This window comes from Nocardia neocaledoniensis (genome assembly GCF_029868625.1).
In the GTDB taxonomy this organism is placed as follows: domain Bacteria; phylum Actinomycetota; class Actinomycetes; order Mycobacteriales; family Mycobacteriaceae; genus Nocardia; species Nocardia neocaledoniensis_A.
The window spans coordinates 1-56,175 of record NZ_JARWOJ010000309.1; the positions used below are offsets into that span (position 1 = coordinate 1).

At 70.0% G+C, this 56,175-nt stretch carries 58 protein-coding genes; 16 read left to right on the forward strand and 42 right to left on the reverse strand.

The window, feature by feature from the left end; genetic code table 11:
• Positions 1-101 precede the first annotated feature (101 nt).
• Positions 102-665 (reverse strand): alpha/beta hydrolase, encoded by a 564-nt coding sequence (locus QH270_RS22945; protein WP_280346024.1) that lies wholly within the window; start codon positions 663-665, stop codon positions 102-104.
• A 119-nt stretch (positions 666-784) separates the two neighbouring features.
• On the reverse strand, positions 785-1,699 hold the full coding sequence (locus QH270_RS22950; protein WP_280346027.1) for a LysR family transcriptional regulator: 915 nt from the start codon (positions 1,697-1,699) through the stop codon (positions 785-787).
• Between the two features lie 114 nt (positions 1,700-1,813).
• Here QH270_RS22950 and QH270_RS22955 point away from each other — a divergent pair, with 114 nt between their 5' ends.
• Positions 1,814-2,566 carry an SDR family oxidoreductase gene (locus QH270_RS22955; RefSeq protein ID WP_280346034.1) on the forward strand — a complete coding sequence of 251 codons (753 nt, stop codon included), beginning with the start codon at positions 1,814-1,816 and terminating at the stop codon, positions 2,564-2,566.
• A 3-nt stretch (positions 2,567-2,569) separates the two neighbouring features.
• On the opposite strand, the gene QH270_RS22960 is transcribed toward QH270_RS22955, so the two are convergent.
• The 5 genes from QH270_RS22960 to QH270_RS22980 form a co-directional block, all read right to left on the reverse strand.
• Entirely contained in the window at positions 2,570-4,150 is a 1,581-nt protein-coding gene (locus QH270_RS22960; protein ID WP_280346133.1) for a cobyric acid synthase, read from the reverse strand.
• Between the two features lie 65 nt (positions 4,151-4,215).
• Positions 4,216-5,079 (reverse strand): type I methionyl aminopeptidase, encoded by an 864-nt coding sequence (gene map / locus QH270_RS22965; protein WP_280346044.1) that lies wholly within the window; start codon positions 5,077-5,079, stop codon positions 4,216-4,218.
• 23 nt (positions 5,080-5,102) lie between these two features.
• Entirely contained in the window at positions 5,103-7,388 is a 2,286-nt protein-coding gene (locus QH270_RS22970; protein ID WP_280346046.1) for an FdhF/YdeP family oxidoreductase, read from the reverse strand.
• Between the two features lie 70 nt (positions 7,389-7,458).
• The gene (locus tag QH270_RS22975) at positions 7,459-8,886 is read right to left on the reverse strand and encodes a DHA2 family efflux MFS transporter permease subunit (protein ID WP_280346049.1); all 1,428 of its coding nucleotides are present in this window, start codon (positions 8,884-8,886) and stop codon (positions 7,459-7,461) included.
• A 47-nt stretch (positions 8,887-8,933) separates the two neighbouring features.
• Positions 8,934-9,410, reverse strand: a complete 477-nt coding sequence (locus tag QH270_RS22980; protein WP_280346051.1) for a MarR family winged helix-turn-helix transcriptional regulator — start codon at positions 9,408-9,410, stop codon at positions 8,934-8,936.
• 118 nt (positions 9,411-9,528) lie between these two features.
• Here QH270_RS22980 and QH270_RS22985 point away from each other — a divergent pair, with 118 nt between their 5' ends.
• Positions 9,529-10,539, forward strand: coding sequence for an Atu2307/SP_0267 family LLM class monooxygenase (locus QH270_RS22985; RefSeq protein ID WP_280346053.1), 1,011 nt, complete (start codon positions 9,529-9,531; stop codon positions 10,537-10,539).
• Here QH270_RS22985 and QH270_RS22990 read toward each other — a convergent pair whose 3' ends face one another.
• On the reverse strand, positions 10,540-11,142 hold the full coding sequence (locus QH270_RS22990; RefSeq protein ID WP_280346054.1) for a DUF4126 domain-containing protein: 603 nt from the start codon (positions 11,140-11,142) through the stop codon (positions 10,540-10,542).
• 145 nt (positions 11,143-11,287) lie between these two features.
• Between QH270_RS22990 and QH270_RS22995 the strand changes: the two genes are divergently transcribed.
• Complete coding sequence (locus tag QH270_RS22995) at positions 11,288-11,764, forward strand: DUF1772 domain-containing protein (RefSeq protein ID WP_280346056.1); 477 nt, start codon at positions 11,288-11,290, stop codon at positions 11,762-11,764.
• 180 nt (positions 11,765-11,944) lie between these two features.
• A complete protein-coding gene (locus tag QH270_RS23000) occupies positions 11,945-12,793 on the forward strand; it encodes a helix-turn-helix transcriptional regulator (RefSeq protein ID WP_280346057.1) in 849 nt (282 codons plus the stop codon).
• A 28-nt stretch (positions 12,794-12,821) separates the two neighbouring features.
• Here QH270_RS23000 and QH270_RS23005 read toward each other — a convergent pair whose 3' ends face one another.
• Positions 12,822-13,472 (reverse strand): TetR/AcrR family transcriptional regulator, encoded by a 651-nt coding sequence (locus tag QH270_RS23005; RefSeq protein WP_280346059.1) that lies wholly within the window; start codon positions 13,470-13,472, stop codon positions 12,822-12,824.
• 87 nt (positions 13,473-13,559) lie between these two features.
• Here QH270_RS23005 and QH270_RS23010 point away from each other — a divergent pair, with 87 nt between their 5' ends.
• Together QH270_RS23010 and QH270_RS23015 are read left to right on the forward strand one after the other, a co-directional pair.
• Positions 13,560-15,029 carry a carotenoid oxygenase family protein gene (locus QH270_RS23010; RefSeq protein WP_280346062.1) on the forward strand — a complete coding sequence of 490 codons (1,470 nt, stop codon included), beginning with the start codon at positions 13,560-13,562 and terminating at the stop codon, positions 15,027-15,029.
• Between the two features lie 75 nt (positions 15,030-15,104).
• A complete protein-coding gene (locus tag QH270_RS23015; protein WP_280346064.1) occupies positions 15,105-15,863 on the forward strand; it encodes a glucose 1-dehydrogenase in 759 nt (252 codons plus the stop codon).
• A gap of 110 nt (positions 15,864-15,973) precedes the next feature.
• Here QH270_RS23015 and QH270_RS23020 read toward each other — a convergent pair whose 3' ends face one another.
• The 6 genes from QH270_RS23020 to QH270_RS23045 form a co-directional block, all read right to left on the reverse strand.
• The gene (locus QH270_RS23020; RefSeq protein ID WP_280346067.1) at positions 15,974-16,771 is read right to left on the reverse strand and encodes an ABC transporter permease; all 798 of its coding nucleotides are present in this window, start codon (positions 16,769-16,771) and stop codon (positions 15,974-15,976) included.
• Positions 16,772-16,773: 2 nt separating this feature from the next.
• Positions 16,774-17,667 (reverse strand): 2-aminoethylphosphonate ABC transporter permease subunit, encoded by an 894-nt coding sequence (locus tag QH270_RS23025; RefSeq protein ID WP_280346069.1) that lies wholly within the window; start codon positions 17,665-17,667, stop codon positions 16,774-16,776.
• 109 nt (positions 17,668-17,776) lie between these two features.
• The gene (locus QH270_RS23030) at positions 17,777-18,970 is read right to left on the reverse strand and encodes an ABC transporter ATP-binding protein (RefSeq protein WP_432420412.1); all 1,194 of its coding nucleotides are present in this window, start codon (positions 18,968-18,970) and stop codon (positions 17,777-17,779) included.
• A gap of 28 nt (positions 18,971-18,998) precedes the next feature.
• Entirely contained in the window at positions 18,999-20,045 is a 1,047-nt protein-coding gene (locus QH270_RS23035) for a 2-aminoethylphosphonate ABC transporter substrate-binding protein (protein ID WP_432420413.1), read from the reverse strand.
• Between the two features lie 91 nt (positions 20,046-20,136).
• Positions 20,137-20,820 carry a phosphonatase-like hydrolase gene (locus tag QH270_RS23040; protein WP_280346071.1) on the reverse strand — a complete coding sequence of 228 codons (684 nt, stop codon included), beginning with the start codon at positions 20,818-20,820 and terminating at the stop codon, positions 20,137-20,139.
• Between the two features lie 8 nt (positions 20,821-20,828).
• Positions 20,829-21,956 (reverse strand): TIGR03364 family FAD-dependent oxidoreductase, encoded by a 1,128-nt coding sequence (locus QH270_RS23045; RefSeq protein WP_280346073.1) that lies wholly within the window; start codon positions 21,954-21,956, stop codon positions 20,829-20,831.
• A gap of 96 nt (positions 21,957-22,052) precedes the next feature.
• Between QH270_RS23045 and QH270_RS23050 the strand changes: the two genes are divergently transcribed.
• Entirely contained in the window at positions 22,053-22,778 is a 726-nt protein-coding gene (locus QH270_RS23050) for a GntR family transcriptional regulator (protein WP_280346075.1), read from the forward strand.
• A 5-nt stretch (positions 22,779-22,783) separates the two neighbouring features.
• On the opposite strand, the gene QH270_RS23055 is transcribed toward QH270_RS23050, so the two are convergent.
• Positions 22,784-23,143, reverse strand: coding sequence for a DUF4254 domain-containing protein (locus QH270_RS23055; protein ID WP_110035845.1), 360 nt, complete (start codon positions 23,141-23,143; stop codon positions 22,784-22,786).
• 364 nt (positions 23,144-23,507) lie between these two features.
• Between QH270_RS23055 and QH270_RS23060 the strand changes: the two genes are divergently transcribed.
• On the forward strand, positions 23,508-24,389 hold the full coding sequence (locus tag QH270_RS23060) for a helix-turn-helix domain-containing protein (protein WP_280346077.1): 882 nt from the start codon (positions 23,508-23,510) through the stop codon (positions 24,387-24,389).
• 3 nt (positions 24,390-24,392) lie between these two features.
• On the opposite strand, the gene QH270_RS23065 is transcribed toward QH270_RS23060, so the two are convergent.
• The 3 genes from QH270_RS23065 to QH270_RS23075 form a co-directional block, all read right to left on the reverse strand.
• On the reverse strand, positions 24,393-25,334 hold the full coding sequence (locus QH270_RS23065) for a thioesterase domain-containing protein (protein ID WP_280346080.1): 942 nt from the start codon (positions 25,332-25,334) through the stop codon (positions 24,393-24,395).
• A 53-nt stretch (positions 25,335-25,387) separates the two neighbouring features.
• A complete protein-coding gene (locus QH270_RS23070; protein ID WP_280346082.1) occupies positions 25,388-25,879 on the reverse strand; it encodes a hypothetical protein in 492 nt (163 codons plus the stop codon).
• Between the two features lie 164 nt (positions 25,880-26,043).
• Positions 26,044-27,345: a TIGR03118 family protein gene (locus tag QH270_RS23075; protein WP_280346140.1), complete on the reverse strand. Its 1,302-nt coding sequence runs from the start codon at positions 27,343-27,345 to the stop codon at positions 26,044-26,046.
• Between the two features lie 161 nt (positions 27,346-27,506).
• On the opposite strand from QH270_RS23075, the gene QH270_RS23080 reads away from it, so the two are divergent.
• Complete coding sequence (locus tag QH270_RS23080; protein ID WP_280346084.1) at positions 27,507-28,004, forward strand: peroxynitrite isomerase; 498 nt, start codon at positions 27,507-27,509, stop codon at positions 28,002-28,004.
• 272 nt (positions 28,005-28,276) lie between these two features.
• A complete protein-coding gene (locus QH270_RS23085) occupies positions 28,277-28,468 on the forward strand; it encodes a hypothetical protein (protein ID WP_280346086.1) in 192 nt (63 codons plus the stop codon).
• Here the strand turns inward: QH270_RS23085 and QH270_RS23090 are convergent.
• The 5 genes from QH270_RS23090 to dxr form a co-directional block, all read right to left on the reverse strand.
• The gene (locus QH270_RS23090) at positions 28,462-30,240 is read right to left on the reverse strand and encodes a penicillin-binding transpeptidase domain-containing protein (RefSeq protein ID WP_280346089.1); all 1,779 of its coding nucleotides are present in this window, start codon (positions 30,238-30,240) and stop codon (positions 28,462-28,464) included. The two genes, QH270_RS23085 and QH270_RS23090, sit on opposite strands and share 7 nt — an antisense overlap.
• Before the next feature lie 77 nt (positions 30,241-30,317).
• Positions 30,318-31,181 (reverse strand): GNAT family N-acetyltransferase, encoded by an 864-nt coding sequence (locus tag QH270_RS23095; protein ID WP_280346091.1) that lies wholly within the window; start codon positions 31,179-31,181, stop codon positions 30,318-30,320.
• Positions 31,182-31,242: 61 nt separating this feature from the next.
• Positions 31,243-32,397, reverse strand: a complete 1,155-nt coding sequence (ispG, locus tag QH270_RS23100; protein ID WP_110035852.1) for a flavodoxin-dependent (E)-4-hydroxy-3-methylbut-2-enyl-diphosphate synthase — start codon at positions 32,395-32,397, stop codon at positions 31,243-31,245.
• Between the two features lie 114 nt (positions 32,398-32,511).
• Positions 32,512-33,708, reverse strand: a complete 1,197-nt coding sequence (locus tag QH270_RS23105) for a M50 family metallopeptidase (RefSeq protein ID WP_280346093.1) — start codon at positions 33,706-33,708, stop codon at positions 32,512-32,514.
• Positions 33,709-33,855: 147 nt separating this feature from the next.
• Positions 33,856-35,037 (reverse strand): 1-deoxy-D-xylulose-5-phosphate reductoisomerase, encoded by a 1,182-nt coding sequence (gene dxr / locus QH270_RS23110; RefSeq protein WP_280346095.1) that lies wholly within the window; start codon positions 35,035-35,037, stop codon positions 33,856-33,858.
• A 95-nt stretch (positions 35,038-35,132) separates the two neighbouring features.
• On the opposite strand from dxr, the gene QH270_RS23115 reads away from it, so the two are divergent.
• Entirely contained in the window at positions 35,133-35,402 is a 270-nt protein-coding gene (locus QH270_RS23115) for a DUF2631 domain-containing protein (RefSeq protein WP_280346097.1), read from the forward strand.
• 61 nt (positions 35,403-35,463) lie between these two features.
• On the opposite strand, the gene QH270_RS23120 is transcribed toward QH270_RS23115, so the two are convergent.
• From QH270_RS23120 to QH270_RS23130, 3 genes are all read right to left on the reverse strand, one after another.
• On the reverse strand, positions 35,464-36,426 hold the full coding sequence (locus QH270_RS23120) for a LysR family transcriptional regulator (protein WP_280346099.1): 963 nt from the start codon (positions 36,424-36,426) through the stop codon (positions 35,464-35,466).
• A gap of 43 nt (positions 36,427-36,469) precedes the next feature.
• Entirely contained in the window at positions 36,470-37,633 is a 1,164-nt protein-coding gene (locus QH270_RS23125; RefSeq protein WP_348537681.1) for a serine/threonine-protein kinase, read from the reverse strand.
• 134 nt (positions 37,634-37,767) lie between these two features.
• Complete coding sequence (locus tag QH270_RS23130; protein ID WP_280346101.1) at positions 37,768-39,384, reverse strand: serine/threonine-protein kinase; 1,617 nt, start codon at positions 39,382-39,384, stop codon at positions 37,768-37,770.
• 408 nt (positions 39,385-39,792) lie between these two features.
• Here QH270_RS23130 and QH270_RS23135 point away from each other — a divergent pair, with 408 nt between their 5' ends.
• A complete protein-coding gene (locus QH270_RS23135) occupies positions 39,793-40,596 on the forward strand; it encodes a transglutaminase-like domain-containing protein (protein ID WP_280346103.1) in 804 nt (267 codons plus the stop codon).
• Between the two features lie 3 nt (positions 40,597-40,599).
• Here the strand turns inward: QH270_RS23135 and rlmN are convergent, their stop codons facing one another.
• Entirely contained in the window at positions 40,600-41,709 is a 1,110-nt protein-coding gene (rlmN, locus tag QH270_RS23140; RefSeq protein WP_280346106.1) for a 23S rRNA (adenine(2503)-C(2))-methyltransferase RlmN, read from the reverse strand.
• 113 nt (positions 41,710-41,822) lie between these two features.
• Here rlmN and QH270_RS23145 point away from each other — a divergent pair, with 113 nt between their 5' ends.
• On the forward strand, positions 41,823-42,188 hold the full coding sequence (locus QH270_RS23145; protein WP_280346109.1) for a LapA family protein: 366 nt from the start codon (positions 41,823-41,825) through the stop codon (positions 42,186-42,188).
• 1 nt (position 42,189) lies between these two features.
• Here the strand turns inward: QH270_RS23145 and QH270_RS23150 are convergent, their stop codons facing one another.
• The 5 genes from QH270_RS23150 to rpsB all read right to left on the reverse strand — a co-directional run bounded on the left by QH270_RS23150 (position 42,190) and on the right by rpsB (position 46,532).
• Positions 42,190-43,086 carry a phosphatidate cytidylyltransferase gene (locus tag QH270_RS23150; RefSeq protein ID WP_280346144.1) on the reverse strand — a complete coding sequence of 299 codons (897 nt, stop codon included), beginning with the start codon at positions 43,084-43,086 and terminating at the stop codon, positions 42,190-42,192.
• Positions 43,087-43,196: 110 nt separating this feature from the next.
• Positions 43,197-43,754 carry a ribosome recycling factor gene (frr, locus tag QH270_RS23155; protein WP_110036136.1) on the reverse strand — a complete coding sequence of 186 codons (558 nt, stop codon included), beginning with the start codon at positions 43,752-43,754 and terminating at the stop codon, positions 43,197-43,199.
• A gap of 50 nt (positions 43,755-43,804) precedes the next feature.
• Positions 43,805-44,533, reverse strand: a complete 729-nt coding sequence (pyrH, locus tag QH270_RS23160) for a UMP kinase (RefSeq protein WP_110035864.1) — start codon at positions 44,531-44,533, stop codon at positions 43,805-43,807.
• Positions 44,534-44,735: 202 nt separating this feature from the next.
• Positions 44,736-45,560, reverse strand: a complete 825-nt coding sequence (tsf, locus tag QH270_RS23165; RefSeq protein WP_232999897.1) for a translation elongation factor Ts — start codon at positions 45,558-45,560, stop codon at positions 44,736-44,738.
• Between the two features lie 108 nt (positions 45,561-45,668).
• A complete protein-coding gene (rpsB, locus tag QH270_RS23170; protein WP_019048186.1) occupies positions 45,669-46,532 on the reverse strand; it encodes a 30S ribosomal protein S2 in 864 nt (287 codons plus the stop codon).
• A gap of 410 nt (positions 46,533-46,942) precedes the next feature.
• Between rpsB and QH270_RS23175 the strand changes: the two genes are divergently transcribed.
• The 3 genes from QH270_RS23175 (at position 46,943) to QH270_RS23185 (ending at position 48,834) form a co-directional block, all read left to right on the forward strand.
• Entirely contained in the window at positions 46,943-47,374 is a 432-nt protein-coding gene (locus QH270_RS23175; protein WP_280346110.1) for a hypothetical protein, read from the forward strand.
• Positions 47,375-47,708: 334 nt separating this feature from the next.
• Positions 47,709-48,212: a M23 family metallopeptidase gene (locus QH270_RS23180; protein ID WP_432420414.1), complete on the forward strand. Its 504-nt coding sequence runs from the start codon at positions 47,709-47,711 to the stop codon at positions 48,210-48,212.
• A 109-nt stretch (positions 48,213-48,321) separates the two neighbouring features.
• Positions 48,322-48,834, forward strand: a complete 513-nt coding sequence (locus QH270_RS23185) for a DUF1990 family protein (protein ID WP_280346112.1) — start codon at positions 48,322-48,324, stop codon at positions 48,832-48,834.
• 225 nt (positions 48,835-49,059) lie between these two features.
• Here the strand turns inward: QH270_RS23185 and QH270_RS23190 are convergent, their stop codons facing one another.
• The 9 genes from QH270_RS23190 to QH270_RS23230 all read right to left on the reverse strand — a co-directional run bounded on the left by QH270_RS23190 (position 49,060) and on the right by QH270_RS23230 (position 56,166).
• On the reverse strand, positions 49,060-49,428 hold the full coding sequence (locus QH270_RS23190; RefSeq protein WP_280346114.1) for a hypothetical protein: 369 nt from the start codon (positions 49,426-49,428) through the stop codon (positions 49,060-49,062).
• Between the two features lie 138 nt (positions 49,429-49,566).
• Positions 49,567-49,878, reverse strand: a complete 312-nt coding sequence (locus QH270_RS23195; protein WP_280346117.1) for a DUF202 domain-containing protein — start codon at positions 49,876-49,878, stop codon at positions 49,567-49,569.
• Complete coding sequence (locus QH270_RS23200; protein ID WP_280346120.1) at positions 49,875-50,078, reverse strand: DUF202 domain-containing protein; 204 nt, start codon at positions 50,076-50,078, stop codon at positions 49,875-49,877. The genes QH270_RS23195 and QH270_RS23200 overlap by 4 nt, the downstream gene beginning before the upstream one ends.
• Before the next feature lie 535 nt (positions 50,079-50,613).
• Positions 50,614-50,979, reverse strand: a complete 366-nt coding sequence (locus tag QH270_RS23205) for a YidH family protein (protein WP_280346122.1) — start codon at positions 50,977-50,979, stop codon at positions 50,614-50,616.
• A 357-nt stretch (positions 50,980-51,336) separates the two neighbouring features.
• Positions 51,337-52,260 (reverse strand): tyrosine recombinase XerC, encoded by a 924-nt coding sequence (locus QH270_RS23210; protein ID WP_280346124.1) that lies wholly within the window; start codon positions 52,258-52,260, stop codon positions 51,337-51,339.
• 327 nt (positions 52,261-52,587) lie between these two features.
• Positions 52,588-53,757, reverse strand: a complete 1,170-nt coding sequence (gene dprA / locus QH270_RS23215; RefSeq protein ID WP_280346126.1) for a DNA-processing protein DprA — start codon at positions 53,755-53,757, stop codon at positions 52,588-52,590.
• A 127-nt stretch (positions 53,758-53,884) separates the two neighbouring features.
• The gene (locus tag QH270_RS23220) at positions 53,885-55,393 is read right to left on the reverse strand and encodes a YifB family Mg chelatase-like AAA ATPase (RefSeq protein WP_280346128.1); all 1,509 of its coding nucleotides are present in this window, start codon (positions 55,391-55,393) and stop codon (positions 53,885-53,887) included.
• Complete coding sequence (locus tag QH270_RS23225) at positions 55,393-55,749, reverse strand: YraN family protein (RefSeq protein ID WP_110035873.1); 357 nt, start codon at positions 55,747-55,749, stop codon at positions 55,393-55,395. Before QH270_RS23225 ends, QH270_RS23220 begins: the two co-directional genes overlap by 1 nt.
• 111 nt (positions 55,750-55,860) lie before the next feature.
• Positions 55,861-56,166, reverse strand: a complete 306-nt coding sequence (locus QH270_RS23230; RefSeq protein ID WP_011210678.1) for a DUF2469 domain-containing protein — start codon at positions 56,164-56,166, stop codon at positions 55,861-55,863.
• Positions 56,167-56,175: the final 9 nt, after the last annotated feature.

The following is a 56,175-nucleotide window of genomic DNA, read 5'->3' on the forward strand; positions in this document are numbered from 1 at the left end:
GGGTGCCCCCCCCCCGTTGGGGGCCGCCCCCCCCCCCCCCCCCGCGGGGGCGGGGGGGGGGTCCCCCCCCCCCCCCCCCCCCGGCCCCTTTTGGGCTCCGGCTACCAGAGGCTGGTGCGCAGCACGATCTCGGTGGCCAGCTCGTGGGCGCCCTCGGTGGCGACGTTGTCGACCTCCAGCGGGACCACCCGGAATTCGCCGTAGACGAAGCGGCCCGACGCGTCGGCGGTGGCCCGCGGCAGGCTCTTGGTGACGAGCATGGTGACGGGCAGCTCCAGCGGCGGACAGGCCGGATCGGGCGCGTTCCCGTCGGCGTCGGGCACCGCCGGATGGCCGTGATCGGCGACGACCAGGCTCATGAACCGGCCGAACCGGCCCGCGCACAACCGCCATGCCAGCTCCGCGCCCGCGCCCCGGCCTGCGACGTTGACATACGGCAGTTCCAGCTCGTCGAGAATGGCGTGGATCGCCGCCGGGTCCAGCCCCTCGACCGATTCGGGGACGACCGTCTGCAGGTCGGATTCGTGCAGCCGCGCGCACACCTGATCGAAGACGTCGGCGGGGTCGTCCGCGCCGGGCAGCAGCAGCACATTGTGCCGTGACTGAGGGCCGTCGACCCGCACCGTCCAAGCTCGGTCACCGACCGCGATCCGCCGAGATTTCATGCCGGTGTACGGTACACGGCTCGCCTGAACGCGGCAGCTCGTTCCGCTCCCCGCGGCCCGTCGATTTCCCCGCGTGTCCTGCGGTTTCCGAGCTCCCGGTGGCGAAATTGCCGACCCTGTCACAGCGCGGGTGAGCGGGTGAGGCGTTGCACGGTCAGCAGGTCGCGGATCGGCGAGACGGTGTGCGGCAGCCAGAGTGCCTGGGTGGGCGCCAGCGGTGGGTCGACGAGATCGACGACGGTGACGCGCCCCGCGAGGGCGGGACCGGCGGGCGCGGTGACGAAGGCGATGTGCTGGTTGTCGGCGACGGCGGTGACAGGCGGGGTGCCCTGCACCCGGTTGACGACGAAGGTGGGCTCGAAACCCGCTCTGCGACAGGTGCTCAGCAGGAAGTCGGTGTAGAACGAGCTGCCCGGTGGTGCCCAGACGATGATCGATTCCGTGCGCAGGTCGTCGATCCGCACCTCCCGCCGAACGGCGAGGCGGTGAGTCGCGGCCACGGCGATCCGGACCGGGTCGTAGGCGATGATCGCCGAGGCCAGATCCGGCGGCATCGCCACCCCGCGCCGCAGCGCCAGGTCGATCTCGCCGTCGTAGAGGGCTCGCGCCAAGGAGTCGGGAAACACCTCGCGCACCGTCACCGACACCTCGGGCAGCTGGGCGCGCACCGGTTCGATCAGCACGTACACCTCCTCGGCGGTGACGGCGGGGGTGTGCCCGATGACGAACGGCCGCGGCGCCGCGGTCCCCGCCTCGTGGGTGCGCTCGGCGAGGCGCGTGGCCGCCGCCAGCAGGACGCGGGCGCCCTCGCGCAGCACCGCCCCCGCCTCGGTCGTGCGCAGCTTGCGGCCGCCGCGGTCGAACAGGCCGACCCCCAGCTGCCGCTCGAGCTGACCGATCGCGGCACTGACGGCCTGCTGTGTCAGATGCAATTCCGCTGCGGCACTGGTGAATCCAGCATGGTCGGCGACGGCGAGGAACTGCTGCAGCCGGTGCAGGTCCAGTGGGCGGCCGCCGAACATCGGAGTGGACATACCGCCACCGTAGTCACAAGTTGTATTTGTGGAAATACCAAAAAGTACTGTTTCCTCTTTGTTCCTCGGGTGCCTAGCGTCGAAGTCACAGACACCGACGAGAGGATTCAACCGATGACAGGCGTGCTGACCGGAAATGTCGCCGTGGTGGCCGCGGGCGCGAAGAACCTGGGCGGGCTCATCAGCACCACCCTCGCCGAGGACGGCGCGAACATCGTCGTCCACTACAACAGCGACGCCAGTGCCGACGAGGCCGACAAGACGGTGGCGGCCGCGCGGGCCGCCGGGGTCGAGGCCGTGAAGTTCCAGGCCGACCTGACCGACCCCGCGAACGTGGCGCGCCTGTTCGACACCGCCGTCGAGGCGTTCGGCCGCGTCGACATCGCCGTGAACACGGTGGGCAAGGTGCTGCGCAAGCCGATTCTGGACACCACCGAAGCCGAATACGACGCGATGTTCGACATCAACGCCAAGGCCGCGTTCTTCTTCCTGCGGGAAGCGGGCAGGCGCCTGAACGAGGGCGGCCGCATCGTCACCATCGTGACCTCGCTGCTGGCGGCGTTCACCGACGGCTACGCCACCTACGCGGGCGCCAAGAGCCCGGTGGAACACTTCACCCGCGCGGCGGCCAAGGAGTTCGCCGACCGCGGCATCACGGTCAACAGCGTGGCACCCGGCCCGATGGACACCCCGTTCTTCTATCCGCAGGAGACCCCGGAGCGCGTGGAATTCCACAAGTCCCAGGCTCTCGGCGGCAGGCTGACCAGAATCGACGACATCGCGCCGCTGGTCGAATTCCTGGTGGCCGAAGGTGGGTGGATCACCGGCCAGACGATCTTCGCCAACGGCGGCTACACCACCCGCTGAGGCTCACCCCGCGACGACGCCCACCGATTCGGTCCGGATCACCGGCAGATCGGTGGGCGCACCGCGCGCGATGAGGGTATCGAGGGCGTCGAGATCGACATGCTGTTCGATCAGATCGGCCAGCAGATCGAGTTGCGCGGCGCGGACGGCGGCCACCGAGGTGTCGGGGGCCGGACGGAAGCCGGTGCGGCCCGCGCGGGCGGCGACCTGGGTGAGCCAGGCGCGACGGAATTCGTCGGACTCGAGCAGTCCGTGGACGTGGGTGCCCCAGATCGCCTCGCGGACACTGCCTTCGGGCGCGCCGTCGATGGTCAGCCAGGGTTCGTCCCCGCTGCGCCGGACACGGCCGTGATGAATTTCGTAGCCGCCCACCGGGATCGGGCCCGCACGGCCGGTGACCTGCCGCGCGATCTTCGGATCGGCGAATTCGATCTCCAGCTCGAACAAGCCGAGACCGTGGGCGATACAGGGCACACCGGTGCCCGCGACGGGGACCGGTTCGACAGGGCGGGCCGACGGCTGGTACTCGATCCCGTCGACGATGCGCTGGCCCAGCATCTGGTAGCCGCCGCAGATACCGAGAATCGGACGGCCCGCAGCCGCGCGGACACGCAGCGCTTCGTCGATTCCCTTGGCGCGCAGCCATTCCAGATCCGAGATGGTGGACTTGGAGCCGGGCAGGACGACCAGGTCGGCGGTGGCCAGCTGGTCGGGACCGTCGGCCCAGCGCACCGCTACGCCGGGCTCACAGGCCAGGGCCTCGATGTCGGTGGAGTTGGAGATGCGGGGCAGGCGGACGGCGGCGACGGTGAGCCATTCGGTGCCGTGCGGCGGGCCGGGACGGCCGACGGGGGTCCCCGCGACGGTGCCGAGGGAGTCTTCCGCATCGAGCCACAGGTCTTCGGCGAATGGCAGCACGCCGAGTGTGGGGCGCCCGGTCAGCGTGGTCAGCTGGTCGAGGCCGGGCTGGAGCAGTGACACATCGCCACGGAACTTGTTGACGAGGAAGCCCGAGATGAGCCGCTGGTCTTCGGGTTCCAGCACCGCGACGGTGCCGAACAGGTGCGCGAGCACTCCCCCTCGGTCGATGTCGCCGACGACCAGCACCGGCAGCTGCGCCGCGCGCGCCAGCCCCATGTTCGCCAGATCGGTGGCACGCAGGTTGATCTCGGCGGGCGACCCGGCGCCCTCACAGATCACCACATCGAATTCACGACGCAGAGAAGCGAGTTCGTGCGCGACGACTTCACGCAACTGCTGCCTGCGGGTGAAATAGTCCCGCGCGCCGACTGTTCCGATCGCCTTACCCCGCACCACCAGCTGCGAGCGCCGGTCGCTGCCCGGCTTGAGCAGCACCGGGTTGAACCGCACGCTCGGCTCCAGCCCACACGCCCGCGCCTGCAGCGCCTGCGCCCGCCCGATCTCGCCGCCGTCGAGGGTGACGACGGAGTTGTTCGACATGTTCTGCGCCTTGAACGGCGCCACCCGCACACCGCGCCGCGCCAGCATTCGGCAGATGCCCGCCACCACCACGCTTTTCCCCGCGTCGGAGGTGGTGCCCGCGATCAGCAGGGCACCGCGCAACGGGCTCACGGCGAGGTCGGGGTTTCCGTGCTCACCCGGTGACGTGCGCTCCGATCCCGCCGCGCTCACGGCAAGGTGAGGATTTCCGCACCGGTTTCCGTGACCACCAGGGTGTGTTCGAACTGCGCTGTCCAGGAGCGGTCCTTGGTGACCACGGTCCAGCCGTCGTCCCAGATGTCGTAGTCGATGCCGCCGAGGTTGATCATCGGCTCGATGGTGAAGGTCATGCCGGGCTCGATGACCGTGTCGATGTCGGGCTGGTCGTAGTGCAGCACCACCAGGCCGTTGTGGAAGGTGGGGCCGACGCCGTGACCGGTGAAGTCGCGGACGACGCCGTAGCCGAAACGATTCGCGTAGGCCTCGATGACGCGGCCGATCACATTGAGCGCGCGGCCCGGCTTGACGGCCTTGATCGCGCGGTTGGTGGCCTCCTCGGTGCGCTCGACCAGCAAGCGCACCTCCTCGTCGACGTCACCGGCGAGGAACGTGCGGTTGGTGTCGCCGTGCACACCGTGGATGTAGGCGGTGACGTCGATGTTGACGATGTCGCCGTCCTCGATCACGGTCGAGTCGGGGATGCCGTGGCAGATGACCTCGTTGAGCGAGGTGCAGCAGGACTTGGGGAAGCCCTTGTACTCGAGGGTCGACGGGTAGGCGCCGTGGTCGCACATGTACTCGTGCGCGATCCGGTCCAGTTCGTCGGTCGTGACGCCGGGCGCGACCGCCTTACCCGCCTCGGCGAGGGCCTGGGCGGCGATCTTGCTCGCGATCCGCATCTTCTCGATGGTCTCGGCCGTCTGCACCCAGGGCTCGTTGCCTTCCACGGCGGTCTTCTTCCCCACGTACTCGGGTCGCTCGATGGAACGCGGGACGTCCCGGATCGGCGTCTGGATGCCGGGAACGAGGGGCTGACGGGTGCGCACGGACATAGCAGCGAGTGTATCCATGTCCGTCAGGCTCGCGCGGTCACCCGCTCCAGCCGGACGACGATGCCCTTCGAGGTGGGGGTGTTGCTGATGTCGGCGACGCTGTCGAGCGGCACGAGCACATTGGTCTCCGGGTAGTACGCCGCGGCCGAGCCACGACTGGCCGGATACGCCACGACGACGAAGTTCTCCGCCCGCCGCTCGACGCCGTCGTGCCAGACGCTGACCAGATCGACCGTGTCGCGGTCGGCCAGGCCCAGCTCGGCCAGATCGGCCGGATTGACCATGACCACCCGGCGCGCGTGGTGGATACCGCGGTAGCGGTCGTTGTTGGCGTAGGGAACGGTGTTCCACTGGTCGTGCGAGCGCAGCGACTGCAACAGCAGATGCCCGGGCGGCACGTCGAGCGAGATCAGCTCGTTGCGGGTGAACTCGGCCCGGCCGCTCGCGGTCCGGTACACCCCGGTGTTGACCGGGTTGACCAGTCGCAGCCCACCCGGCTCGGCGACCCGCTCGGTGAAGTTCTCGAAGCCGGGCACCACGCGGGAGATCCGGTCGCGGATGGTGTCGTAGTCGTTCTCGAACTCCGCCCACGGGATCGCCGGGTTCTCCCCCAGCGTCCGCCGGGCCAGGCGCGTGATGATCGCGACCTCGCTGAGCAGGTGTGGCGACGCCGGATCGAGCCGCCCGCGTGAGGCGTGGACCTCGCTCATCGAATCCTCGACGGTGACGAACTGTTCGACGCCGGCCTGGATGTCGCGGTCACTGCGGCCCAGGGTCGGCAGGATCAGCGCGGTCTCCCCGCAGACGGTGTGCGAGCGGTTGAGTTTGGTGGAGATCTGCACGGTGAGCGCGCAGCGCCGCAGCGCGGCCTCGGTGACCGTGCTGTCGGGGGTGGCGCGCACGAAATTGCCCGCGACGCCGAAGAACACCTTCGCCTGTCCGTCGCGCATGGCGCGGATGGCGCCGACCGAGTCGAGGCCGTGCTCGGCGGGTGGGGTGAAGGCGAATTCGGCGCCGAGCGCGTCGAGGAACGACTGCGGCATCCGCTCCCAGATGCCCATCGTCCGGTCGCCCTGGACATTGCTGTGACCACGGACCGGGCACACCCCCGCGCCGGGGCGGCCGAGATTGCCGCGCAGCAGCAGGAAGTCGACGATCTCGCGGATGGTCGGCACGCCGTGCTTGTGCTGGGTGAGACCCATCGCCCAGCACACGATGATCTTCTTCGCCCCCAGCACCCGCCGGTGCGCCTGCTCGATCTCGGCGCGGGTCAGGCCGGTGGCTTCGAGGGCCTGGTCCCAGGTGATCGCGCGGGCGTGCGCCGCGAAGGCATCGAAGCCGCTGGTCTGCGTGCGGATGAAGTCGTGGTCGAGCACGGTGCCAGGGGCCGCGTCCTCGGCGTCGAGCAGCAGCCGGTTCAGCATCCGGAACAGCGCGAGGTCGCCCCCGGGCCGGATCTGCAGGAACTGGTCGGCGATCTCGGTGCCGCGCCCGATCACCCCGCGCGGGACCTGCGGGTTCTTGAACCGGATCAGCCCCGCCTCGGGTAGCGGATTGACCGCGATCACGGCGCCGCCGTTGCGCTTGGTCTGTTCGAGCGCGGTCAGCATGCGCGGGTGGTTGGTGCCGGGATTCTGGCCGACGACGAAGATCAGGTCGGCCTGGTGGATGTCGTCGAGGGAGACCGTGCCCTTGCCGACTCCGAGCGTCTGGTTGAGCGCCGACCCGCTGGACTCGTGGCACATGTTCGAGCAGTCGGGCAGGTTGTTGGTGCCGAACGCGCGGGCGAACAGTTGCAGCAGGAACGCGGCCTCGTTGCTGACCCGGCCCGAGGTGTAGAAGAGTGCCTCGTCCGGCGAGTCGAGGCCGCGCAGCGTGTCGGCCATCAGGTCGAAGGCGTCGTCCCAGCCGATGGGCGTGTAGTGGGTGGCGCCGGGGCGCTTGACCATCGGCTCGGTCAGCCTGCCCTGCTGATTGAGCCAGTAGTCGGACTTGCCGTCGAGCTCGGCGACGCTGTGCTCGGCGAAGAAGTCCGCGGTGACGCGCCGGGTGGTCGCCTCGTCGGCGATGTGCTTGGCGCCGTTCTCGCAGTACTCGTTCGTGTGCCGGTGTTTCGGCTCGGGCCACGCGCAGCCGGGGCAGTCGAACCCCTTGGTCTGGTTGATGTTCAACAGGGTGAGCGCCGTGCGCGCGGGCGAGGTCTGCGCCAGCGCGTACTCGAGCGCGTGCGCCACGCCGGGGACCCCCGCCGCCCAGGTCTTGGGCGGCGTCACCGTCAGCTCGTCGTGTGGGTCGTCGATCGAGGTCATGGTCGCCTCTTCCGTGGTGCGGTGCGCGTCGTCACCACCAGCTTGCCGCGCGCACCGCCGATGTCCAAGCTCAGGCCGCGACCGCCGTCACCGGTGCCGGGGCGGCGACGGCCCCCGGGCGGCGCAGCACGGTGAGGCTCACCAGCAGCGCGGCGGCGAGAAGTCCCGCCGCCACGGTGAACGCGAGCCGGTATCCGCTGGTCAGCGCCGCCGCCTCGGACACGCCCGCCGCGAGGTCGGCGGTGGTCCGCGACGCGGCCAGGGTGGACAGCACCGCCACGCCGATCGCCATCCCGACCTGCTGGCTGGTGTTGAACAGACCCGAGGCCAGGCCGGCGTCGTCGGCGGCGGCACCGGACATGCCGAGGCCGGTGAGCGCGGGCAGCACCAGGCCGCCACCGGCGATCGCGACCATCATCGGCAGCAGGTCGGCGACATAGTCGGCCCGCACGGGAAGCCGGGTGAGCCAGAGCATTCCGGCCAGCAGCAGCACCAGCCCGGCGACCAGGACGGCACGGCCGCCGAAGCGGGTGATGAGCCGGGCCGAGACGAACAGCGACACCCCGCCGATCGCGACGGCCGCGGGCAGCATGGCCAGCCCGGTCTGGGAGGCGTTGTAGCCCAGCACCTTCTGTAGATAGAGCGCGACGATGATCTGGAAGGCGAACATGGCCGACAGGGTCAGCATCTGCACCACGTTCGCCCCGGACACCGTGCGGGAGCGGAAGATCCGCAGCGGCAGCAGCGGGTCGCGCGCTGTCGCCTGCCGGAGGACGAAGGCGGCGAGCAGTCCGGCGGCCAGGGCGCCGAGGCCGAGGGTGTGCGCGGAATCCCAGCCGTAGCGTTCGACTTCCACCACGGTGTAGATGCCGAGCATCAGTCCGGCGGTGACCAGCGCCGCGCCGAGCACATCGGCCCCGGCCGCCCAGCCGAGCCCACGATCGGCGGGCAGCGCCTTGATCGCGACCACGAGGGTGAGCACCCCGATCGGCCCGTTGATCAGGAAGATCCAGTGCCAGTTCAACGCATCGGTGAGCACCCCGCCGAGCATCTGTCCGATCGAGGCGCCCGCCGCGCCGGTGAAGCTGAAGACACCGATGGCCGTGGCCCGTTCGCGCGGGCCGGGGAACATCGTCACCAGGATGCCGAGCACGACCGCCGTGGCGATCGCGCTGCCGACGCCCTGCAGGAAGCGCGCGGCGACCAGCACGGCCGGGCTCGTCGCCGCACCGGCCAGCAGCGAGGCGAGGGTGAAGACGACGGTGCCAGTGAGGAACATCGTCTTGCGGCCGATGAGGTCACCCAGGCGGCCCGCGAGCAGGAGCAGGCCGCCGAAGGCGATCAGGTAGGCGTTCACCGTCCAGCTCAGGCCGGCGGGGGTGAAGCCGAGGTCGTCCTGGATCGCGGGCATGGCGACGGTGACGATGCTGCCGTCGAGGATGGTCATCAGCGTGGCGGCCGACAGGACCGCGAGCGCGACGCGTTGCGTACTGGTCATAGAAATGACCGTACTAGATAGTTCCGTTGCAGACAATCTATAACGGACTATTGGCGGGCGCGGCGTGCGGGCGCGGCCTCCACCGCGGTCGACAAATGCCCCTCCACCAGGTGATTCAGCGCGCGCAGCAAGGTGTCGCGGTCCGCCTTCGGCAGCGAGTCGAGGGCCGCGCGGTGCACGCCGTCGACGATGTCCGCACTGCGGGCGGCCAATTCGGCGCCCGCGGGCGTCACCGCGATGATGCGGGCCCGTCGATCCGTACTGGACGGCTTACGCTCGGCGAGGCCCGCCTTCTCCAGCGCGTCGACGGTGACGACCATCGTCGTCTTGTCCATATCGCCGAGTTCGGCGAGCTGTACCTGCGTCCGCTCGGCCTCCAGGGCGTGCACCAGTACGCAGTGCATGCGCGCCGTCAGTCCGATCTCCGCGAGCGCGGCGGCCATCTGCGTGCGCAACACGTGACTGGTGCGATCGAGCAGGAAGGACAGGTCGGGTTCGGTGCGCGTAGGTGCCAGTGCGGTCATACCGGCCACTATAGTTTTGTCGTAGATAATCCGCATCTATCCCTATTCGTTGACGGGAATCATCGCGGACCACGGTCCGTTTAACCGGGTAGCCGACCGCGACCCGAAAGAGGTTCACATGGAACTGGGGCTGACCACCTTCGCCGAGCTGTACCCCACCGGCGACCGGCCCGCGCCGACCGCCGCCGAACGCCTGCGGCAGGTGGTGGACGAGGCGGTCGCGACCGAAGCCGCGGGCCTCGACGTCTATGGCGTCGGCGAACACCATCGGAAGGATTTCGCGGCCTCCGCGCCCGCCGTCGTCCTGGCGGCCGCGGCGGCGCGCACCGAACGCATCCAGCTGACCAGCGCGGTGACCGTGCTGAGTTCCGACGACCCGGTGCGCGTGTATCAGGACTTCGCGACGCTGGACGGCTTGTCCAACGGCCGCGCCGAGCTGATGGCCGGGCGCGGATCCTTCACCGAGTCGTTCCCGCTGTTCGGCTACGACCTCACCGACTACGACGCCCTGTTCGAGGAGAAGCTCGCGCTGCTTCTGCGGTTGCGCGCGGACGACCCGGTGACGTGGTCGGGCCGCTTCCGTCCGGCGCTGCGCGAGGCAACCGTGTACCCGCGCACCGACGAGCGCCCGCTGCCGGTGTGGATCGCCGTCGGCGGCAGCCCGGAGTCGGTGATCCGCGCGGGCCTGCTCGGACTTCCGCTCGCGCTCGCGATCATCGGCGGTCAGCCGGCCAGGTTCAAGCCGCTGGTCGAGCTGTATCACCGAGCCCTCGCCGAGGGCGGACACGAGCAGCAGCCCGTCGCGGTGCACGCCCACGGCTACGTCGCCGATACCGACGAGCAGGCGGTCGCCGACTTCTACGCGCCGTACGCGCTGGCGATGTCGACGATCGGCCGCGAGCGCGGCTGGGGCCCGATGACGCGCGAGCAGTTCGACGCCCTGCGCTCGCAGAGCGGTTCCCTGTTCGTCGGGACGCCCGACTACGTGGGCGCCAAGATCGCCGACATCCGCGACACCCTCGGCCTGGACCGGTTCATGCTGCACACCAGCGTCGGCACCCTGCCGCCCGAGCAGGTGCTGCACTCGATCGACCTGCTCGGCACGAAGATCGCGCCGCACCTGCGCTGACTACTCGAGCGCCGGCTCGCCTCGCCGGGCGGCCCGGCGCTCCCGTCGACGGCGCAGATATCGCCGGATCCTGCTGGCGCACAGATAGACCACCCACAGCCCGACCGCCAGCAGGATCGCCGCGATCACCGCCGCCAGGACCGGGAAGAACACGGCGAGCGTGAGGATGCCGCCGACGCCCAGGTCCTCGGCGGTGCTGACGACGATATTGGAGGCCGGCTCCGGCGAGGTGTTGATCGCCATCCTGGTTCCGGCCTTGACGATGTGACTGGCCAGGGCCGTGGTGCCGCCGACCGCGGCGGCGAAGAGCGTGGGCAGCGAATCGTCCTGTCCCGCGATCAGCGCCGAGACCACCGCGCCCGAGGCGGGCCGGACCACCGTGTGCACGGCATCCCAGAACGAGTCGAGATACGGGATCTTGTCCGCGACCGCCTCGATCAGGAACAGCACGCCCGCAGCGACCAGCACATCGGTGCGCTCGAGCCCCGGCGGCACGTCGTCGGTCCACCCGATCCGGCCGAACAGCCCGAGCAGGAACACCACCGCGTACGCGTTGATCCCGCTGGCCCAGCCCGCGGTGAAGATCAGAGGCAGTACCGACACGCGCTCAGCCTAAGCCCGCCGGCCGACAACACGCCGTAGCCGCCACCGCGCCCGGAATCTAGCAACGCTAGACAGACGTCCACGCACGGTGCTACCGTTGCTCCAGTTTCTAGCGTCGCTAGATCCCAGGAGAGGGAAAGCCGACATGCTCGTTGTCACCGGCCAGATCATCGCCGTCGTCGCCGTTCTCGCGAACGCCGTCGTCTACGGCACCGACATCAGCTGCGCGCTGATCACCAGGTCCGTCTACCGCAAACTCGACGACGCGACCGTGACCATGAGCGCGGGCTGGGGTCACTACTACGGCGATCGCCGGATGCCGATCTTCGGCGCCGGCGGCATCGTCACCGCGGTGCTCACCCTGCTGATCGCCCTGTGGGCCGGACAATTCGGCGCCGCCGTCGCGGCCGCGATCACGGTGGCGGCGCTGCTGACCTGGCTCGCGCTGTACGCGCGCATCGCCAAGCCGATCAATACCGCGCAGACGGCAGCCGCGCAGAGCGGCGTCATCCCGGCCGATGCCCGTGCGCTGCAAGACAAGTGGGACAGCATCCTGAAATACCGCGTCACCCTCCAGGCCATCGCCCTGACCGGCCTGTGCGCCGCCCTCATCCTGTTCTGAGATCGACCACCACCCGCGCCGCCGGGGACGGCTCGATTCGTGGCCCACACACGTATGGGCAGATTCCCGGAAGTCATCGCGCCGGCGCTCGGTGCCGATGACGCCCTGGAGCCACGACCAGATCTCGGCTGAGCGCGATCAGCGAAAAGTCGAGGTGACCGACGTTGTTACCGTTGAGGCATGGTCAGTGCGGTATCGGCTCGGCGGCGCGAAGAACTGCGTGATTTCCTGCGCTCGCGACGGGAGCGGATCGGACCGGCCGAGGTGGGTCTGCCCGTGGCGGGAAGGCGGCGGACCCCCGGGCTGCGGCGGGAGGAAGTCGCGATGCTGGCAGGGGTGGGGGTGTCCTGGTACACGTGGCTGGAGCAGGGGCGGGAGATCACGGTGTCGGGGGAAGTGCTCGACGCGGTGGCCCGGGTGTTGCGGTTGAGTGAGCCGGAGCGGGGGCATCTGTATCTACTCGCGGGGCTCAATCCGCCGCCCGCAGGCGGGACCATCGGAACGGAAGTGACCGTCGAGGTCCGGCAGCTGATCGACGGGTGGGAGCGCGGACCCGCCGTGGTGCGGGATCGGTACTGGAACATTCTGGCGTTCAACGCCCTCGCGGGACGCGTCTTCGGGTGCGACGACGGGGAACCGCACAACTGCCTGGTCACCTTCTTCACCAGCCCCCGTTACCGGGAGCTGCCCGACCTGTGGGAGAGCGCGGCGCCCGGTGTCGTCGCCGCCTACCGCGCCGACGCCGCCCTCGCCCCGCGCGACGACGAATTCCACCGGGTGGCAAGGGAACTTGCCGCTGTCGACCCGGAGTTCGCGAGCCTGTGGGACCGCCACGAGGTCGATGTCCCCGCTCAGGCCGTCAACGCCCTGCGCCACCCCGAGGTCGGCGACCTGTTCTTCGACGCGACCACCCTCACCATCGCCGACCACCCGAATTGGTCCCTGGTTCTGTACAACCCGAAACCGAATACCGACACGACCGACCGCCTCGCCCGTCTCCCCCTGCTGCGCCTCACCGAATCCGCCTGACGACGCCGGATCGCCGCGCGGAGGCGGTTCAGCCGCCGTGTCCGCCTGCCGCGCTCACCTGCCGACCGGGCTGCAGGACACTGATACACATCCGAGCGCAGTCGGCGGCGAGGTCCGCGGAGGTCATGGTGACCACGCCGGCGAGCCATCCTTCGATGATCTGGTTGACGCCGCCGGTGATGAAAAGGCTCGCCCGGCGTAGCAGGTCGGGGTCGGGGGCGAATCCGAGGGCCTCCGGGGCGTACTGGACGACCAGGTCGGCGACGGTATCGATCGCGTCGTGTCGCCGCTGCGCGAGTTCGCCGACGCCGTGGGGATCACTGGAGATGATGCGGTGCAGGTGCGGGTCGGCGGCGACGGTGTCGAAGAACGCCTGGAGCGCGGCGGTGAGGCGCGCTTCCGCGGCCCCGGTGCTGGAGAGCCCGGCACGCACCATCGCGGCCAGGAGTGTGTCCCGGACCTCGTCCGCGATCGCGACCAGGAGTTCGTCGCTGTTGGCGAAGTGTTCGTAGAAGTACCGCGGCGTGAGCCCGGCGGCCTTGCACACCCCACGGACGGTGACCGACGCGATACCCGACTCGCCCCAGAGCGCCGTCGCGGCGGCGAGCAAGCGGACTCGGCGGCCCGCGCTGCGTTCCGCGGCGCTGAGGCCGCCGTAGGTGCGGGGCTCGTCGGTCATTGACAGCAGTGTAGCGACCCCTTACCGTCTGATAACGCACGTGTTCAGAACACAAGCGTTATCAGATCGATTCAAGGGAGAATCGCGATGTCGACGACGCAATCCAGTCCGGGCCTGACGCCCTATCAGCAAGTCACCGCCCCGCTGCTCGACGAGCACGACTACCGCCTCACGCAGATCGACGGCATGCTTCCGCGGGAGCTGACCGGAACGCTGTACCGCATCGGCCCCGGCAAGTACCAGGTCGGACGCACCCTGCTGCACAACATCTTCGACGGCGACGGCATGATCTCGCAGTTCGTCCTCGACGGCCGCTCGGTCCGGTTCCGCAACCGCTACGTGCGCACTCGGCACTTCGAGCACGGTCAGCGGTCCAGCACCGTCCGGTTCCGTGGCGTCGGGGATCAGATTCCGGGTGGGTTCTTGGCCAACATCGGTCGCCTACCGGAGAACGTCGCGAACACGAACATCGTCAACTTCGGCAACGAACTGCTGGCCCTGTGGGAGCTCGGCAACCCGCATCGGATCGACCCGGAAACCCTCGACACGATCGGTATCACCGACTTCGGCGGACGGCTCGGCTACCTCGGTGCCTTCTCCGCGCACCCGAAGTGGGATCCGGTCACCGGCGACATGTACAACTTCGGTCTCGACCTGCTCCCGACACCACGGATCCGTACCTACCGGATCACTCGCGCCGGCCGGCTGACCAAGCTCGCCACCGTCCCGATGCTCGACCTGCCCTGGAACCACGATTTCGCGTTGACCCAGAAGTACCTGGTGTTCGTGCTCGACCCGATCATGCCCGATATCGGCAAGATCGCGCTGTCGACGACCTCGTTCGTCGACGCGCTGGAGTTCAAGCGCGGCAAGGGAACCCGGTTCGTGCTGGTGCCGAGGGACGGCGGCCGGGTCCGCATCGTGGAGCACGAGGCGCTGCTGCACGTCCACTTCACCAACGCCTACGACGACGGGGACGACGTCGTCGTCGAGCTCCCGCGCCTGGAAACCGACTGGGACAAGCTGCGCACCATGACGGGGATGGTCAACCGCACCGACCTCGGCATCCCCGAGTACCCGGACTCCACGCTCGTGCAGTACCGGATCACCAGGGACGGCCGGATCATCGAGAACCCGCTGACCGACCGGTCCGGTGAATTCCCGCAGTTCGACTGGCGCCGCGGGACCCGCAGACACCGCTACACCTATTTCGCCGGGAAAGGCGGGCCCGCGCGACTGTTCAACTCGGTGGTCAAAGTCGACACCGAGACCGGCCAGGTGACCAGCTGCGACCTCGGTCCCAGTTCGGTCGGCGAGCCGCTGTTCGTCCCCCGCGGCCGCGACGCCGCCGAGGACGACGGCTGGCTGCTGGCGTTGAACCACCACCTCGACGAGGACCGCTCCCAGCTCGTGGTCTTCGATGCCAGAGACCTCGAGCGGGGTCCGCTCGCCACCGCCTGGCTCGATCATCACATCCCCTGGGGTTTCCACGGCACCTTCAACCGCCGGATCGCCGCACCCGAGGAGCCGGTGCCCACCCCGGAGCAGGTGCTGTGACCGGGAGAGTGGTGGTGGCACTCCCCTGATAACCGCGCACTGTCTGTTCGGTCGGTGCCGGGTCACGCTGAAGCCATGACGCACAACAGATTCGACGGCAAGACGGCGCTGATCACCGGCGGTAGCAGTGGCATGGGGCTGGCGACGGCTCATCGCCTGCTCGCCGAGGGGGCGCGGGTCGTGGTGACCGGTCGCGACAAGGACCGCCTCGACCGGGCGCTCGCCGAACTCGGGGGCGACGTGCACGCAATCGCGGGTGACGTCACCGACCTCGACGCCGTGGACGACCTCGTCGCCGCCGTCGCGGAGCGGTTCGGGCAGCTGGATGTGCTGTTCGCGAACGCGGGGATCGGCTCGTTCCAGCCGATCGAGCAGGTGACGGGCGGGCTGTTCGACGAGGTGATGGGCGCCAATGCGAAGGCCGCGTTCTTCACCGTCCAGAGGGCACTGCCGATCATGCCCGACGGCGCCGCGATCGTCATCAACGCCTCGTTCGGGCTGCACCGCGGGGTGCCGGGCGCGGCGTTGTATTCGGCGAGCAAGGCCGCCGTCCACAATCTGACCCGCACGATGGCCGCGGAATTGGCGCCGCGTCGCATCCGGGTCAACTCGGTGAGCCCCGGTTACATCGACACTCCGGCCTTCCGCGCGGAACTCTCGGAGGCGGCGCGGCAAGGGGTGGCGAGCCTGGCCCCCGCCGGTCGTGTCGGAACCGCCGACGATGTGGCCGCGGCGGTCGCCTTCCTGGCCTCCTCCGACGCGGCCTACGTCAACGGCCACGACCTGCGCGTCGACGGCGGCCTCACCGCGGTCGACGCCGCGGCCCTCCTGTAGCGGCGGATCGGACTCCGCCGCTACCGCGCCGGGCCGGATCCGCCGTCGGGTGCCGACCTCCGGCTGAGGCGGGCCGGGTCACACCCGACCGCGACCCGGCGCGCCCCCGCTCAACGCAGGGCGGCGCGTCCGCGTACCCGTCCGAGCACGACCAGCACCACCAGCGTCACCGTGACGAGAACCGTCGTGCCCGCCGCCGCGTCGAACACCTCACCGCGGTCGGTCTGCGCGAAGATGCTGACCGGCAGGGTCTTCCAGGTGGCGGGATAGACCATGATGGTAGCCCCGAGCTCGCCCATCGACAGCGCGACGGCGAGGCCGGCGGCGGCACCGAGGGCGGGCAACAGCAGCGGCAGCGTGATCTGGCACAGCACCCGAACCGGTCCTGCGCCGAGGGATTCGGCGGCCTGGCGGTAGGCGGGGTCGAGGCGGTCCAGTGCCGCCGAGACCGCGCTGAACGCGTAGGCGAGCACGAGGACGGTGTGCGCGAGAATCACGATCCACTTGGTGCCGCCGAGCAGCAGCGGCTGGTCGTTGAACGCGATGAGCACGCCCAGACCGACGGCGACCGACGGCACCGCCACCGGCAGGTGGAACACCGCGTCGGTGACCTTGCGCAACCAGCCCGGCGCCTCCCGGGAGGCCAGCGCCGCCCAGGTGCCGACGACCAGCGACACCGCGCTCGCCAGCAGCGCCGTCTGCAGACTGACCGACAGGCTCGCGGCCTGCTCACCGCTGAGGGCATCGCCCAGATTGGTGAGGCCGAGATCCGACGGCAGCGGACCGGTCCAGCTGCCCGCCAGGGCGGCCGCGACCACGGTGGCGATCGGTGCGACGAATACCACCGTCACCACCAGCGCGAACACAGCGAGCACGAGGGCTTTGCCCCGGGGAGTCCACAGGAGCACGATCAATCCCCCTTCGAGCGGGAGCGGGTGAACCGGGCGAAGACGAACCGGTAGGTCAGGTACAGGGTGAGCGAGAGCAGCACCTGCACCGAGGCGAGGACGGCGGCGCCGGGCAGGTCGAAGGTGACGATGCCGCGGGTGTAGATGAGCGCGGGCAGGGTGATCACGCCCTTCGCTCCGGTGAACAGCACGATGCCGAACTCGTTGAGCGTCAACAGCAACACCAGGCTGCCGCCCGCCGCGAGCGCGGGCCACGCCTCTGGCAGCACCACCTGCCGCAGCACCCGCCACGGCGAGGCGCCGAGACTCGCCGCGACGTCGAGCTGCTCGCGCGGCAGCTGTGCGAACGCGGCCAGCACCGGACGCACCACGAACGGGGTGAAGTAGGTGATCTCGGCCAGGATCACCCCGAGCGGCGTGGTGAGGAAGTCGATCACGGGTGTGGTGGCGCCGGTCAGCTCGGCGATGAGGGCGTTGATCGCGCCCGCTGTGCCGTAGAGGAACGTGAAGGCGAGGGTGATCAGGAACGAGGGCAGCGTGAGGATCGTATCGATCAGCCTGCCGACCACCCCGGAGCCGGGGAACGGCACGAACGCGAGCACGATGGCCAGGAAGGTGCCGAGCACCAGGCAGCCCACCGTGGAGCAGACCGCGATGGACACCGTGCGCCACAACGCGTCCCGGAACGCCGCCGACCCGAGCACGTCTGCCCACACCTCGGTGCCGCGGCCGGTGGGGGTCTGGGTGGACTCGGTGAGCACCCGCGCGATCGGGTATCCGGCGATGCCGAGGACGACGAGGACCGGCGGCAGCGTCCACAGGATCGGCAACCAGGAGCGTCCCGGCGCGCGATGTTCCGGCTCCACCGGCGGGGCGACGGGAACGATCGCGGTCATCGCACGACCCCGCTCGCCGTCGGGTGCTCGGGCCCCGGGTGCGAGAGCATCGCGACACCGCCGACGAACCGGCGCACCCGGCCCCGGACCATGTGCGGCACAGGGTGATTCATGACGCAGCCCCGTCCTGAGCCGCCGCGCCGACGGGATTCGGAATGAGCACGCCCGCCAAATCCGGCAACCGCACCCCCACGACCCGGCCGGCCTCGGCCTCGAAGTGGCCGGGCACGTCGGCGGCCAGGTCCACGGACAGCCCGTCGACCGCGAGCACCACCCGGGTCGAGGCGCCACGCCAGACCACACTGGACACGGTGGCGCGCAAGGCGTCCCGCTCCCCCACCGCGCCGACCGTCACGGTATGCGGGCGGATGCAGAGCAGCGCGGGATCGTCGGGCGCCCAGTCGGCGCGACCGACGCCGGGCCGGGGAGCCTCCGCGCGCAGGGTTCGGGTGCCTGCGGTGACCAGCGCGGCGGTGCCGGTGATGTGATTCACCGTGCACGGCACCAGATTCGCGCCGCCGAGGAACGCGGCCGTGAAGTCGGTGGGCGGCCGCTGCCACAGGTTCTCGGCGGTGTCGATGTCGACCAGCCGCGAGTCACGCATGACGGCGATCCGGTCGGCCAGGGCCAGCGCCTCGGCCTGGTCATGGGTGACATACAGCATCGCCGTGTCGGGCAGGGCCTTGCGTAGCTGCTGCAGCTCGCCGAGCATCGAGTGCCGCAGCTGCGCGTCGAGCGCGGCGAGCGGTTCGTCGAGCAGCAGCACCTTGGGGCGGATGGCGAGCGCGCGGGCGATCGCCACTCGCTGCTGCTGACCACCGGACAGCTCGCGGGGCAGCCGCTTCGCATATCCGGCCATCCCGACCATGTCCAGCGCCTCGGTGACCCGCGCGTCGATCTCACCGCGCGGGACCCGGTGCGATTTCAGCCCGAAGGCCACATTGCTGTGCACGGTCATGTGCGGGAACAGCGCGTAGGACTGGACGACGACCCCGATCCCCCGCTTCGCCGGCGAGAGATCGGTGACATCGCGCCCACCCAGCCGGACCGCGCCCGAGGTGGGCCGGACGAAGCCGGCCAGCGCCTTGAGCGCGGTCGACTTGCCCGACCCACTCGGGCCGAGGAGCGCGACGGTCTCGCCGACGGCGACGCGCAGCGTGAAATCGGCCAGCGCGACGGCGGCCTTGCGGCCCCTGCCGTAGCTGACCCCGACCCGGTCGAACACGATCGCGGGCTCGTTCGTCGTGGCCGTCCCGGCGGAGGCGGCGGTAGCGGACTTCATGCGGACTTCACCGTCGGACATCGTCAACTCCCTTGTCGCAGCGCCGGTGTCAGCTGCCGGTGGCCTTCTGGTACGCCGCGAGATCGGCGTCCAGCTCGGTCAGTACCTTGTTCCAGTCGACCGGAACGACCTCGACACCCTTGATGGTGGCGGCCGGACCGCCCTCGGCGGGTGCGGCGACATCGGTGCGGGCGGACACGGCGAAGGCCTCGGGGCCGAGCTTGCTCTGCGCGTCGGGGGCGAGCAGGAAGCTCATCAGCTTCGCGGCGTCGTCCTTGTGCGGCGCGCCCTTGGCCAGGCCCATCATGTAGGGCACCGACACGGTGGAACGCTTGCCGTCGGCGACCGGGAAGAACACCGAGAACTTCGAGCCCTTCTCCTTGACCGTGGTCAGGTTCATCTGCACGTCGCCGTTGGCGATCAGCAGCTCACCCTTGTCGACCTTGGCCTGCAGCTTGCCGGTGGACGAGGACGGCCCGACGTTGTTGGCCTGCAACGCGGTCAGGTAGTCCAGCGCGCCCTGCTTGCCGCGCAGCTGCTGGAGCAGCACGAGCACCGCGGTGCCGTCACCGGCCTGGCCGGGCGTGGAGTACTGCAGCTTGCCCTTGTACTCCGGCTTCAGCAGGTCGTCCCAGGTCAGCGCCGAGGCGTCGACCGCGGGGTTGGCGATGAAGCACAGGTAGTTGTTGGCCATCGTCACGAAGGTGCCGTCGGCGTCCTTGTCGGTGACCGGGATCGCGGCGGTGTCGATGCCGCTGGGCTGCAGCAGGCCCGACTGCTTGGCCTTCTGGATGAACGGCGGCAGGGTCACCACCACGTCGGCCTGCGGGTTGGACTGCTCCTTGTCGACCCGGTTGACCACCTCGCCCGAGCCCGCCTCCACCAGGTTGACCGCGATGCCGGTCTCCTTGGTGAACTCGTCGAACCGGTTCTTGTACCAGCCGCCGACACCGTCGGCGGAGTACACGGTGACGGTCTTGCCGTCCGCGGATTCGGTGCCGGTGCCACCACAGGCCGCGGTGAACGCGACGGCGGTGACCCCGGCCAGCAGCAGCGCGGCCCTGGACAGGCGGCGCGCGGTGAAGGAAGTACGCACGATTACAGCAACTTTCGTCTCGATGTCGAGGGGAATCGCAGGGACGGTGGATCGCAGGAGGAACGCCGCGGCGGGGTACCGCGACGCGAGTTCAGTGGGCCTGGACCAGCGCGGGGAAATCGGCGACCGAGGCGACGACGTGCGTCGCGCCCGCCCCGCGCAGCTGCTCCTCGGTGTGCGCGCCGGTGAGCGTGCCCGCGACGATGCCCGCGCCCGCGGCGAGGCCGGTCGCGATGTCGCTGGTGGTGTCGCCGAGCACGGCGATCCGGTCGACGGCGTCGACGCCCAGGCGCAGCGCGGCGGTGAGCACCATGTCCGGGAACGGACGGCCGCGGCCTGCGTCCGACGGCGCGAGCGTGAGGTCGACCAGGTCGGTCCAGCCGAGTGCGGCGAGCAGCTTGTCCTGGGTGCCGCGGCTGAAACCGGTGGTCAGCGCCACCCGCACGCCCGCGTCGCGCAGCGCCGTGATCGCCTCGACGGCACCGGGAATCGGCGCGATGTCAGCGTCGTCGACGAGCGCGTCGTAGGCCGCCTCGAACGCCAGATTGGCCGCCTGCGCGCGGTCCTCGTCACCGAGCAGGGCCCGGAACACCTCGATCTTGGACTGGCCCATGGTGTCGACGACGTAGCGGCGGGCCTCGTCGCGACGCGGGCCCTCGGCCTCGATCCCGGCGGCGGTCGCCGCCTCCTCGAAGGCGCGCAGCACCAGGCCGCCGTCGGCCACGGTGGTCCCGGCCATATCGAGAACCGCGAGCTGAATCGTGTTGTCCGGCACGGTCTTCCTCACAGTCCGAGCTGGTCGGCGGTTTGCTCGCCGATGGCGGGTCCGAGTGTCATGCCGCGCCCGCCGGGGCCGGTGACGACCCAGACGTTGGTGTCGGCACGCACCCGGGTGACGATGGCGTCGGGATCGACGCTCTGGCTGTAGACGCCGGCCCAGCGCCGCACGATGGGCGGCAGCTCGCGGCCGAGCAACTCCTCGGTGACCTCGGTGAGGTGCTCATAGGGCGCCTCGTCGACGTCGAAGGCGAACGGCTCGGTGTACTCGTGCGTGTCACCGATGGTCAGGCCGCCGTGCAGGCGCTGCACGCACAGCAGCTGCATCTTGTGCTCGGCGGCCGTGGCGGTCTGGGATTGTTCCGCGGCGAGCGAGTCCACCTCGGCGCCGGCGAAACCCGGGTAGTAGCGGAAGCTGTCGCCATCGGCGATCGCGGTGGTCAGCGACTCGCCCAGCGGTGCGGTCTGCATCATCTGCAGGCGAACCCGGCGCACCGGCAGGTCGCCGGCGAGTTCGCGGGTGAGTCCCGAGTGCGCCGCGCCGGGGCAGTGCACGACGAGATCGGCCTCGTGCCTGCGGCCCTGGTCGTCGAGGACGACGGCGCCCGATCCGGTGTCGAGCACCGAGCGCGCCTCGGTGCCCTCGTGGAAGGTGTAGCGACCACTCGCGGCCATATGGGCGCGCAGCGCGGGCAGCGCCTGACGCGACTCGACGGCGGCGTCGGTCGAGCAGTGCAGTCCCGCGAGGTATGTGCCGCGCAGCGCGGGGTTGAGCGCGCGCACCTGGTCGGGCTCGAGCAGGGCGAAGCCACGATCGGTCGCGGTCGGCCCCGCCGCGGCGGCTTCGGCGACCGCGAGCTCGGCGGGCGTGCGGACCAGCGTGATCGAACCCGCAGGACGGAAGCCGACACCGGCGACCCGGCCGCCGATCTCCTCCCACAGCTCGCGCGACCGCAGGGTCAGCTCGAGCTCACCCGCCGCCCGTCCGGACACCCAGACCAGACCGAAATTGCGGACCGTCGCACCACGGGCCTCCCGCTCGCGTTCGAGCTGGACGACCTCGTGCCCACGGGCGATCGCCGCCCAGGCGTGTGCGGTGCCGAGTATCCCTCCACCGATGATGACCAATCGCATGGCACCGATACTGACAAATGGTCTAGACCGATGGGTGTGGCCCGAGCGAACGCTGGGTTAACAATTGGTATAGACCAATTCATGTACGCTGGGGCCATGGACGCGCCGACCACGACGACCCGAGTTCCCAAGGTCTTCCTCGTTCGCACCGAGATCGACGCCATCCTGGCCGAACTCGACGAAGGCGACCCGGTGCCATCGGAACGCGACCTCGCCGCCAGGTTCGGCGTCGCTCGCGAGACGGTGCGCCAGGCACTGCGAGAGCTGTTGGTGGAGGGCAGGATTCGCCGCCGGGGCCGGGGCACCGTCGTCTCCAGGCCGAAGCTCACCCAGCCGTTGTCGCTGCGCTCCTACACCGAGGGCGCGCTCAGCCTCGGCCGCACACCGGGCCGCATCGTCGTCACCTGGGAGGACGTCCCCGCCGACGCGGAGACCGCCACCGACCTGGAACTGGAACCCGGCACGCGGGTGATGCATCTGGAACGCGTGCTGCTCGCCGACGGCGAGCGCATCGGACTGGAGAGCACCTACCTGCCCCTGCACCGCTTCGCCGGCCTGCGCGGCGGCTACGACCCGACCACCTCGCTGTACGCGGCGATCCGCGCGACCGGCGTCGAATTCGCCGGTGCGCGAGAGCGGATCGAGACCGTACTCGCCGCGCCGCGAGAGGCGGGTCTGCTCGAATGCACGACGGCGCTGCCGATGCTGCTGCTGCACCGGCGAAGCGTCGACGCGAACGGAGCGCCCATCGAGCGGGTGCGCTCGCTGTACCGGGGTGACAGGATCGCCTTCGAGGCGCTGCTGTCACCCGAGCACACGTGAGATGACTACTGCTCCGGCAGCCTTCGCCGCCCGCCTGCCACATCGGTGACGAGGTCGGTATAGCCGTCGACCAGCTCGGCGAGGTGGTACCAGTGCTTGTGCGTGCTGTCGCTGCGCACCCCGTCGAGATCGATGGCCTGGTTGGCATCGACCCAGCTGCGCGCCATCCGGTCGACCACGGCGCCGAGGCTCTCCGTGTGCAGCGACGCGCCACTGCGGTGCAGCGGGATCTCCTGCACGATCCAGTCGTTGATATCGTCGACGAGTTCGCTGCGGCGGCAGTCGATCTCGGCGATCAGCGCGGCGTCACGCACCTGTGCGCGCCGCTCGTGCAGCTCGGCGAGCGCATGCGCTGAGCGCAACAATTCACGGTCCTGAAAACGCCTGCCCTGGAATGCGCACAACAATTGCGGCGCAGTCGGCAGTACCCCCATCACCGGCGCGCTCATCGCAACGCCCCGAATTCACCCGACACCCAAGATTTGTGTACCAACATGATTGGCTCTCGATTCGGTTATCCCGGTCTTCTGTTCGGCTTGCTCGCAACCAGGCTAACTGGATCATGCTCGCTCCCATAGCGAAACGCAAGATTGCGTTGTCACTCCTGCAGTAAAGCCACCCTGACAGAACCTGTGGTCACATCGAGCCCATCCGGGCCGATCGCGTGACATCCGGGCCGCACAGCGCAATAATGCGAATCACCAAGCGCGCCAGAGGCGAAGGGGAACCATGGCAGGCAAGCGCACGACACTGACCGTCCGGCTCCGTCGGCTCGCCGCGATGCTCCGCGAGTTGCGCGAAAGCGCCGGGCTCACCAAGGAAGATGTCAGCGCTCGAACCGGCATCAACGTCACCACGCTCTATCGCATCGAAATGGCGCAGGCCCGCCCGCAGCGCCGCACCCTCGGCGCGATGCTCGACCTGTACCAGGTCACCGACAAAACGCGCGAAGAAGCGCTGAGCCTGCTCACCGACGCACTCAAACCAGGGATGTCACACGCCTACGAAGGCGCGCTCTCCGATGTCTACGCCACCTACATCAACTTCGAGGCGGAAGCACTTTCCGCGCGCCAGTACCAGACATCGACGGTGCCCGGCCTGCTGCAGACCTTCGACTACGCCGCAGCGGTGATCGACACCTCGATGCCGCGCCTGGACGCGTCGGTGATGGAGAGCAGGGCCAAGGCCAGGATGGACCGCGCGGTCAACCTGACCAAGGACGACCCGCTCGAGCTCTGGGTGGTGATGGACGAGGCGGCGATCCGCAGGGTCGTCGGCGGCCCGGCCACCATGATCGGCCAGCTCGACCGGCTGCTGCTCGAGACCAAGCGCAAGAACGTGATCCTGCAGGTACTGCCGTTCGACGCGGGCGCGCACCCCGGCATGGCCGGTTCGTTCACCCTGCTCGATTTCCGCAATCCGGTCGACCCCGAGCTGGTGTACGTGGAGAGCATGTCGGTGCACGATCTGGTGGAGGGCCATTCCGAGATCCGCCGGTTCGGCGTGATCTTCGACCAGCTGCGCGCGATGGCGCTGAGCCCGCGCGACTCCGCGGCACTGATCCAGCAGGCGCGCGACGACATCGCCGCGCGCGCCGAGCGGCAGAAGTAGCGCTCAGCGGACCGATCGCGCCTGCGCATCGGCCGCTGCCGACGCCAGCACCTCGGCGATCGCCGGCATGCATGCCGGGTCGAGCAGCTCGTCGTGCGTGGCGTCGAGCACGATCGCGGTGACGGTGCCCTCGACGTAGGGCCGCCAGTTCCGCAGTACCGCCGCCGGGTCCACCCCTGACCCGCGATTCGCGACGACGACCGTCATGTCGCCGGGCAGCGTCGCCGGAATGTGCCCGGCCGTCGCCCGCGCCATCGCCCCGGCCGCCGCGGCGATGCGGTCGATGTCGGCGCCGGTGAGCTCCACGGTTCCGGCGAGTGCGGACACGACGCGCGCGGCCGCCGCCTCGGCGGTGAGGTCGCCGGTGGCCGCACCGGTGCCGAACACCGGCCCGAACCTGGCCACCAGCTCCCCCGCGGATGGACCGGATCCCGCCACGGTGGCCCGCTCGGCAGGTGCGGTCACTGTCGATGCCCGGATTCCGGGATCGGCACCGAGCACGACGAGCCGCACCCCCGCGCCCGCCGCGCCGAGCACGCAGGCGATCTCGTGCGCGACGAAGCCGCCCGCCGACCAGCCGACCAGCTGGTACGGACCGTGTGGCGAGATCCGCCGGATCTCGGTGACATACCGGGCGGCGTACTCGCCCACCGTGCGCGGTCGCGGTCCGTCGGCCTCCGGCGGCTGCAATCCGTAGACCGGAACGGCCGGGTCGATGTGTCCGAGCAGCGCGGCGAAGCTCCAGGCCGGTCCGGCCTCACCCGCCAGGCAGAACAGAGGCGCGCCGTCGACCGGGCCGCCGCGCGGGCGCAGGGGCAACACGACCGACAGTGCCGACGCGCCCGCTCGTCGGTCGCCGGCGGGCTCGACCGGACAGTCGTGCCGGTGCGGCCACGCGCACGCCGGGTCATCCGGGGAACCGGACGCGTCGCCGTGAGTGCTCACACCACAGGATACGTCGGGCGAAACAGGGATCGTGCCAACACTTTCCGGGGCTTTCAGTAGGTGTGGGCGGGCAGGCGGCGCACGCCGGCGCGCAGATCGTCGACCAGACGCTGATAGCTGTCGGCGAGGTCGTCGAGGCGCACCCACTCGTCGTAGTAGACCGCGTCGGGCGCCCCGGCCAGCGCGCCGAACGCCTGGGCACTGTGCCCGGCCATGCGGTCGACCAGCCCACCGAGCGTCTCGCAGTGCTCGTCGGCCGCGGCGAAGGGCACCGGCGCCGCCAGGATGACCCAGCGGTCGATGGCCCGCATCAGCCGGGTCCGCCGTCGCTCGAGCGCGGCCGACTCGCTCAGCGGCGTCCGCTCCCGCAGTTGGTGCAGCACGGCCAGTTCACCCGCGGCGTCCAGCAGGGGGTGGTCATCGTGTGGCAAACCACGGATCGCCGCGAGGATCAGATCGCGATCGGGCAGCAACGTCGCCGGTGCCGCGCGCCGCACCGCCTCGCGGGGCGCCGAACCGGCGACGTCATCGCGCGAAACCTTCATCCGGCTACCTCCGATCAGGCACGACACCACGGGTGCGGGTGTCCTCGTGTGCGGCGGAACGAGGCCGGTGCCGCGCGGGTCACGCGCCCCGGGCAATCATTCCGCCACCACTGTCCCGCACATCGTTGCCGGGCGGAAGGAAATCGGTCATTCCGCCTGCCCGGTCACTGCACGCGCAGGCTGCCGAACAGGCCGTCCTTCGCGTCGGCGGGGCCCGCCGTGAAGTAGAGCGCGTTCGCGTCGCCGAGGGTGTCGCCGTTGCCGAACCGCAGCGCCAGCAGGCCGGGGATCTCGACGGGCTTCGCCTCGTCGTCGCGCAGGTAGTCCACGAAGGTGCCGGTGGTGTCGTCGTAGGCGAGGACGCGGCCGAGGCCGCCGAAGTTGCCGACGAGCAGCTTGCCCGAGAGCGCGCCGAAGTTCGACGGCGCGATCGCCACGCCCCACGGCGCGTTGAGCCTGCCGCCGTCGTCGACGATGCGCACGAGCTTGCCCGCCGCGTCGAACTCGGCGAGCTTGCCCCGGTCCGGCTTGCCGCCCGCGGCCTTGTCGGCCGCGGCGTCGAGCGTGGCCGCCTCGCCCTTCGCGAACTTCTTCGGGTCCTTGCTGTCGGGCTCGGTCACGGCGTAGGAGACGAAGACCCGGCTGCCCACGGTGGTGACGTTGAACGGCGCCGGATCACCGGGCACCACCTTCTTGCCCTTCTCGGGGGTGGCCGGGTCGATCACCTCGCCGGTGGCGAAGGGGTTGGCGAAACCGGTGGTCGCCACCGGCTGCCAGAACTTGTCGAAGGTGCGGATCTGTGGATCGGCGCCGAAATCGGCGGCCAGCAGCTTGTCGCCGGCGGGGGCGAGCGCGATGCCGAAGAACGCCATGCCCTGGGCCGAGCCGTCGAAGACCTGGTTGGCGCCGCCGTCACGGCGCACGGTCACCCCGTCGGGCGCCTGTTCGGTCCAGGCCGAGAGCTTGCCGGAGTCGGTGGCGAGGATGAAGCGCGCGGAACCGCCGAGCGGCACCGGCATCCCGTCGATGTCGACCCACTGGTCGCGCACGCCGAACAGGTCGGAGTTGATCGGCGCCGGGTTGAACACCACGCCGGTGACCTTGCCCGCGCTCTTGTCGGAGGTGTCGGCGTCGGCGCCGGGCACACCGACGAGCTTGAACTGGTCCTGGGCCAGCTTCTGCAGCTTCTGCTCCGAGGACGTGTGCACGTCACCGACGAACTGGAACGACTTGCCGCCAGCGCCGACCCAGAAGTGACCACCCGCGCCCTTGGGCCGATCGGCCAGGCCCCACGCGTTGACCATCTCGGGGAACGTGAACTGGGCGTGATAGGAGTCCTTGTTGGCCGCCAGGTTCGTCTGGCTGTAGCGGTTGCCCTCGACCGCGGTGACCCCGTCGCCGCCGGACTCGTTCCCCGAGCACGCGGTGGCGAGCACCAGCACCGCGCCGACCACCACACCGCGCATCAGCCCGGACCGCACCCCGCGAGCACCCCGCACATGTCCGTTCACGTTCCTTCTCCCTTTCACCCTGCGCCGGACGGCGTTTCAGGCGACGCTGACCTTAGCCTGACCGCGGCGGCGGCGTGGCGTGACCGTCACCTCGGGGGCAGGTCTAGGCTGTCGCCGTGGTCGAACCAGCTGCGCCCGTCGCCCCGCACCCCGATATCGCCGCCCTCGCCCCGCTGCTCGGCAGCTGGCGCGGCCGCGGCCACGGCGAGTACCCGACCATCGCGCCGTTCGACTATCTGGAGGAGATCACCTTCGGTCACCTCGGCAGGCCGTTCCTCACCTACCGGCAGCGCACGAAGGCCGCCGACGACGGCAGGCCGCTGCACGCCGAGACCGGTTACCTGCGCTGCCCGGCGCCCGGCCGTGTCGAACTGCTGCTCGCGCACCCCACCGGGATCACCGAGATCTGCGAGGGCACCATCACCGAAACCGTCGACGGAATTCGGCTCGAACTGAACTCGACGAATATCGGACTGAGCGGATCGGCGAAACAGGTTACCGCCGTTGGCCGCTCTTTCCACGTCACCGGCGACACCATCGACTACACGTTGCGCATGGCCGCCGTCGGCGAAACACTCCAACACCATCTGGCCGCGACTCTGCAACGTTCGTGACCACGGCCGAATTCGGTTAATTACCCACACAGGGTGGCTGAGCTGCGGGTTCGCTTGATCGATACCGATCATTCACCTTTTCATCACGGCCGGGTCGCGATTGTGTTCGAACGCGCCCGCACATAACGCAACAATTGCGTGACGCTTGCCGCCGCCGTCTGTCGCGCGGGTGTCCTCCGCTCTACGGTTTCTCCCAACAGCAAACCTCCAGAACACAGACGAAAGGCTGCCCGGGAAAGCACGTCGACACCCTGGACGAGGGAGACGAAACCATGAGGCGTTCCACTCTGATTCTGACCACTGCCGGAATGATCCTCGGCGGCGCGGCCGCCATCGACCTGCTCGACCGCGCGAGTACCAGCGCCGCGCCCGAGCCCGTTGTCAGCTACGGTGTCCTGCACGAGGCGGCCACCGACCACTCCGACAGCGGGTCACTCGCCGTGGTGTGGGCGGCCATTCAGTAGCCGGGTGGCAGCGCGGCGAACATGTCCCTGGTCACGGCGACGGCGTTGTCGGAACTGCCGCCCTTGACCAGCAGTGTCGCGAACGCCATGTCCCCCCGGTAGCCGACGAACCACGAGTGTGAACCGCCCTCCACCTCGGCCTCGCCGGTCTTGCCGTACACCTCGCCCTGGTCCCTGATCCGTTCCGCGGTGCCACCGGTGACCACCATCCGCATCATCGCGCGCAGTCCCTCGACCACGTCCTGATCGATCGCCGGCCGGTCACCGGTGACCTCGGTGGGGCGGCCCGCGATCAGATAGGGCACGGGCGCCGAGCCGTGCGCCACCGCCGCCGCCATCACCGCCATCCCGAACGGGCTCACCACCACCCGGCCCTGCCCGATGCCGTCCTCGGCGCGCTGCACGAGTTCCTCGGCCGGCGGTACCGAGCCCGACATCGTCGGCAGGCCCTCGACCGCGTAGTCCTGGCCGACGCCGAGCCGGGCGGCCGCGTCGGTGAGCGCGGTGGGTTCGAGCCTGCTGGCCAGCCGCGCGAAGGTGGTGTTGCACGAGCGCTCGTAGGCATTGGCCATCGGAACCTCGCCGACGGTGAAGAGGTTGTAGTTGGGGATCGTGCGCTCCCCGATGGTGATCCGGCTCGGGCAGGGCAGCACGGTCTCCGGTGTCGCGATGCCTGCGGCCATGGCGGCCGAGGCGGTCACCGTCTTGAAGATCGAGCCGGGCGGATACTGGCCGCTGGTGGCGACGGGCCCGTCGCGGTCGGCTGCCTTGTTCTGCGCGACCGCCAGGATCGCTCCGGTCGACGGGCGCAGCACCACCATCATCGTCTGCTCGGTGCGCAGGTCCACCGCGTGCTGCGCGGAGTTCTGCACGAACCGGTCGATGCTGAGCGCGAACGAGGGCGCGGGCTGAGCCGGAACCTCGTGCAGGACATCGAGATCGGCACCGTTCGCATTGCGGGTCACCACGCTCCAGCCCGCCTTGCCGTCGACCTCGGCGATCACCGTCTTGCGGACCTGGGTCAGCAGGTCGGGCGCGAACTTGCGGTCGGTGGGGACCATGTCCCACTCCTGGGTCAGCGTGACACCGGGCAGGCCGATCAGTTCGCTGCCGATGGTCTCGGCCTCGTATTCGCTGAGCAGGATCACCGTGTACGGTCCGCCCGATCGGCGCGCCGCGTCCAGGATCGACTGCGGGGTGTAGGCGACCGGGTCGATACGGCTCAGGGCCGCGGCGAGCGCACCGGCGACCCGATCCGGCTCCGGCGCGGCGGCCACGTCGAAGCGCACCCGCGACACCTTGCCCGGCACCAGCACATCGCTGCCCGCCGATTCGTTCACCCTGGCCCGAGGCGCGGGCTCGGTGCGCAGCTCCATGCTCTGGGTGTCGCCGAGCTTGGGATGGATGTCGGCGGAGGTCCAGCGCACCAGCCAGCGTCCGCCGCTGCGCCCCATCTGCAGTTCACCGGTGTAGGTCCACTGCCGGCCCTTGGGCAGGGTCCAGGCGTAGGTGTAGTCGACGGTCGCGGTGTCGCCGTGCACGCGGGCATCACCGGTACGGATCTCGAGTTTCTCGGCCTGCAGCGCCTGCCAGGTCGAAGTCAGTGCGGCCGTGGCCTTCTCGGGTGCGGTGGTCAACCCGGCGGCCGCGGCGAGATCACGCTCGGCGAACGCCTCGGCGAAGGCTTCCGCGGCGGGGACCGGGCCCTGCGGGCCGGACGCGCAGGCGGTCGCCGCCACCGCGAGGGCGGCCACCGCGAATGTGGTTACCATCGGTGTCCTCATCGGGACCGATGGTAACGGCGACCGGGCGGCAAACCCCGCATGACGGCGCCGTACACGCCCACCGATCAGTCGACGAGCACCGTCGCGAAGGTGGCGATCTGACGGAAACCCACACGGCTGTAGGCACGTCGGGCGATCCGGTTGTAGTCGTTGACGTACAGGCTCGCCGTACGGCCGGTCGCCACAACGGCATTCGCGACCGTCGCGGTGCCCGCCGTGCCGACGCCGGAACCGCGGAAGTCCGGATGCACCCAGACGCCCTGGATCTGGCCGGTGCGCCGCGACAGCGCGCCGATCTCGGCCTTGTACACGACCACGCCGTCCTCGAAACGTGCCCAGGCCCTGCCGGATTCGATCAAGCTCTGAATGCGGCGCCGGTACCCACGCCCGCCGTCGCCTGCGCGCGGATCGACCCCGACCTCCTCGATGAACATCGCGATCGCGGCCGTCAGGTAGCGGTCGATCTCGTCCGGCCTGACCCGGCGCACGCCCTTGTCCGGATCGGCCGACGCGGGCGCGGCGAGGGCGAGCAGCGGCTGTTCGGCGCGCAGGTCCCTGGCCGGACCCCACTTGGGGGCCAGCATCTCCCACATCGGCAGGGCCAGTTCCTGGCGGCCGACCAGCGAGGAGCACACGCGTGGCCACCGCACCGCGCGGTCGGCGAACGCGCGCAGCGCTTGCTGGTCACCGCGCAGCGGCATCAGATTAGCGCCGGAGAAGCACAGCGAATCCGCCGGGCCGCCCCGGCTCCACAGCTCACCGAGGCCCGAACGCGCGTCGAGCCCGAACTCCTGCACCCGCGCCGCGATCATGCACGACGCCACGGGATCGGAGTCGAGGACGCGGAGCACCTCGCCCAGGTCTCGTACGGACACCGGGCGCGCGGGGGTGGTCTTGGACCGTCGCGTCGGCTCCAGCAGACTCCGCACGGCACCAGCCTGCCACGAATGCGCGCCGAACGGTACGGGACCGCCGAATCCGGTGCGCGGATCAGCCGACGGTGACGACGGGCTCGGCGCCCGGCTGCTCACCCATCTCCTCGGCGATGCGCATCGCCTCTTCGATCAGCGTCTCCACGATCTGGGCCTCGGGCACGGTCTTGATGACCTCACCCTTGACGAAGATCTGGCCCTTGCCGTTGCCGGAGGCGACCCCGAGATCGGCCTCGCGAGCCTCACCCGGCCCGTTCACGACGCAGCCCATCACGGCCACCCGCAACGGCACCTCGAGGCCGTCCAGACCGGCGGAGACGGCGTCGGCCAGGGTGTACACGTCGACCTGGGCGCGCCCGCACGACGGGCAGGAGACGATCTCGAGCTTGCGCGGTCGCAGGTTCAGCGACTGCAGGATCTGGCCGCCGACCTTCACCTCCTCGGCGGGCGGGGCCGAGAGCGAGACGCGGATCGTGTCACCGATGCCCTCGCTGAGCAGCGCGCCGAACGCGACCGCCGACTTGATCGTGCCCTGGAACGCCGGACCGGCCTCGGTGACGCCCAGGTGCAGCGGGTAATCGCTCTGCGCGGCCAGCTGCCGGTAGGCCTCCACCATGATCACCGGGTCGTTGTGCTTGACCGAGATCTTGATGTCGCCGAAACCGTGGTCCTCGAACAGGCTCGCCTCCCACAGCGCCGACTCGACCAGCGCCTCCGGGGTGGCCTTGCCGTACTTCTCCAGCATCCGCTTGTCCAGCGAACCGGCGTTCACGCCGATGCGGATCGGGATGCCCGCGGCGCCCGCGGCCTTGGCGACCTCACCGACCCGACCGTCGAACTCCTTGATGTTGCCCGGGTTCACCCGGACGGCCGCGCAGCCGGCGTCGATCGCGGCGAAGATGTAGCGCGGCTGGAAATGGATGTCGGCGATCACCGGGATCTGCGACTTCTTCGCGATCGTGGCGAGCGCGTCGGCGTCCTCCTGGCGCGGACACGCCACCCGGACGATATCGCAGCCGGACGCGGTGAGCTCGGCGATCTGCTGCAGCGTCGCGTTCACGTCGTGGGTCTTGGTGGTGGTCATCGACTGCACGGAGATCGGCGAGTCACTTCCCACACCGACATTGCCCACCTTCAGCTGGCGGGTCTTGCGCCGGGGTGCGAGAACAGCAGCGGGAGCGGCGGGCATCCCCAATCCGATGGTGCTGGTCACGGTCGGCTGCCTTCTTTCGTGTACGTGTCGGAGTGAGGCGGTGGTCTCGCTGCCGAGCTTAGTCGCGCGGGGTGACCCACCGCCCTGTGAGGGGCACGACAGCGGCGCGATCGGTCAGGGCAGGCGGATCGGGTTGACGATGTCGGCGGCCAAGGTCAGCAGCATGAAGGCACCACCGATCACCACCGCCACATACGTCACGGGCAACAGCTTCAGGTAGTCGACCGGACCCGCAGGGGCCTTGCCGAACAGCCCACGGATGGTGTTCCTGATCTTCTCGTAGAGCACCACCGCGATGTGCCCGCCGTCCAGCGGCAACAGCGGCAGCAGGTTGAACGCGCCGAGGAAGAAGTTCAGGCTCGCCAGCACCAGGATGAACATGCCCCACAGCCCGCGCTCCGCGGTCTCGCCACCGATGCGGCTGGCGCCGTAGACGCTGACGGGCGTCTCCGGGTCGCGCTCGCCGCCGGTGACGGCCTCCCACAGTGCCGAGACCTTCTGCGGCATCTTGGCCAGCGACTTCACCGTCTCGATGAAGAAGTCACCGGTGAACGACATGGTCGCCGGGATGGCCGCGATCACGCCGTACTGCTGGGGCTCGGCGAAGTCGGGTCCGACACCGACCGCGCTCACCTCGCGGCTCGGGCCCTCCTTCGGCGAGCGCATCACGCGCTCGGGAGTGACCGGCACGGTGAGGGTCTGGCCCGCCCGCTCGATCGTGTAGGTGAAGGTGCCGGTCTGCTTCTGGGTCTCGGCCTGGAACTGTGCCCAGGTGGTCACCTCGACACCGTTGACGGCCTTCACCACGTCACCACGCCGCAGTCCGGCGCGCTGGGCGGGCCCGTCACCGGTGCACGGCGCCAGGGTCTTCTCCGGGGTCTCCTGCGCGACACAGCTCATGGTGCCCAGCGCCGTGGCCGGGGGCTGCTCGAGCTGCGGCAGACCCCATCCGACCGCCAGGACCACCAGCAGGATGAAGCCGAGCAGGAAGTTCATCGCGATACCGCCGAACATCACCACCAGGCGCTTCCAGGTCGCCTGCCGGTACATGGCCCGGTCGACGTCCTCGGGCTCGAGTTCGTCGAGCGCCGTCATGCCCGCGATATCGCAGAACCCGCCGAGCGGCAGCGCCTTGAGGCCGTACTCGGTCTCACCGCGGCGGAACGAGAACACCTTCGGCCCGAAACCGATGAAGTAGCGGCGCACCTTCATGCCGGTGGCCTGCGCAGCCCACATGTGCCCGCACTCGTGCAGCGCGATCGAGATCGTGATACCGAGGGCGAACAGTGCGAACCCCAGCGCGAATACCATCAGGCCTCTTTCTCTGGCGGCTGGCGCCGCGGGTTTTCGGCCTCGTGACCTCGCGTCCGAGGAGCGATACTGCGCCTTCGGCGTTCCGTCTCGCTCCTCGGACGCGAGGCGGCCGAAAACGTGGTGGTCAATTTTCGTCGCATCCGCTCAGGACGCGATGACGTGCGCGGCGTACTCCCGTGCCCAGCGGTCGGCCGCGAGGACGTCGTCCAGGGTATCGGGTTCGGCGTGCCAGCGATCGGCGGCCTCCACGGCGCGGGTGACGGTGCGCACGATGGCGGGGAAGGTGATCTTGCCGTCCAGGAACGCCTGCACGGCGACTTCGTTGGCGGCGTTGTAGACGGCGGTGACGCTGCCGCCCGCCTCCCCCGCCTGCCTGGCCAGCCGGACCGCCGGGAAGACCTCGTCGTCGACCGGCTCGAACGTCCAGGTGGCGGCGGTGCCGAAATCACAGGCGGCGGCCGCGCCCGCGATCCGGTCGGGCCAGCCCAGCGCGAGCGCGATCGGCAGCTTCATGTCCGGCGGGCTGGCCTGGGCCAGGGTCGAGCCGTCGGTGAAGGTGACCATCGAGTGCACGATCGACTGCGGGTGCACGGTCACGTCGATGCGGTCGTAGGGCACGCCGAACAGCAGGTGCGTCTCGATGAGTTCGAGGCCCTTGTTCACCAGCGAGGCCGAGTTCAGGGTGTTCATCGGGCCCATCGACCAGGTCGGATGGGTCTTGGCCTCGGCGGGGTTCACCGATTCGAGCATCTCGGTGGTCCAGCCGCGGAAGGGTCCGCCGGAGGCGGTGAGGATCAGCCGGTCGACCTCCTCGGCCCGGCCGCCGCGCAGGCACTGCGCGAGCGCCGAGTGCTCGGAGTCCACCGGCACGATCTGGCCGGGCGCGGCCGCCCGGGTCACCAGCGACCCACCGGCGACCAGCGATTCCTTGTTGGCCAGTGCCAGCCGGGTGCCCGCCGCCAGCGTCGCGAGCGTGGGTTCCAGGCCGAGGGACCCGACCAGGGCGTTGAGCACCACGTCGGCCTCGGTCCGGCGCACGAGTTCGGTCGCCGCGTCGGGGCCGCCGAACTCGAGGTCGAGCGCCTGCGCGGTGGCGGGATCGGCGACGGCGACATTGCGCGTGCCGGTGGCGGCCATCTGCTCGGCGAGCAGGGCGGGGTTGCCGCCGCGCGCGGCCAGACCCACCACCTCGAAGCGGTCGGGGTTGGCGGCGATCACCTCGAGCGCCTGGGTCCCGATCGACCCGGTACTGCCGAGGAGCAGCACCTTCACCCGATCGGTGGACGTGGAGTGGCCTTGTGCGGCACGCGTTGCTGGGTGGGACACGGGCCCATTGTGGCAGGGCTGCTGGCTACGACGGACGGTCGTATGCCACGATATGCTCACTCGCCCAACCAGAACTCGAGCCCTAAGGAGCGATCGTGGCCGCCACGGACCTCGAAAAAGCCAGCACCGAGCGCGCCGTCGCCACCAGCGTCGACCCCGCCGAGGTGCCCTCGGCCGCATGGGGCTGGAGCGGTGAGTCGCACAAGACCTTCCGCATCGCGGGCTGGATCGTCGTGGTCGCCCTGCTCGGCATGACCATCGGCAACCACCAGGGCCACGTCGAGGACATCTTCCTCATCGGCCTGGCCGCGCTGCTGGCCTCGATCATGGTCGTCGACTCGCTCACCAAGCGCATTCCGAGGTAGTTCTCGGCCCCGACCACGCCTGCGAGCGCTCCGGCGCCGCAGGCGTTTTCGCGTCCAGGGGTCAGCGGCCGCGCCGGGCGCCCGGCTTCCTGCCCTTGCCCTGCCGCGGCTGCTGCTTGGTGACCGTTTTGCGCGCGGTCTGCTTGCGCGCTGGTTTCGCTGCCGCGCGCCGCGCCGGTTCGGCCACCGCCGCACCGCGCGAGCTGTTGGCCGACCGTCCGCGCACGATGCCCACGAACTCCTCGACCAGGTCGTTGTCGGCCCCGGCGGGCCAGGCCAGCGCGATTTCGGTGAACTCGGTGTCGCTGATCGGGCGGTACACCAGGTCGCGCCGGTGATGCAGCCGGGCGATCGACTGCGGAACGACCGTCGCGCCGCCCACCGCGGCCACGAGGGCCAGGGTGTCGGCGGCCTGATCGATATCGGCACCGTCCTGGATCCGCTCGTCGGCCAGATCGGCCGGGCTGATCGTGTCCAGCAGCGACAGCGCGTCGTCCTTCTGCACCACGGCGACCGGCGTCTCCCGCCACAGCGCGATCGTGTGCAGCGCGGTCGTGTCGATCGGGAGCCGAACGAAGCACAGGTCGACCCGGCCCTCCCGCACCGCGCTCTCCTGCTCGGCCTGCGCGATCCCCACGACCTCGAGCGGATGATCGGGCAGCCGCTCACCCCAGACGCGCGCCCACTTCGTCACCGTCACCCCCGGCACGAACCCGACCCGCAGGCTCGCGGCAGCCGTCGGCTTCTGTTCGCGTTCGGCCTGCTCCTGCGCGCTGATCAGGCGACGAGCGTGGGTGAGCAGGGCGGCACCGTCGTCGGTGAGCCGGGTCGGTGATGCCCCGGGCACGAAAACCCTGGTGCCGAGCTCTTTCTCCAACTCGATGACGGTCGCGCTCAGACTCTGCCGCGAGATGCGCAGGCCCTTGGCCGCCCGCGCGAAATGCAGTTCCTCGGCGACGGCGACGAAGCGACGCAGCCGCGCGAGGTCGATGGAGTCGGCGGCGGTGACATCGAAGTCGCTCATTCTGACCAGGATATGGCACCCGGCGCGCGCTCCCGCGCACCGCTCACAGGCTCGTGAGCAACCAGATCACGCCGATCACACAACCGAACACCGCCGCCACGATCAGCAACGTGACCATGATCGAGCCCCAGCCGCTGCTCGCGGGCGCGGGCTGCGGCATCGGTGGACGCATCGCGGGCGCCTGCCAGGCGGCGGGTGTCACCGGCCGCGGTGGCACCGGCTGCGGGGCCTGCGGCTGATAGATCGGCTGGGGGCCAGGGGTGGGGCGCGGCGCCACCGGCATGCCCGGCGCGCTCACCGGACGCATCGGCGCCATCCCGACGAACGGCTGCGCGTGCGCGCCCGAGGTGGGCCGGGCGAGCGGCCTGGCACCGGTCGTCCCGGTGCGCATCGCCCTGCGGACGGCGTCGACGAACTCCTCGCACGAGGAGAACCGGTCGGCGGGCCGTTTGGCGAGCGCGCGGGCCATCACCGCGTCGAGGACCGGGGGCAGGCCGCCGCGACGCGGACTGATCGGCGGCGGCGGGGCCTGCAGATGACCGGTGATGACGGCCGCCGGGCTGCTCCCCTCGTAGGGCGCGGTGCCGGTCAGCAACACGTACAGGGTGCAGGCCAGCGAGTACTGGTCGGCGCGGTGGTCGAGCGCGGCACCGGTGAGTTGCTCCGGCGCGGCGTAGGCGAGGGTGGCCGTGAACGACCCGGTCTCGGTCAGGTGCCCGGAATCGTCGCGCAGCCGCGCGATGCCGAAGTCGGTGAGGTACACCCGCTCCTGGCTGTTGGACCGCGCCAGCAGGATGTTGCCCGGTTTCACATCGCGGTGCAGCACACCGGCCCGGTGCGCGTAATCCAGCGCGGCGGCAGTCTCACCGATGATCTGCACCGCCCGATCCGGCGGTAAGGTTCGGGGATCGAGCGTCGACGCGTCGACCCCGTCGATGTACTGCATGCTGATCCACAGCTGGTCGTCCTCGACACCGCGGTCGAACACGGTCACGATGTTCGGATGGTCGAGCTGGGCGACCAGATCGGCTTCCCGCTCGAACCTGGCCCTGATCTCGGCGTCGGAGTACAGCTCCTGGTTCAGCAGTTTCAGCGCGGTCCACCTCGGCAGCCGTGGGTGCCTGGCCAGATACACCGACCCCATTCCGCCACGGCCCAGCTGCCGGTCGATCGTGTATCCGGCGAACACCGTCCCGTCAGAAACCACTCTGACCCCCGAATCTCGCTCGTCGTCCGACGCGCTGGACCTTATCAAAGCGGCGTTCGTGGCGTCGCGGGCATTGCCGGAGCGAGGTCAGCTGAGGGGGGACCCGGCCAGGTCGGCGGCCGCGGCAGGTCGGCTCACCACGGTGCGGCCGCGACCTGTTGCGCCAACTCGTCGAGGATCTGCTCCCCCAGGAAACGGGGAATCACGAACAGCAGGAACCGACCGCGGTCGCCGCCGTCGGTGAATCGTGAGATCACCGTCGACGTCACGCTGCCGTGCGCGCTGGTGTACACGAACCGATGGTCCTGCCGAGGGCCGTAGGTCGACACTCCCCGCCCCTGGGCCGCCGCCGCGAAAGTGCCGACCACCTTCTCGGCGGTGGCCTCGCTGTCGAAACTGTAGAAGCGGTAGGCGAATCCGTCTCCCTCGGCGTCCAGGCACTCCCATCGTGCCCGCCAACCGTCGAAGGCCTTCTCCGGTCCGTCCTCCGAGTAGAAGGACTGCCACTGCGGTGCCGCCCGGCAGCTCGTCCCGAAGTGTCCGTCGGTGCCCTTGTCGGAGTCGGGCAGCATGCCGGGAAACGCCGACGCCATCGCGTTCAGATCCTGATGGCCCTGTGACCGGCCGAGTATCACCGAGACGAAGGAGGTCTCGTCCTGCCACACCCACGCGCCGCCGCCCGCGACCAGTGCGACGACGAGCGCCAGCACCGCCCACACACCCGTGTGCCCGCGCCGGCGCGGTGCCACGGCGCGCGGTGGGTACGGACGCATCGGCACGCCGTACGGCGAGGGCGAATTCCTGGGCGCCACCGCCGGATAGGGCTGCGGCGCGGCGAAACCCGGCGGCCGGACCTGCCCGAACGGGTTCGGCACAGGCACGTGGGGATTCGACGACGGGCCGGCGACAACGGTGGGCTGAGCACCGGTCGCGCTGAGCGCCCGGCGCGCGGCCGCCGCGAATTCCGCGCACGAATGGAACCGATCGGCAGGCCGTTTCGCCAGCGCTCGCGCCAGCACGCCATCCAGGGCGGCGGGCAGGTCCGGTCGATGCGAGCGCAGCGACGGCGGCGGCGACTGCAGGTGCCCCTGGATGACGACGGCCGGGTTCGTCGCCTCGAACGGGGCGACGCCCGTGAGCAGCGAGTACAGCGTGCACGCCAAGGAATACTGATCAGAGCGGTGGTCGAGGTGCGCACCGGTGAGCTGTTCGGGGGACGCGTAGGCCAGGGTCGCGGTGAACGTCCCGGTCTGCGTCAGGTGGTGGACATCGTCCCGGGGGCGGGCGATCCCGAAGTCGGTGAGCAACACCCGCTCGGTGCCGTCGATGTCCGTGAGGAGGATGTTGGCGGGTTTCACGTCCCGATGCAGCACGCCGTTGCCGTGCGCGTGATCGAGCGCGGCCGCGGTGCCCTCGATGATGCGCATGGCCCGCTGCGCCGGCACGGGGTGGTCGATGGCCGCCGCGTCGACACCGTCGACGAACTGCATGCTGATCCACAGGCGGCCGTCGTCGACACCCCGGTCGTACACCGTGACGATGTTCGGGTGCTCCAGCCGTGCCGCGAGATCGGCTTCCCGCTCGAAACGCGCGCGGATCTCGTTGTCGGAGAACAGCTCCGCGTTCAGCAGCTTCAGCGCGATCTGACGCGGCAGGCGAGGATGCCGGGCCAGGTACACCGATCCCATCCCACCGCGCCCGAGTTGGCGTTCGATCGCGTACCCGGCGAAGACGTCCCCCGTCGCAAGCATGTTTCCCCCGTTGTTCTCGCCGATCGGTGCCGCGCCGCGAGCGGATACCCACCGACGCCGACCGTCACCAACTTAGCCGCTCGAGCGGCACAGGGTATCGCGACGGTAACCGACCGCGCGAGGGCGTCGTACCGGCGTTCGACCTCGAACAGCGGGACGCCGGTGGGGCCGAGCATCTTGCCGAGGATCAAGAGCGAGGCATTGCCCGCTTCGAGCTCGAGAGTGACTGCAAGAGAAGCTGTTTCGCGCGCCATAGGCAACGATCTCGGAAGGCGGCCTCGATCCGGCCCCACACCGATAACGCCTGGGCGGCAACCTCTTCGAGGCGGGTCACGGCCGAGGCGGCGCCGCGAGTCGCCCCGGTGTGTTCGAGTCGCCACGCCGGGATTCACCTGTCAGGCTGGAGCGGTGAAACGTGACGTTTCCGCCTGCCTGGAGATCGCGGTCCACGCCGACACGGTCCTGCAGTGGCAGCTCGCGGTGGCTCGGCAACCCGGCATCGACCTGGTCGAATCGATGACCTGCGTGCTCGACGGCGAGCCTCTCACCCCGCGCGAGCTGATCGGCCCGCACCATTCCCGGCTGCACGTCCTCGAGGTTGGGGCCGGGACGCTGCGGCTCGACTACCAGGCCACCGTGTTCGGCACGGCGGTGCCCGAGTCGGCCACCGACTACGACGTGGCGCTGTACCGCCGCCCCAGCCGCTACGCCGAATCGGACAAGCTGCTCGGCTTCGCCGCCGCCGAATTCGGGTACGGCATCGCCGACCCGGATGTCGCCGCGCGCGTGGCAGCCTGGGTCGGCCGACGGATCTCGTATGTGGCGGGCAGCAGCGCACCGATCGACGGCGCCGTGGAGACCCTGCTGTCGGGAACCGGCGTCTGCCGCGACTTCTCCCACCTGGTGGTGGCCCTGCTCCGCGCGGTCGGCGTCCCCGCGCGGGTCGCCGCGGTCTACGCCCCGGGCTGCGTGCCCATGGACTTCCACGCGGTGGCCGAGGCCTGGGTCGGCGGCGCCTGGCTCACCCTCGACCCGACCTGCCTCGCCCCACGCTCGAGCCTGGTCCGCATCGCCACCGGCCGCGACGCCGCCGACATCGCCTTCCTGGACAACCACGGCGGCGACATCACCCTGCGATCGATGACCGTCAACGCCTTCGTCGACGGCCCACTCCCCTACGACGACTTCGCCACGCCGAGCATCATCGTCTAGGAATCAGCCCTCGGCCGCGAGCTGCCCACACGCCGCGGCGATCTCCTGACCGCGGGTGTCGCGGACCGTGCACGAGACACCCTGCGCGATCACCCGGCGGACGAACTCCTTCTCGACCGGCTTCGGGCTCGCGTCCCATTCGCTGCCCGGGGTCGGGTTGAGCGGGATCAGGTTCACGTGCACGAGCGGGCCGAGGGCCTTGTGCAGCTTCTTGCCGAGCATGTCGGCCCGCCACGGCTGGTCGTTGACGTCGCGGATCAGCGCGTACTCGATCGAGACGCGCCGCCCCGACTTGTCCGCGTAGTACCGCGCGGCATCGAGCACCTCGGCGATCGACCAGCGGTTGTTCACCGGCACCAGGGTGTCGCGCAGTTCGTCGTCGGGCGTGTGCAGCGAGACCGCGAGGCGCACCGACATGTCCTCGTCGGCCAGCTTACGGATCGCGGGCGCCAGGCCGACGGTCGAGACCGTCACCGAACGCTGCGAGATGCCGAGGCCGTCGGGTGCGGGCGAGGTGATCCGCCGGACCGCGTTGACCACCCGCTTGTAGTTGGCCAGCGGCTCGCCCATGCCCATGAACACGATGTTGGACAGCCGGCCGGGGCCGCCGTGCACCTCACCGTCGCGCAACGCCGCCGCGGCGGCCCGCACCTGGTCGACGATCTCGGCGGTCGACAGATTGCGGTTCAGGCCGGCCTGGCCGGTCGCGCAGAACGGGCACGCCATGCCGCAGCCCGCCTGGCTGGAGATGCACAGGGTGTTGCGGTCGGGGTAGCGCATGAGCACGCTCTCCAGCAGGGTGCCGTCGTGCGCGCGCCACAGGGTCTTGCGGGTGTCGCCCTCGTCGCAGGCGAGATGGCGGACCACCGACAGCAGCGGCGGGAACAGCGTCTCGCCGACCTTCTCGCGCACATCGGCGGGCAGATCGGTCATCTGCGCCGCATCGGCCTGCAGCCGGCCGTAGTACTGGCGGGCCAGCTGGTCGGCGCGGAACTTGGGCAGCCCCAGCTCCTGCACCGCGGCCTTGCGCTCGTCCGCGTCCAGATCGGCGAGGTGGCGCGGCGGCATACCGCGACGCGGGGCATCGAACACGAGGGGCAGGGAGGTGGCCATAATTCCACCATTGTCCCAAACGGCGGCGGGCGCCCGATGGGCGGGCCGCCACGCCGAACGCCGTTATCGAGAAGATGCGTGCACCGGTGATAGCCGTCGGCGATGATCGAACCATGTCCACCAACGCCGAATCCGGTGCGTCACCCGCCGCGCACGAGCCGACGACGCCGAAATCAGAGCCAGCGGCCAAGCATCGCCGGGACGAGGTCCCGGCCAAGCGGATCACGCCGAAGGGTGTCCACGGGTCGCGGACCGGTTACACCTGGATAGGCCTGCTCGCGGCGGCGATCATCGGCATCGTCCTGCTGGTGTTCATCATCCAGAACCTCGACCAGGCGAAGGTCACCCTGCTCTTCTGGGATTTCTCGCTCCCGCTGGGCATCACGGTGCTGCTGTCGGTGATCGCGGGCGCGCTGGTGATGGGCCTGGTCGGCGGCGTCCGGATCCTGCAACTGCGCCACGCCGCCAAGAAGCCCTGAGCTACAGCAGCGCGCTGAGCACCAGCCAGGACACGAAGGCCGAGGGCAGCATCGAGTCGAGCCGGTCCATGATGCCGCCGTGGCCGGGCAGCATCGTGCCCATGTCCTTGATGCCGAGCTCCCGCTTGATCTGCGACTCGACCAGATCACCACAGGTCGCCACGACCACCAGGCCGACGCCGAGCACCACACCGATCATCGAGTTCGCCTCGAGCAGCAGCGTGACGGTCAGCAGACCGCCGATCACGCTGAACACCAGCGAACCGCAGAACCCCTCCCACGACTTCTTCGGGCTGATCGCCGGCACCATCGGATGCCTGCCGAACAGGACACCGGCGACATAACCGCCGACGTCGGAGCACACCACCAGGATCATGAACGTCAGCACCCGCAGATTGCCGTCGGGTTCCAGCAGCAGCAGCGTGGAGAAGGCCGCGAGCAGCGGGATCCAGGTGAGGGTGAACAGCGCGATCGCGGTGTCGCGCAGGAAGTTCTTCGGCGCGGTGTTGAGGCCGTGATCGAACAGCCGCCACACCATGCAGACCAGCGCCGTCGCGGCGAACGCGCCGACCACTCCGCGCGCACCCCACGGCCAGCCGAGCCAGAACACAGCCTGACCGCCCACCAGCAGCGGGATCCGCGGCACCAGCACATCGGCCTCACGCAGCCGCTTGGCGACCTCCCAGGTCGCCACGCCGACCGCGACGCCCGCCACGCCGATGAACACCTTGGGGACGAACAGCAGGATCGCGATGAGCGAGAGCCCGAGGCCGAGACCGACCGCCAGCGCCGCGGGCAGGTTACGGCCCGCCCGCGACGCCGGCGCCTGCGGTTCGGCAGGCTCGTCGACCTGTGGGGTCGGCGCCGCCGCGTCGGTCGGGTCGACCTGATCCGGCATCGGCTCCGGTGCCGCTCCGGTGGCGGCGGCGTCTTCGGCCACGATTGTCCCGTCGCTCAACTCGTCGTTCCGTTCATCCCCCGCACGAGCGGGACTGGCGAGATCTGCGCTCAGACCTCGAGCAGTTCGGCTTCCTTGTGCTTGACCAGCTCATCGATCTGGCCCACGTACTTGGCGGTGGTCTTGTCGAGCTCCTTCTCGGCGCGCCCGACCTCGTCCTCACCCGCCTCGCCATCTTTCTGGATCCGGCCGAGTTCGTCCATCGCCTTGCGGCGGACGTTGCGGATCGAGACCTTGGCGTCCTCGCCCTTGCCCTTGGCCATCTTGACCATCTCGCGCCGGCGTTCCTCGGTGAGCTGCGGCACCGTGATGCGCAGGATGTCACCGTTGTTCGTCGGGTTCACGCCCAGATCGGAGTTGCGGATCGCGTTCTCGATCGGGCCGAGCTGGCTCTGCTCGTAGGGCTTGATCACGACCATGCGCGGCTCGGGCACGGTGATACTCGCCATCTGCGTGATCGGCGTCGGCGAGCCGTAGTAGTCGACCACCACGCGCGAGAACATGCCAGGGTTCGCGCGGCCGGTCCGAATGGTTCCCAGATCGTCCTTCGCCACCGAGACGGCCTTCTCCATCTTCTCCTCGGCATCGAAGAGCGCTTCATCAATCACGACCGATTCCTCCACAGCGTCGTCATCGTCGTCCTGTCGCGGGAGCGGGATCAGGACCGAACCAGGGTGCCGATGTGTTCACCGGCGACCGCCCGGGCAATATTGCCCTTGGTCAGCAAATTGAACACCAGAATCGGCATCTGGTTGTCCATGCAGAGACTGAAGCACGTGGCATCGGCCACCTTCAGGCCCTTTTCGAGCACTTCCTTGTACGTGATCTCGGTGTACATGCTCGCGTTCTTCTCCACGCGCGGGTCGGCGTCGAACACGCCGTCGACCGCCTTGGCCATCAGCACCACGTCGGCGCCGATCTCGAGCGCGCGCTGCGCGGCCGTGGTGTCGGTCGAGAAGTAGGGCATGCCCATACCGGCGCCGAAGATCACCACGCGGCCCTTCTCGAGGTGCCGCTTGGCGCGCAGCGGGAGGTACGGCTCGGCGACCTGGCCCATGGTGATGGCGGTCTGCACGCGCGTGTCCACCCCCTGCTTCTGCAGGAAGTCCTGCAGCGCAAGGCTGTTCATGACGGTGCCGAGCATGCCCATGTAGTCGGAGCGGGCGCGTTCCATGCCGCGCTCCTCGAGCTCGGCGCCGCGGAAGAAGTTGCCGCCGCCGATCACCACAGCCACCTGCACGCCGGTCTCGACGATCTCGGCGATCTGCTCGGCCACGGTCTGCACGACATCGGGGTCGAGGCCGACCCCGCCGCCGCCGAACATCTCCCCACCCAGTTTGAGCAGCACCCGGCGGTATCCAGGGCGGTCGTTACCCGGGTCGGTCATGGGTGTTCGTCTCCTTCGGCGAGGTCGAGATCTGTCGAACTGCGGGCATGCGAATCGGCCGCACAGCAAGGCGAAGCGGCATCCATCCTGCCTTATCCGGTTCTGTTCACCGCACAAGACCCCCTCGGCCGCCGCCGGGAATCGGCGAGAGCCCCTCGGGTGCAGACGTGTGCTGCTCCCGAGGGGCTCTCGTCGGGCGGGATCAGGCCTGGCCGACCTCGAAGCGGGCGAAGCGCTTCACGGTGACGCCGGCATCCTCCAGAAGGGCCTTGACGGTCTTCTTGGAGTCGGTGACGGCGGCCTGCTCGAGCAGGACGACGTCCTTGAAGAAGCCGTTGACGCGGCCTTCGGTGATCTTCGGGAGGGCGGCCTCGGGCTTGCCCTCCTCACGCGCGGTCTGCTCGGCGATGCGGCGCTCGTTCTCGACGATGTCGGCCGGCACCTCCTCGCGGGTCAGGTACTTGGCCTTGAGCGCGGCGACCTGCATGCCGGCGGCACGCGCGGCCTCGGCGGCGGCGTCACCCTCACCCTCGTACTCGACCAGCACACCGACGGCGGGCGGCAGGTCCGAGGCACGCTTGTGCAGGTAGGTGGCGACCGGGCCGTCGAAGGAGACGACGCGACGCAGTTCCAGCTTCTCGCCGATCTTGGCGGCCAGCGCCTGCACGGCCTCGTCGACGGTGCTGTCGGCCAGCTTCAGGGCCTTGAGCGCGTCCAGATCGGCCGGCTTGGCGGCGGCAGCGGCGGTGACGATGGCGTCGGCCAGCTCCTGGAACTCCGCGTTCTTGGCGACGAAGTCGGTCTCGGAGTTGATCTCGACCATGACGCCGTCCTTGGCGATGACCAGGCCCTCGGCGGTGGCACGCTCGGCGCGCTTGCCGACGTCCTTGGCGCCCTTGATGCGCAGCACCTCGACGGCCTTGTCGAAATCGCCGTCGGACTCGGCCAGCGCGTTCTTGCAGTCCATCATGCCGGAGCCGGTGAGCTCACGGAGCCGCTTCACGTCAGCAGCGGTGTAGTTCGCCATCGGGGGCGAGCCTCCTCGTGTGTGGGGTGCTTGGGGGTTTACACCACCTTGCCGACCGCTTCTGAATTCAGAAGGGCCGGCAAGGTGAACGTAGAGCTACCGATCAGCTCAGAAGTCGGCCGGGGTGTGCTGCGCCGGGTCGGCCTTGACCTCGGCCGCGGCCTCGGCGGGCGTCTCGACGGCGGCCTCGGCGGCCGGGGTCGCCTGAGCCAGCAGCTCCTGCTCCCACTCGGCGAGCGGCTCACCGGCGCCGGCCTCGGGCTTCGCGTCGCCGGAAGCCTGGCCCGCGCGGGCCTGCACGCCCTCGGCCACCGCGGAGGCGACGACCTTGGTGAGCAGAGCGGCGGAACGGATCGCGTCGTCGTTACCCGGGATCGGGTAGTCGACCAGGTCGGGATCGCAGTTGGTGTCCAGGATCGCGATGACCGGGATGTTCAGCTTGCGCGCCTCGCCGACGGCGATGTGCTCCTTGTTGGTGTCGACGACCCAGATGGCCGAGGGCACCTTGGCCATGTCGCGGATACCACCGAGGGTGCGGTCCAGCTTGGTCATCTCACGCGTGAGCATGAGGATTTCCTTCTTGGTGCGACCCTCGAAGCCACCGGTCTGCTCCATGGCCTCGAGCTCCTTCAGGCGCTGCAGGCGCTTGTGGACGGTCGAGAAGTTGGTGAGCATGCCGCCCAGCCAGCGCTGGTTGACGTAGGGCATCCCGACGCGAGTCGCCTCGGCCGCGATCGACTCCTGGGCCTGCTTCTTGGTACCGACGAAGAGAACGGTGCCACCGTGGGCGACGGTCTCCTTGACGAACTCGTAGGCCTTGTCGATGTAGGTCAGCGTCTGCTGCAGGTCGATGATGTAGATGCCGTTGCGGTCGGTGAAGATGAACCGCTTCATCTTCGGGTTCCACCGACGAGTCTGGTGCCCGAAGTGCGCGCCGCTGTCGAGCAGCTGCTTCATTGTTACGACAGCCATAGCTCCCGTATCTCTCTTTCGTTGCCGGTTGCCGCAGCCGATCGGCGATCGACTGCCCTGGCGCCACCGAAACCGCCGGACCCGATCGGAAAACCGGGACCAGCCGACGATTCCACTGTTCATCCGCTGGAGAACTCGCGCGGATCAGCCCTCTCGGACCGTCTGCGTTGCGAGCGACGACCGGATGGACGAGCACAGGTGGCGCGCGAAGTCGGTCCGTGCCGTGCACATGCTGCTGAGCACAAACCGCGTTGATCAGTCTACGCGGACCCTGCCCAGGGCCGAAATCGCCCCCGCGCATCGCCCGCCGTCCGCCGCGGTGAAGTGCTCGATATCCACATCCGGTGAAGTTGTCCCCAATCGGCGAACGCGTCGCCCGGCGGCGCCCTTCGCCACCGACAGTGGGAGCCATGAACCTCTTCGCACGAACCCTGATCACGACGTTTCCGCTGGTGTGCGCGGTGGCCGCGCTGGCGGCTCCCGCCGCGGCGCATGCCGCCGACCCGGCCTCCGCCGACCCGGTGTGTTCGGGCAAACCGTCAGCGGTCCCCGCGCCCGCCGCCGGTCGACCACCGGTCACACCGGTCTGCTCCGGTGGTCCGTCGACGACCGTTCCCACACCGATGCCGACGCCGCGCCCGGTGCCCGTGCGGATCACCGTGCACGACCTGTCCACCGCTCCGCCGGCATCGGCGCGACGCGATGCCGCACCGGTCGAGGTCGAGATCGTGGTGCGCGGCGGTGGCACGGGCTCGGCGGCCGAGGTGCCCGCGCTGCTGCGCGACCTGGTCCGGGCACTGTCCACACCGCAGCGCGTACCGACGCCACGCCCACACCGCTGAGTTCGCAGTGGGCACGCACCGCCGCCACCGAGCGCGTCCCGGCCGTCACCACTGTGGGACCGCGCGCGTTCGGGAACACCCGATGAGTTTCTGGCGACCGGGACGAGGCGTCCGGGCCGGGAGCCGAGGCGTCGCGACCTTGACGCCTTCGCCGGGCCGGACATGGTCGGCCACGGCGGCCACCGCACGGCGATGGTCGCCGGCACCAGCCCGCATCGTCACGGTGAGCGCGGGCAGGAGCCGGGCTGCCCCCGCCGGATCGAGCAGCCCCGGGCCGCACTCGCCCGACGGCTGCCGGAAGCAGTGGGATGGAGTCGTTCCCGCGCTCGCGTGGGTGCGTGCCGTGGTCGCGGTGCTGGTGCTGGTACTGCTCGGAGGGACGGTGGTCGCGAAGGCGGCCGAGCCAGGCGATTTCGGATGGCCGTTGCGGCCGCGGCCGACGGTGGAGCGACGGTTCGACAAGCCGGAGCGGAACTGGCTGCCCGGGCATCGCGGTGTGGATCTGGCGGGTGCCGTCGGGCAGGCCGTGCTGGCGGCCGGGGACGGCATCGTGGTGTTCGCCGGAGTGGTGGCGGACAAGCCGGTGGTATCGATCGACCACCCCGGCGGACTGCGCACGACCTACGAACCGGTGGAGCCGAAGATCTCGGTAGGCGCACGGGTCAGCCGGGGCACGGTGATCGGGACGCTGGTGGCCGGGCACGAGGGGTGTCCGGCCACCGCCTGCCTGCACTGGGGTGCGCGCCGGGAGGCGAGCAAACACAGCAGGCGCGAGTACGTCGATCCACTCGGCCTGCTGCATGAGGTGCCGGTGCGGCTGAAGCCGATGGTGGCCTGAGGCACTCACCGCTCGTCGAAAACGCTGCCCTCCCGCCGGTTCGGTGACGTGATGAAGCGCTCGCGGGGGTTGGTGGCGGTAGTGGTGGCGGCGAGGCGACAATCGGTCCATGGTCGACGACGCGGTGCCGTTCAACTATCCCGATGTGGGCGCGACGCGCACGTCTTTTCCGGCCGGCTATCACCAGCTCCGGCATCGGCGGTTGATCGGCTACGGCCGAGATCTGTTCGAGCGGGCCGCAACGCACATCTTCGACTTCGGAATACAGAAGGGTGTCGGCATCTTCCAGCATGCCGACACCGAGACCGCCGAGGCGGGAACGGCGATGACGGTGCGGTTGGGCATCGGCCCGATCGGTATCACCGCGCCCTGCCGCATCGTCTATGTCCTGCACGAGCCGAACCGTCGCGGGTTCGCCTACGGCACACTGCCGGGCCACCCGGAGATCGGCGAGGAACTGTTCGCCGTCGAATACGACCCCGCCGACGAGGCCGTCTACGGTCTGATCACCGCGTTCTCCCGCCCCGGTGCGTGGTACACCCGACTCGGCGGACCGATCCCGCGTGGGTTCCAGCGCTGGTTCGCCCACCGGTACTTGAAGACGCTGCCAAGCAACCACTGAGTCTGTCGGCGAGGATCACTGGGGTTCGCGACGGTGGCCCGGTGTCCCGTCGCCAGGGAACTAGAGCGGTCGGCATGCCCGCACGCCGGTGCTCGATGGCACCCGAAAGGCCCCGCGCCGCAGTCGTGCCGGTTGCCGATGCGCGATCGATCCGGTCGCCGATCTCGCCCGCGGAGTGGAGCCGGTCGGCTGGAGCGGTGGGTGGTGCCCAGATCTGGCGCCCGCTTACAGCAAGGCCGCCAGGGTTTCCGCCTGCGCGGTCAGATCCGCGCTGCGATCCGTGGCGCCGAGGCGTTCGTATTCGAGTGCGGTGGCTCGTCTTTCGTCGATTTCGCGGCGGACGATCGCCTCGATGTCGGCCTCGGTGAGATGGCGGCGGCTCACCTCGGCGACGCCGAGGCCCACAGCGCTGTCTTCCAGCGCACCGGCTTTCACGTCCGCGGCGTCGACAGCTTCGGCATTGTCGATGGCTCCCAGCGCTGACCGCAGTGCCGAGACCGCGCTGCGGTCGCGGGCCTTCATGGCCGGCTTCAGAGCAGCGCGCAGCCGGTCACGCAGGGCGGGTGCGAGCTGATCCGACGCTTCGGGAGTCATGCTCGTCGAGGGTAATCGGGGCGCTCGAGGCCGTCGAGAGAGTTTACGAAGCCGCGAATGCGCTCATCGACCTCGCGGATCTCGCCCCGCGCGGTGTCAAGGCGGTGTTGAGCTTTGTTGCCGCCCTGGGTCCCGCACTCAGTCGATCAGCTGGTCGAGCACGACGCCACTGACTGCGATGAGCGACATCGCCACCACCGCGAAGGTCGTGATCGTGACAAGCCGTGCACCCGCCGTCACCCGCCCGTGGTGCAGCGACCGACCGCGGGACCAACCGAGGGCACTCACGAGCAGCGCGACGACCGCCGCAACGAGCGGAAGGGCGATGGTCGGCCACCCGTCGCGGGTGACCTCGTGGGCGAACAGCAGCGCGCAGCCCGCCGCACCGAGCGACGTGCGCCGCCACGCCAACGCCGTCCGTTCCGAGGCCAGAGTCGCCGGCACTGTCACGACAACACCACCGGACCCGTGAAGAGCACCGCCACCACGGCAGCGACGACCAAAATCCCGACGACTGGAAGCGTGACGACCAGCCACCCCTCGCCGACGACGAGGTGGGCGAAGAGCAGCGCGCAGCCCGCCGCACCGAGCGACCTGTGCCGCCACGCCAGCACCGTCCGTTCCGAAGCCAGAGTCGCCGACGCTGTCACGACAACACCACCGGACCCGTGAAGAGCGCCGCCACCACGGCAGCGACGACCAGCCACCCGCCACGGGCGGCCGCGTCCCCGAGAGAAGTACGCAGCCCGCCGCGCCGAGCGAGGTGCGACGCCACGCGAGCACCGTCCGTTCCGAAACCGGAGTCCCCGGCGCTGTCACGACGGCACAGCCATACCCGTGTGGGGCACTGCAACCGCGGCCACGGAGTCCGGCAGCGCGACGACCAGCCACCCGCCACGGTGACCTCGTCGGCAATCAGCAGCGCACAACCCGCCGCACCGAGGGATGTGCGCCGCCGCCACGCCGACGCCGTCCGTTCCCAAGCCAGAGTCGCCGGCGCCGTTACGACAACACCGCTGCGCCGGCGAGAAGGGCCGAGACCACGACCGCGACGAGTGGGAGAGCGACGATCAGCCACTCTGTCGCCGGGGACCACGTAGGCGAACCGAAGCGCCCGGCCTGCCACGCCGAACGAGGCACCCCTCCGCGGCGGTGCGGTGCGGTCCACGGTCAGAGTCGGTGCGGTCACGACAGGAGCACCGCGAGGCAGGCGAGGACCGCCACGACCGCCACGCCGACCGACAGCACGGGCACCAGGATCGTGCCGGGCAGTGGCGTGCCCGCGCGCATGGCGACATTCACCCGGCGCCAGTGCCGAAATGCCCCCAGCGCCACCGCGAACGACATGACCAGGCAGCTCACCGCGATGAGCCCGCCGAAACCCGCGAGGCGTAACGGCTGCACCAGTGTGTGCACCGCGACCCCGCCCGCGAGCAGGCCCAATGCGGTCCGGATCCACGCCAGGAATGTCCGCTCGTTGGCGAGCGTGAACCTATAGTCGACCTCCCCTTCTCCGTCCTCGGACTCGCCCCCGACCTCGGGCAACACCATCACCACCACCTCCGAGGATCCATTTTGCCGCCGACCCACCCAGCAGGACGGAAACCGCGCCGACCCCGCCCTGTTCCGATGTGGGTGTCGCGCAGCGTGCCGATGGCACAGGGTTGCCCCGACGCCGAGGGGCCACGGGATCGGGGCTGACCTTGGTGCGTCGTCAGCAGGCTGCGGTGTCTGCAGCTCTGGAACTCCGGGCATGCTCGCACCCGAAGACCCGAAAGGGCCGGTGGCAGTACGGGCCACCGACAGCGGTCGGCCCGCCCACCCTCTGACGCCGAGAAGGCCGCCGCCCGGCAACGTGCCGCCGAGCCTCGGCATCGACGCGTGGGATGCCGTGGTGTGCCGCCGCTTTCAGGCGCGCGGGTGAGCTTGGTCGTGAACCCGTTTGAGACGTTCGACCGAGACGTGGGTGTAGAGCTGGGTGGTGGCCATGCTGGCATGGCCGAGGAGTTCCTGGACTACACGCAGGTCGGCGCCGCCCTCCAGGAGGTGGGTGGCGGCGGTGTGGCGCAGGCCGTGCGGGCCCATGTCGGGGGCGCCGGGAATGGCGCCGACGGTGTCGTGGACGACGGTTCGGGCTTGCCGCTGGTCCAGGCGGCGGCCGCGTTGACCGAGCAGGAGCGCGCGGCCGGAGTGGTCGTTGACGAGGGCGGGTCGCCCCGCGCGCAGCCAGGCGTCGAGTGCCGTGTCGGCAGGACCGCCGAACGGGACCGAACGTTCCTTGTTTCCTTTGCCGAGCACACGGACGAGCCGCCGTTCCCGATCGATGTCGTCGATGTCGAGTCCGCACAGCTCGCTCACGCGGATACCGGTGGCGTACAAGAGTTCGACGATCAGCCGGTCTCGCAACGCCATCGGGTCCTGTTGAGCGGCACCGGATTCCGCAGCATCCATCGCCTGGGCGGCTTGGCCAAGCGCCAGCACGGCGGGTAATACCCGGTGCGCCCTCGGTGCCTGCAGCCGCAGGCCGGGATCGACGGTGAGCCGTCCGGTCTCGGTGAGCCAGGCGGTGAAGGTCTTCGCGGCCGAGGCTCGCCGGGACAGGGTCGTCCGTGCGGCACCGGCCGCGGCGAGTTCGGCCAGCCACGACCGCAGCAACGGCAGGTCCAGCTCACGCACGGCGGAGTCCGGCGACCTCGCGTAGAGGTGTTCCAGCAGCGACCGCACATCCCCGAGATACGCCCGCACCGTATGCGCCGACCGATTCCGCCCCAACCGCAGATGCCGCCCGAACTCGGTGAGCAACGCGGTCAGATCATCGGGCAACACATCCATCCCCCCACGGTCGCCCCTCCCCCGCACCCACGCAACCCACCACGCCGCGGCGAACCAGCTCAGCGGCCGCAACCTCCGCTGCATCCGCGGGCCAGACCGCGCTGGAGCAGCCCAGAGCGCGACAACCTGTCGCGCCGCGGCGGCCTCGTCGTAGGTGTACCCGCGCCGCGGCAACCGGTCCCCGTCGTGGGCGTATCCGGCCCTGGCGATGTGCGACAACGGCGGACCACCAACATCCCGTCGCGTTCGGCCGCGGCCAGATCAGGACTCAGGCATCGTGGCGTCTCGGGCCCGAGCCGGCTCGTGACGCTCGGACGCGGGCACTTCTCAACACCCACCCGCACATCGGGATCGGATGCGGAACCACCCGTCGGAATCGCAGCCGACCAACTCGGCCAGCTCCAGGCTGACGAGAACGGCTCGGACAGTGGCCAAATCGTGTCCGGATTGCTGGGCCAGCTCTGCGGGGAGGCGGGTGCCGACGGCGGGGAGGGCGGCGTACACATCCGCTTCGACCCCGCGCAGGTGGGCCGCCGGGTCCGGCGCCTCGTTGTCGGCGCCGGGGAGGCGTAGGGGGCCCGCTTCGTCGATGACGTCCTCGGCCCTGGTGACGAGCAGCGCCTCGCCCTCCCGGATCATTCGGTGACAGCCCGCCGAGGAGGCGGAACCGACCGGACCCGGCACCGCCATGGCCGGTCTGCCGAGGCGGCGCGCCCATTTCACCGTGTTGCGGGCGCCGCTGCGCAGCCCGGCTTCGACCACGAGGACACCGTCGCCCAGCGTCGCGATCAGGCGATTGCGGGCGAGGAAGCGATGTTTCTGCGCGCTGGTGCCCGGTGGGTACTCGCTGACGACGAGGCCGGAGTCGGCGATGGCGGTGAGCAGGCGGTCGTGCTGAGCCGGGTAGGGGCGGTCGACGCCGCAGGCCAGGACCGCGACCGTCGGTCCGCCGACGGCCAGTGCCGCCCGGTGCGCGGCCGCGTCGATGCCGAAGGCCGCACCGGAGACGATCGTCCAGCCACGGCCCGCGAGGTCGCAGGCGATCTCACTGGCCACCTGCACGCCGTAGCCGGTGCTGCAGCGCGAACCGACCATGGCGACGGCACGTTCGGAGGCCGCCTGCAACGACAGCGGCCCTCGTGCCCACAGCACCAGCGGCACGGCACCCTCGCGGTCACGATCGGCATCGAGCTGGCTCAGCCCGAGCATGCGCCACTGCGGCCACTCCGCGTCGTCGGGTGTGATGACCCGCCCGCCGAGACGTGCCATCGCCTCCAGGTCGGCCGCCGCCGAATCCAGTTCGCGGCGTGCGGCTGTCGGCCCACGCAAGGCATCCGGCAACTCGCATTCGCGGACGGCGCGGGCAGCCTCACACACCCCGACCGACGCGATCAATGCCGACAGCGGCGCACAGGGCCCCTGCACGACTCGCGACAGATAGACCCACGCCAACCGCCGCCCATCCGCCCCGGCGTCCAGATCCACAACCCCGGTCACCGGGCACCTTGTTCCCGAAAGAGCAACGGCGACAAGGACACACACCGTGCCTTTCCCATCGACGACCAGCCGGCCAAGCGGGAGGGATCGTTTGCTCGCGACCGGCACACCTGTACCGGCCCGCCGCTCATTGCGCACCCCGCTGCCGAAAGTTCAATGCCGACAGCACATCCTGCACACTCGGCAGTTCCCCACCACGCAGATCACAGATGGTCCAGGCGACACGGATCGCGCGATCGGCGCCACGGGCCGACATCCGGCCGAGCCGCAATGCCGTATCGATCGGCGCGATCGACTCGCGGGGCAACCGGAAGCGCTGGCGCAGGATATGGCCTGGCACTTCGGCATTGGTCGCCCAGCCGTCGGCGCTCCAGCGGTGCGCGGCCCGCGAGCGGGCCTCGGCAACGCGCGCGGCCACGGTCGCGCTGGTCTCCGCGCTGGCGTCGCCGAACGTGGCGCCGGCCTGGCCGTGCATCTGCACCCAGATGTCGATGCGGTCGAGCAGGGGCCCGGACAGTTTGCCGAGGTAGCGGCGCCGGGCCAGGGGCGCGCAGATGCAGTCGACGTCGCGGGCCGGCGCGCACGGGCAGGGGTTGGCTGCCAGGACCAGCTGGAACCGGGCGGGGTAGCGCGCGACACCGTCGCGGCGGGCGATGCGCACCTCGCCCTCTTCGAGGGGAGTACGCAGCGCCTCGAGCACTTTCGTGCCGATCTCGGCGCACTCGTCGAGGAACAGCACGCCCCGGTGTGCCCGGCTCACCGCGCCCGGCCTGGCCATGCCGGAGCCGCCACCGATCATCGCGGTCACGGACGTGGAGTGATGCGGGGCGACGAACGGCGCCAGGGTCATCAGCGGCTGTTCGGCCGACAGTGACCCCGCCATCGAATGGATCGCCGTCACCTCGAGCGACTCGGGCTCCGACAGCGGCGGAAGCAGGCCGGGAAGGCGTTGCGCCAGCATGGTTTTGCCGATCCCGGGCGGGCCGGTCAGCAGCAGGTGGTGACCACCCGCCGCGGCGACCTCGAGCGCCCAGCGCGCCTCGTCCTGGCCGACCACATCGCTCAGATCACCGCTGGGTGCCGCCGCGCCGGGCACGACCCCGTCCGGCTCGAGCAGGGCGCCTTCGCCGCGCAGCCAGGCGACCACCGCCCGCAGGCTGGTCGCCCCGAGCACCTCGATGCCCTCGACCAAGCCGGCCTCGGCCACCGCGTCGGCGGGCACCACCACGGTCGGCAATCCCGCCGTCCGCGCCGCGATCACGGCGGGTAACACACCGCGCACCCGTCGTACGCGGCCGTCGAGAGCGAGCTCACCGAGCAGCACGGTCTTCGCCAGCCGCTCGCCCGGCACCGCGCCGGACGCGTCGAGCACCGACACCGCCAGAGCCAGGTCGTACACGCTGCCCACCTTCGGCAGCGTCGCGGGCGACAGGGCCAGGATCACCCGCCCGTCCGGCCACTTCTCCCCGGTGTTGGCGACCGCCGACCTGACCCGGTTGCGTGACTCCTGCAGCGCGGTGTCGGGCAGCCCGACCAGATTCACCGAAGGCAGGCCCTGACCGATATCGGCCTCGATCTCCACCAGCTGACCGTCGACACCGGTCACCGCGACCGACAACGCCCGTCCGAGCGCCATCAGAACGCGGCGGTCAGGTGGTCGATGACGGGCCGGTGCCCGCGCGGGACCAGCACCGACACCACGTCGAACCGGATCCGGCGCCACGGCCCTTCCTGCTCGGCCAGCCACAGCAGCGCCAGCCGCCGGATCCGCTGCTGCTTGCTGAAGGTGACCGACTCGGCAGGCACGCCGAAACCGAGCCCCGATCGCGTCTTCACCTCGACGAACGCCGTGATCTGCGGATCTTGGACGATCAGGTCCAGTTCGCCGTAGCGGCACCGCCAATTGCGGGCGACGATCTCCATTCCCGACTCACGCAGATACTGCGCGGCCAGCTTCTCCCCGTATGCGCCGAGCGCCTGCTTGTCTGCCATGGCTGCCAGCGTGCCGCCCGGCGCCGCCGGCATCCGTCCGCCGACCTGGGCGAACAACAGACCTGTGGACAACCGCCCGCCTGTGGACAACCACGGGCGGGCGGGGCGGCATCACTCCGGCAGCCGCAGGTCCGGCTTCTCCAGTTCCTCGATGTTCACGTCCTTGAACGTGATCACCCGTACGTGCTTGACGAAGCGCGCCGGGCGGTACATGTCCCACACCCAGGCATCGCTCATCCGCACTTCGAAGTAGACCTCGCCGTCGGCGTTCTGCGGCCGCAATTCGACAGAATTGGCCAGGTAGAAGCGACGTTCGGTCTCCACCACGTACGAGAACTGGCCGACGATGTCCTTGTACTCGCGGTACAGGGACAGTTCCATCTCGGTTTCGTACTTCTCGAGGTCCTCAGCACTCATCGGGTGGGA

Bases quoted from the DNA above. Each gene is read 5' to 3' on its own strand.
- QH270_RS22945 (WP_280346024.1), bottom strand. From the start codon at position 665: ATGAAATCTCGGCGGATCGCGGTCGGTGACCGAGCTTGGACGGTGCGG.
- QH270_RS22950 (WP_280346027.1), bottom strand. From the start codon at position 1,699: ATGTCCACTCCGATGTTCGGCGGCCGCCCACTGGACCTGCACCGGCTG.
- QH270_RS22955 (WP_280346034.1), top strand. From the start codon at position 1,814: ATGACAGGCGTGCTGACCGGAAATGTCGCCGTGGTGGCCGCGGGCGCG.
- map (WP_280346044.1), bottom strand. From the start codon at position 5,079: ATGTCCGTGCGCACCCGTCAGCCCCTCGTTCCCGGCATCCAGACGCCG.
- QH270_RS22970 (WP_280346046.1), bottom strand. From the start codon at position 7,388: ATGACCTCGATCGACGACCCACACGACGAGCTGACGGTGACGCCGCCC.
- QH270_RS22975 (WP_280346049.1), bottom strand. From the start codon at position 8,886: ATGACCAGTACGCAACGCGTCGCGCTCGCGGTCCTGTCGGCCGCCACG.
- QH270_RS22980 (WP_280346051.1), bottom strand. From the start codon at position 9,410: ATGACCGCACTGGCACCTACGCGCACCGAACCCGACCTGTCCTTCCTG.
- QH270_RS22985 (WP_280346053.1), top strand. From the start codon at position 9,529: ATGGAACTGGGGCTGACCACCTTCGCCGAGCTGTACCCCACCGGCGAC.
- QH270_RS22995 (WP_280346056.1), top strand. From the start codon at position 11,288: ATGCTCGTTGTCACCGGCCAGATCATCGCCGTCGTCGCCGTTCTCGCG.
- QH270_RS23000 (WP_280346057.1), top strand. From the start codon at position 11,945: ATGGTCAGTGCGGTATCGGCTCGGCGGCGCGAAGAACTGCGTGATTTC.
- QH270_RS23005 (WP_280346059.1), bottom strand. From the start codon at position 13,472: ATGACCGACGAGCCCCGCACCTACGGCGGCCTCAGCGCCGCGGAACGC.
- QH270_RS23010 (WP_280346062.1), top strand. From the start codon at position 13,560: ATGTCGACGACGCAATCCAGTCCGGGCCTGACGCCCTATCAGCAAGTC.
- QH270_RS23015 (WP_280346064.1), top strand. From the start codon at position 15,105: ATGACGCACAACAGATTCGACGGCAAGACGGCGCTGATCACCGGCGGT.
- QH270_RS23025 (WP_280346069.1), bottom strand. From the start codon at position 17,667: ATGACCGCGATCGTTCCCGTCGCCCCGCCGGTGGAGCCGGAACATCGC.
- QH270_RS23030 (WP_432420412.1), bottom strand. From the start codon at position 18,970: ATGTCCGACGGTGAAGTCCGCATGAAGTCCGCTACCGCCGCCTCCGCC.
- QH270_RS23045 (WP_280346073.1), bottom strand. From the start codon at position 21,956: ATGCGATTGGTCATCATCGGTGGAGGGATACTCGGCACCGCACACGCC.
- QH270_RS23050 (WP_280346075.1), top strand. From the start codon at position 22,053: ATGGACGCGCCGACCACGACGACCCGAGTTCCCAAGGTCTTCCTCGTT.
- QH270_RS23060 (WP_280346077.1), top strand. From the start codon at position 23,508: ATGGCAGGCAAGCGCACGACACTGACCGTCCGGCTCCGTCGGCTCGCC.
- QH270_RS23070 (WP_280346082.1), bottom strand. From the start codon at position 25,879: ATGAAGGTTTCGCGCGATGACGTCGCCGGTTCGGCGCCCCGCGAGGCG.
- QH270_RS23075 (WP_280346140.1), bottom strand. From the start codon at position 27,345: ATGCGCGGTGTGGTGGTCGGCGCGGTGCTGGTGCTCGCCACCGCGTGC.
- QH270_RS23085 (WP_280346086.1), top strand. From the start codon at position 28,277: ATGAGGCGTTCCACTCTGATTCTGACCACTGCCGGAATGATCCTCGGC.
- QH270_RS23090 (WP_280346089.1), bottom strand. From the start codon at position 30,240: ATGGTAACCACATTCGCGGTGGCCGCCCTCGCGGTGGCGGCGACCGCC.
- QH270_RS23105 (WP_280346093.1), bottom strand. From the start codon at position 33,708: ATGGTATTCGCGCTGGGGTTCGCACTGTTCGCCCTCGGTATCACGATC.
- QH270_RS23120 (WP_280346099.1), bottom strand. From the start codon at position 36,426: ATGAGCGACTTCGATGTCACCGCCGCCGACTCCATCGACCTCGCGCGG.
- QH270_RS23130 (WP_280346101.1), bottom strand. From the start codon at position 39,384: ATGCTTGCGACGGGGGACGTCTTCGCCGGGTACGCGATCGAACGCCAA.
- rlmN (WP_280346106.1), bottom strand. From the start codon at position 41,709: ATGGCCACCTCCCTGCCCCTCGTGTTCGATGCCCCGCGTCGCGGTATG.
- QH270_RS23145 (WP_280346109.1), top strand. From the start codon at position 41,823: ATGTCCACCAACGCCGAATCCGGTGCGTCACCCGCCGCGCACGAGCCG.
- QH270_RS23150 (WP_280346144.1), bottom strand. From the start codon at position 43,086: ATGCCGGATCAGGTCGACCCGACCGACGCGGCGGCGCCGACCCCACAG.
- pyrH (WP_110035864.1), bottom strand. From the start codon at position 44,533: ATGACCGACCCGGGTAACGACCGCCCTGGATACCGCCGGGTGCTGCTC.
- tsf (WP_232999897.1), bottom strand. From the start codon at position 45,560: ATGGCGAACTACACCGCTGCTGACGTGAAGCGGCTCCGTGAGCTCACC.
- rpsB (WP_019048186.1), bottom strand. From the start codon at position 46,532: ATGGCTGTCGTAACAATGAAGCAGCTGCTCGACAGCGGCGCGCACTTC.
- QH270_RS23175 (WP_280346110.1), top strand. From the start codon at position 46,943: ATGAACCTCTTCGCACGAACCCTGATCACGACGTTTCCGCTGGTGTGC.
- QH270_RS23185 (WP_280346112.1), top strand. From the start codon at position 48,322: ATGGTCGACGACGCGGTGCCGTTCAACTATCCCGATGTGGGCGCGACG.
- QH270_RS23190 (WP_280346114.1), bottom strand. From the start codon at position 49,428: ATGACTCCCGAAGCGTCGGATCAGCTCGCACCCGCCCTGCGTGACCGG.
- QH270_RS23205 (WP_280346122.1), bottom strand. From the start codon at position 50,979: ATGGTGTTGCCCGAGGTCGGGGGCGAGTCCGAGGACGGAGAAGGGGAG.
- QH270_RS23210 (WP_280346124.1), bottom strand. From the start codon at position 52,260: ATGGATGTGTTGCCCGATGATCTGACCGCGTTGCTCACCGAGTTCGGG.
- QH270_RS23220 (WP_280346128.1), bottom strand. From the start codon at position 55,393: ATGGCGCTCGGACGGGCGTTGTCGGTCGCGGTGACCGGTGTCGACGGT.
- QH270_RS23225 (WP_110035873.1), bottom strand. From the start codon at position 55,749: ATGGCAGACAAGCAGGCGCTCGGCGCATACGGGGAGAAGCTGGCCGCG.
- QH270_RS23230 (WP_011210678.1), bottom strand. From the start codon at position 56,166: ATGAGTGCTGAGGACCTCGAGAAGTACGAAACCGAGATGGAACTGTCC.